Annotated in this window: 49 protein-coding genes and 2 pseudogenes (2 of these 51 cut by a window edge); 15 read left to right on the forward strand and 36 right to left on the reverse strand. The window is 48.6% G+C overall.

What is annotated here, in order from left to right; translation table 11 throughout:
- On the forward strand, positions 1 to 1,193 hold the 3' portion of the coding sequence (locus tag BLU97_RS00185; RefSeq protein WP_074759725.1) for an LTA synthase family protein. Its footprint begins 688 nt before the window's first position; only the last 1,193 of its 1,881 coding nucleotides appear in the window; its start codon lies beyond the left edge, outside the window; it ends in the stop codon at positions 1,191 to 1,193.
- Here BLU97_RS00185 and BLU97_RS00190 read toward each other — a convergent pair.
- Positions 1,190 to 2,164, reverse strand: a complete 975-nt coding sequence (locus BLU97_RS00190; protein WP_074759726.1) for a lysophospholipid acyltransferase family protein — start codon at positions 2,162 to 2,164, stop codon at positions 1,190 to 1,192. The genes BLU97_RS00185 and BLU97_RS00190 overlap by 4 nt on opposite strands.
- A 106-nt stretch (positions 2,165 to 2,270) precedes the next feature.
- On the opposite strand from BLU97_RS00190, the gene BLU97_RS00195 reads away from it, so the two are divergent.
- Together BLU97_RS00195 and BLU97_RS00200 are read left to right on the forward strand one after the other, a co-directional pair.
- Positions 2,271 to 3,098, forward strand: coding sequence for a phosphorylcholine transferase LicD (locus BLU97_RS00195; RefSeq protein ID WP_074759727.1), 828 nt, complete (start codon positions 2,271 to 2,273; stop codon positions 3,096 to 3,098).
- Entirely contained in the window at positions 3,091 to 3,987 is an 897-nt protein-coding gene (locus BLU97_RS00200) for a glycosyltransferase family 8 protein (RefSeq protein ID WP_074759728.1), read from the forward strand. Before BLU97_RS00195 ends, BLU97_RS00200 begins: the two co-directional genes overlap by 8 nt.
- On the opposite strand, the gene BLU97_RS00205 is transcribed toward BLU97_RS00200, so the two are convergent.
- From BLU97_RS00205 to BLU97_RS00215, 3 genes are read right to left on the reverse strand one after another with little or no spacing between them, the layout of a single operon-like run.
- Positions 3,980 to 4,744, reverse strand: a complete 765-nt coding sequence (locus BLU97_RS00205; protein ID WP_074759729.1) for a glycosyltransferase family 2 protein — start codon at positions 4,742 to 4,744, stop codon at positions 3,980 to 3,982. The two genes, BLU97_RS00200 and BLU97_RS00205, sit on opposite strands and share 8 nt — an antisense overlap.
- 14 nt (positions 4,745 to 4,758) lie before the next feature.
- Positions 4,759 to 5,487, reverse strand: coding sequence for an NTP transferase domain-containing protein (locus BLU97_RS00210; protein ID WP_074759730.1), 729 nt, complete (start codon positions 5,485 to 5,487; stop codon positions 4,759 to 4,761).
- Positions 5,484 to 6,527: a pyridoxal phosphate-dependent aminotransferase gene (locus BLU97_RS00215; RefSeq protein WP_074759731.1), complete on the reverse strand. Its 1,044-nt coding sequence runs from the start codon at positions 6,525 to 6,527 to the stop codon at positions 5,484 to 5,486. The genes BLU97_RS00210 and BLU97_RS00215 overlap by 4 nt, the downstream gene beginning before the upstream one ends.
- A 101-nt stretch (positions 6,528 to 6,628) precedes the next feature.
- Here BLU97_RS00215 and BLU97_RS00220 point away from each other — a divergent pair, with 101 nt between their 5' ends.
- A complete protein-coding gene (locus BLU97_RS00220; protein WP_074759732.1) occupies positions 6,629 to 7,834 on the forward strand; it encodes a glycosyltransferase family 87 protein in 1,206 nt (401 codons plus the stop codon).
- Here the strand turns inward: BLU97_RS00220 and BLU97_RS00225 are convergent.
- The 3 genes from BLU97_RS00225 to BLU97_RS00235 are packed head-to-tail and all read right to left on the reverse strand — an operon-like array spanning position 7,780 to position 10,633.
- Positions 7,780 to 8,907 (reverse strand): glycosyltransferase family 87 protein, encoded by a 1,128-nt coding sequence (locus tag BLU97_RS00225; protein WP_074759733.1) that lies wholly within the window; start codon positions 8,905 to 8,907, stop codon positions 7,780 to 7,782. The two genes, BLU97_RS00220 and BLU97_RS00225, sit on opposite strands and share 55 nt — an antisense overlap.
- A complete protein-coding gene (locus BLU97_RS00230; protein WP_074759734.1) occupies positions 8,891 to 9,838 on the reverse strand; it encodes a glycosyltransferase family 2 protein in 948 nt (315 codons plus the stop codon). The genes BLU97_RS00225 and BLU97_RS00230 overlap by 17 nt, the downstream gene beginning before the upstream one ends.
- Positions 9,839 to 9,856: 18 nt before the next feature.
- Positions 9,857 to 10,633, reverse strand: a complete 777-nt coding sequence (locus BLU97_RS00235; RefSeq protein WP_074759735.1) for a polysaccharide deacetylase family protein — start codon at positions 10,631 to 10,633, stop codon at positions 9,857 to 9,859.
- An 80-nt stretch (positions 10,634 to 10,713) separates the two neighbouring features.
- Here BLU97_RS00235 and BLU97_RS00240 point away from each other — a divergent pair, with 80 nt between their 5' ends.
- Together BLU97_RS00240 and BLU97_RS00245 are read left to right on the forward strand one after the other, a co-directional pair.
- Positions 10,714 to 11,097, forward strand: coding sequence for a GtrA family protein (locus tag BLU97_RS00240; protein WP_074759736.1), 384 nt, complete (start codon positions 10,714 to 10,716; stop codon positions 11,095 to 11,097).
- A gap of 7 nt (positions 11,098 to 11,104) precedes the next feature.
- On the forward strand, positions 11,105 to 12,247 hold the full coding sequence (locus BLU97_RS00245) for a glycosyltransferase family 4 protein (RefSeq protein WP_074759737.1): 1,143 nt from the start codon (positions 11,105 to 11,107) through the stop codon (positions 12,245 to 12,247).
- Here the strand turns inward: BLU97_RS00245 and BLU97_RS00250 are convergent.
- A complete protein-coding gene (locus BLU97_RS00250) occupies positions 12,226 to 14,073 on the reverse strand; it encodes a hypothetical protein (protein WP_074759738.1) in 1,848 nt (615 codons plus the stop codon). The genes BLU97_RS00245 and BLU97_RS00250 overlap by 22 nt on opposite strands.
- Before the next feature lie 211 nt (positions 14,074 to 14,284).
- On the opposite strand from BLU97_RS00250, the gene BLU97_RS00255 reads away from it, so the two are divergent.
- The 5 genes from BLU97_RS00255 (at position 14,285) to BLU97_RS00275 (ending at position 20,572) form a co-directional block, all read left to right on the forward strand.
- Complete coding sequence (locus BLU97_RS00255; RefSeq protein ID WP_013064610.1) at positions 14,285 to 14,821, forward strand: DUF4294 domain-containing protein; 537 nt, start codon at positions 14,285 to 14,287, stop codon at positions 14,819 to 14,821.
- 65 nt (positions 14,822 to 14,886) lie between these two features.
- Positions 14,887 to 16,797, forward strand: a complete 1,911-nt coding sequence (gene dxs, locus BLU97_RS00260) for a 1-deoxy-D-xylulose-5-phosphate synthase (protein WP_139208667.1) — start codon at positions 14,887 to 14,889, stop codon at positions 16,795 to 16,797.
- Positions 16,794 to 18,149 carry a Trk system potassium transporter TrkA gene (trkA, locus tag BLU97_RS00265; protein WP_074759739.1) on the forward strand — a complete coding sequence of 452 codons (1,356 nt, stop codon included), beginning with the start codon at positions 16,794 to 16,796 and terminating at the stop codon, positions 18,147 to 18,149. The genes dxs and trkA overlap by 4 nt, the downstream gene beginning before the upstream one ends.
- Complete coding sequence (locus BLU97_RS00270; protein WP_074759740.1) at positions 18,143 to 19,600, forward strand: TrkH family potassium uptake protein; 1,458 nt, start codon at positions 18,143 to 18,145, stop codon at positions 19,598 to 19,600. The genes trkA and BLU97_RS00270 overlap by 7 nt, the downstream gene beginning before the upstream one ends.
- Positions 19,601 to 19,618: 18 nt before the next feature.
- Positions 19,619 to 20,572, forward strand: a complete 954-nt coding sequence (locus BLU97_RS00275) for a type I phosphomannose isomerase catalytic subunit (RefSeq protein WP_074759741.1) — start codon at positions 19,619 to 19,621, stop codon at positions 20,570 to 20,572.
- Here BLU97_RS00275 and BLU97_RS00280 read toward each other — a convergent pair.
- From BLU97_RS00280 to hpt, 11 genes and pseudogenes are all read right to left on the reverse strand, one after another.
- Positions 20,555 to 21,580: a DUF4435 domain-containing protein gene (locus tag BLU97_RS00280; RefSeq protein WP_074759742.1), complete on the reverse strand. Its 1,026-nt coding sequence runs from the start codon at positions 21,578 to 21,580 to the stop codon at positions 20,555 to 20,557. The genes BLU97_RS00275 and BLU97_RS00280 overlap by 18 nt on opposite strands.
- Positions 21,577 to 22,413 carry an AAA family ATPase gene (locus BLU97_RS00285; protein ID WP_028907841.1) on the reverse strand — a complete coding sequence of 279 codons (837 nt, stop codon included), beginning with the start codon at positions 22,411 to 22,413 and terminating at the stop codon, positions 21,577 to 21,579. The genes BLU97_RS00280 and BLU97_RS00285 overlap by 4 nt, the downstream gene beginning before the upstream one ends.
- 42 nt (positions 22,414 to 22,455) lie before the next feature.
- Positions 22,456 to 23,091, reverse strand: a complete 636-nt coding sequence (locus BLU97_RS00290) for an FKBP-type peptidyl-prolyl cis-trans isomerase (protein WP_074759743.1) — start codon at positions 23,089 to 23,091, stop codon at positions 22,456 to 22,458.
- Positions 23,092 to 23,094: 3 nt separating this feature from the next.
- Positions 23,095 to 24,636 carry a glycine--tRNA ligase gene (locus BLU97_RS00295; RefSeq protein ID WP_074759744.1) on the reverse strand — a complete coding sequence of 514 codons (1,542 nt, stop codon included), beginning with the start codon at positions 24,634 to 24,636 and terminating at the stop codon, positions 23,095 to 23,097.
- Positions 24,637 to 24,810: 174 nt separating this feature from the next.
- Positions 24,811 to 28,131 (reverse strand): TonB-dependent receptor domain-containing protein, encoded by a 3,321-nt coding sequence (locus BLU97_RS00300; protein ID WP_074759745.1) that lies wholly within the window; start codon positions 28,129 to 28,131, stop codon positions 24,811 to 24,813.
- Positions 28,132 to 28,294: 163 nt separating this feature from the next.
- Positions 28,295 to 29,245, reverse strand: coding sequence for a DNA/RNA non-specific endonuclease (locus BLU97_RS00305; protein WP_074759746.1), 951 nt, complete (start codon positions 29,243 to 29,245; stop codon positions 28,295 to 28,297).
- A 179-nt stretch (positions 29,246 to 29,424) separates the two neighbouring features.
- Complete coding sequence (locus tag BLU97_RS00310; protein WP_074759747.1) at positions 29,425 to 31,119, reverse strand: BACON domain-containing protein; 1,695 nt, start codon at positions 31,117 to 31,119, stop codon at positions 29,425 to 29,427.
- Between the two features lie 59 nt (positions 31,120 to 31,178).
- Positions 31,179 to 34,489, reverse strand: a pseudogene (locus tag BLU97_RS00315) (carboxypeptidase regulatory-like domain-containing protein).
- A gap of 142 nt (positions 34,490 to 34,631) precedes the next feature.
- Positions 34,632 to 35,801 carry a GTPase ObgE gene (obgE, locus tag BLU97_RS00320; RefSeq protein ID WP_013064968.1) on the reverse strand — a complete coding sequence of 390 codons (1,170 nt, stop codon included), beginning with the start codon at positions 35,799 to 35,801 and terminating at the stop codon, positions 34,632 to 34,634.
- Positions 35,802 to 36,374, reverse strand: a complete 573-nt coding sequence (locus tag BLU97_RS00325) for an adenylate kinase (protein WP_013063890.1) — start codon at positions 36,372 to 36,374, stop codon at positions 35,802 to 35,804.
- A 30-nt stretch (positions 36,375 to 36,404) separates the two neighbouring features.
- A complete protein-coding gene (gene hpt, locus BLU97_RS00330; RefSeq protein ID WP_013062998.1) occupies positions 36,405 to 36,941 on the reverse strand; it encodes a hypoxanthine phosphoribosyltransferase in 537 nt (178 codons plus the stop codon).
- A gap of 91 nt (positions 36,942 to 37,032) precedes the next feature.
- Here hpt and BLU97_RS00335 point away from each other — a divergent pair, with 91 nt between their 5' ends.
- Both BLU97_RS00335 and BLU97_RS00340 read left to right on the forward strand, forming a co-directional pair.
- On the forward strand, positions 37,033 to 38,544 hold the full coding sequence (locus BLU97_RS00335) for a bifunctional ADP-dependent NAD(P)H-hydrate dehydratase/NAD(P)H-hydrate epimerase (protein WP_074759748.1): 1,512 nt from the start codon (positions 37,033 to 37,035) through the stop codon (positions 38,542 to 38,544).
- The gene (locus BLU97_RS00340) at positions 38,541 to 39,623 is read left to right on the forward strand and encodes a DUF4831 family protein (RefSeq protein ID WP_074759749.1); all 1,083 of its coding nucleotides are present in this window, start codon (positions 38,541 to 38,543) and stop codon (positions 39,621 to 39,623) included. The genes BLU97_RS00335 and BLU97_RS00340 overlap by 4 nt, the downstream gene beginning before the upstream one ends.
- Positions 39,624 to 39,649: 26 nt before the next feature.
- Here BLU97_RS00340 and BLU97_RS00345 read toward each other — a convergent pair whose 3' ends face one another.
- The 6 genes from BLU97_RS00345 to BLU97_RS00370 all read right to left on the reverse strand — a co-directional run bounded on the left by BLU97_RS00345 (position 39,650) and on the right by BLU97_RS00370 (position 45,408).
- Entirely contained in the window at positions 39,650 to 40,639 is a 990-nt protein-coding gene (locus tag BLU97_RS00345; RefSeq protein WP_074759750.1) for a M28 family peptidase, read from the reverse strand.
- A 2-nt stretch (positions 40,640 to 40,641) separates the two neighbouring features.
- On the reverse strand, positions 40,642 to 42,357 hold the full coding sequence (locus BLU97_RS00350; RefSeq protein WP_074759751.1) for a membrane dipeptidase: 1,716 nt from the start codon (positions 42,355 to 42,357) through the stop codon (positions 40,642 to 40,644).
- Positions 42,354 to 42,833, reverse strand: coding sequence for an Lrp/AsnC family transcriptional regulator (locus BLU97_RS00355; protein WP_013064402.1), 480 nt, complete (start codon positions 42,831 to 42,833; stop codon positions 42,354 to 42,356). The genes BLU97_RS00350 and BLU97_RS00355 overlap by 4 nt, the downstream gene beginning before the upstream one ends.
- Positions 42,834 to 42,944: 111 nt before the next feature.
- A complete protein-coding gene (locus tag BLU97_RS00360) occupies positions 42,945 to 43,904 on the reverse strand; it encodes an FKBP-type peptidyl-prolyl cis-trans isomerase (protein WP_074759752.1) in 960 nt (319 codons plus the stop codon).
- A 2-nt stretch (positions 43,905 to 43,906) separates the two neighbouring features.
- On the reverse strand, positions 43,907 to 44,785 hold the full coding sequence (locus BLU97_RS00365) for an FKBP-type peptidyl-prolyl cis-trans isomerase (RefSeq protein WP_073047609.1): 879 nt from the start codon (positions 44,783 to 44,785) through the stop codon (positions 43,907 to 43,909).
- Between the two features lie 17 nt (positions 44,786 to 44,802).
- Entirely contained in the window at positions 44,803 to 45,408 is a 606-nt protein-coding gene (locus BLU97_RS00370) for an FKBP-type peptidyl-prolyl cis-trans isomerase (protein ID WP_074759753.1), read from the reverse strand.
- Between the two features lie 147 nt (positions 45,409 to 45,555).
- On the opposite strand from BLU97_RS00370, the gene BLU97_RS00375 reads away from it, so the two are divergent.
- Complete coding sequence (locus BLU97_RS00375; protein WP_074759754.1) at positions 45,556 to 46,242, forward strand: SIR2 family NAD-dependent protein deacylase; 687 nt, start codon at positions 45,556 to 45,558, stop codon at positions 46,240 to 46,242.
- 36 nt (positions 46,243 to 46,278) lie between these two features.
- Here the strand turns inward: BLU97_RS00375 and ispG are convergent, their stop codons facing one another.
- The 5 genes from ispG to BLU97_RS00400 are packed head-to-tail and all read right to left on the reverse strand — an operon-like array spanning position 46,279 to position 51,023.
- Entirely contained in the window at positions 46,279 to 47,655 is a 1,377-nt protein-coding gene (ispG, locus tag BLU97_RS00380) for a (E)-4-hydroxy-3-methylbut-2-enyl-diphosphate synthase (RefSeq protein ID WP_074759755.1), read from the reverse strand.
- A 27-nt stretch (positions 47,656 to 47,682) separates the two neighbouring features.
- Positions 47,683 to 48,189 carry a 5-(carboxyamino)imidazole ribonucleotide mutase gene (gene purE / locus BLU97_RS00385; RefSeq protein ID WP_074759756.1) on the reverse strand — a complete coding sequence of 169 codons (507 nt, stop codon included), beginning with the start codon at positions 48,187 to 48,189 and terminating at the stop codon, positions 47,683 to 47,685.
- A gap of 34 nt (positions 48,190 to 48,223) precedes the next feature.
- Positions 48,224 to 48,844: a phosphatase PAP2 family protein gene (locus BLU97_RS00390; protein ID WP_033150472.1), complete on the reverse strand. Its 621-nt coding sequence runs from the start codon at positions 48,842 to 48,844 to the stop codon at positions 48,224 to 48,226.
- Positions 48,841 to 50,349: an RNA polymerase factor sigma-54 gene (rpoN, locus tag BLU97_RS00395; protein ID WP_139208755.1), complete on the reverse strand. Its 1,509-nt coding sequence runs from the start codon at positions 50,347 to 50,349 to the stop codon at positions 48,841 to 48,843. The genes BLU97_RS00390 and rpoN overlap by 4 nt, the downstream gene beginning before the upstream one ends.
- A gap of 23 nt (positions 50,350 to 50,372) precedes the next feature.
- Positions 50,373 to 51,023: a hypothetical protein gene (locus tag BLU97_RS00400; protein ID WP_074759758.1), complete on the reverse strand. Its 651-nt coding sequence runs from the start codon at positions 51,021 to 51,023 to the stop codon at positions 50,373 to 50,375.
- 68 nt (positions 51,024 to 51,091) lie between these two features.
- Here BLU97_RS00400 and BLU97_RS00405 point away from each other — a divergent pair, with 68 nt between their 5' ends.
- On the forward strand, positions 51,092 to 52,396 hold the full coding sequence (locus tag BLU97_RS00405) for a histidine-type phosphatase (protein WP_074759759.1): 1,305 nt from the start codon (positions 51,092 to 51,094) through the stop codon (positions 52,394 to 52,396).
- On the opposite strand, the gene nrdG is transcribed toward BLU97_RS00405, so the two are convergent.
- The 6 genes and pseudogenes from nrdG to BLU97_RS00435 all read right to left on the reverse strand — a co-directional run.
- Positions 52,386 to 52,883 carry an anaerobic ribonucleoside-triphosphate reductase activating protein gene (nrdG, locus tag BLU97_RS00410; RefSeq protein WP_013063954.1) on the reverse strand — a complete coding sequence of 166 codons (498 nt, stop codon included), beginning with the start codon at positions 52,881 to 52,883 and terminating at the stop codon, positions 52,386 to 52,388. The two genes, BLU97_RS00405 and nrdG, sit on opposite strands and share 11 nt — an antisense overlap.
- A 3-nt stretch (positions 52,884 to 52,886) precedes the next feature.
- The gene (locus BLU97_RS00415; protein WP_074759760.1) at positions 52,887 to 55,130 is read right to left on the reverse strand and encodes an anaerobic ribonucleoside triphosphate reductase; all 2,244 of its coding nucleotides are present in this window, start codon (positions 55,128 to 55,130) and stop codon (positions 52,887 to 52,889) included.
- A 21-nt stretch (positions 55,131 to 55,151) separates the two neighbouring features.
- On the reverse strand, positions 55,152 to 55,577 hold the full coding sequence (locus tag BLU97_RS00420) for a SufE family protein (RefSeq protein ID WP_033150467.1): 426 nt from the start codon (positions 55,575 to 55,577) through the stop codon (positions 55,152 to 55,154).
- A 209-nt stretch (positions 55,578 to 55,786) separates the two neighbouring features.
- Complete coding sequence (locus tag BLU97_RS00425; protein ID WP_074759761.1) at positions 55,787 to 56,185, reverse strand: BT0820 family HAD-type phosphatase; 399 nt, start codon at positions 56,183 to 56,185, stop codon at positions 55,787 to 55,789.
- Positions 56,182 to 56,502, reverse strand: a pseudogene (locus BLU97_RS00430) (capsid assembly protein); the annotation flags it as partial. The pseudogene BLU97_RS00430 and the gene BLU97_RS00425, both read right to left, overlap by 4 nt.
- Before the next feature lie 168 nt (positions 56,503 to 56,670).
- On the reverse strand, positions 56,671 to 57,671 hold the 3' portion of the coding sequence (locus BLU97_RS00435) for a SpoIIE family protein phosphatase (RefSeq protein WP_074759763.1). Its footprint extends 922 nt past the window's final position; only the last 1,001 of its 1,923 coding nucleotides appear in the window; its start codon lies beyond the right edge, outside the window; it ends in the stop codon at positions 56,671 to 56,673.

Genomic DNA, 57,671 nt, shown 5'->3' on the forward strand with positions numbered 1-57,671 from the left:
ACTATTATGAGAGCGAGACTGAGTTAGAGGCCATCTACACCCCGCAGCATAAGGCCCAGAGCGATACGTTGGTTAAAAAGAACGTTGTGGTTCTGATTATCGAAAGCTTCGGTCGCGAGTATATCGGTGCGCTCAACAGCGATTTAGAGGGCGGCAAGTACAAGGGATACACACCTCGTATCGATTCGCTCATTGCCCATAGCACCACTTTCCGATATAGTTTTTGTAACGGCCGAAAGAGCATCGATGGCATGCCGAGTATCCTCTCCAGCATCCCTATGTTTGTTGAGCCGTTCTTCCTCACCCCAGCCTCGATGAACGATTATACCGGTCTGGCCGGCATCTTAGGTAACGAGGGTTACCAGACAGCTTTCTTCCATGGAGCCCAGAATGGCTCAATGGGCTTTGAGGCCTTTGCCAAGAAGACGGGCTTCCAACGTTATTACGGTCGTACCGAATACGAGGCTGCGCGTGGCACAAACGATTTCGATGGAACCTGGGCCATCTGGGACGAGCCCTTCTTCCAGTATTATGCTGAGGAGATGAGTAAGATGCAGCAGCCGTTTATGACGGCTATCTTCTCGGCCTCCAGTCACCATCCATTCGCCATCCCCGAGCAGTATAAGGCGCAGTACCCCGAGGAACATCTGCCCATCCAGAAATGCATCCGCTATACCGATATGGCTCTTGGCAAGTTCTTTGCCACCGCTCGTAAGCAACCTTGGTTTTCTAACACCATCTTTGTACTTACCAGCGACCATACCAACCAGAGCGACCATGCTGAATATCAGAGTGATCTGGGCGGTTTCTGTTCGCCCATCATCATCTACGACCCGTCGCACGCCGAAGGTCGGATGGAAGACAAGGTGGCACAGCAGATAGATATCCTGCCCACCGTCTTGGGTATGTTGGGTTACTCTAAGCCCTATGTGGCTTTTGGTATCGACGTGCTCAACACGCCCGCCAACGATACGTGGGCGGTCAACTACCTCAACGGTATCTATCAGTACGTGAAATATGGTTATGTGCTTCAGTTCGACGGAAAAGAAACCAAGGGTGTTTATCAGTTAACCGACCGTCTGATGCGCCACAACCTGAAGGGCAAGGTACCTCAGCAGGCACAGATGGAGCGCGAGCTGAAAGCCATCATCCAGCAATATATGATGCGCATGACCAAAAACAAGCTGCTTTAAAACTTATACCAAGGTTTTTTAGGGGGCGCAGGCTTATTGTCGGGATGATCCTTGGCAATTACCTTACCGTCTATGACCTCATAACGCTCGTTAAACTCAGCACGTGTACGCTTCCAGCGGTCGTGACTCCACAACCAGAACTCGGGCGCACGCTTGATACTCTTCTCCAACAAATCGAAGTACATATCTGTGAGTTCATAATCCTTCAGCTGCTGTGGCTCGCACGTCATCGGGATGAATTCGGCCTCATAGTAGCCACGCTTTACACGGCGCACATCCAGAAAGAACACCGCATAATTCATTTTCTTGGCGATACGCTCTGTACCAGTGAGCACAGGTGTATCGTGATGCAGAAAATCTATCCAGTGGTGGATGTTCACCCAATGGGGTTTCTGATCCGAGATAAATCCAATCACTACAGGCTGCTTAGCGCGGCGGAACTCCACCATTTTTCGCAAAGTATCCTGCATGGGGATACAAACAGCCCCCATACGCTGGCGCGACTTCAGGAACAAGCGGTCGAAGTCCTTGTTCTCGATAGGATGATAAATCTGTCCGCATTGCGCCTTGGGCGAAAGCCAGAGCGGCAACGATGTCACCCACTCCCAGTTACACAGGTGCCCCAGATACACAACACACGACTGTCCCGACTCGATGACCTTATCTACCTGTTCTGCACCCTTAAACACCATACGGCGCTTCAGGTTTTCGGGTGTCATCGTCATCAGTTTCACACTCTCCACGATATAATCGCAGAAAAAGTGGTAGAATCCACGTTCTATCCTGTATCTTTCGTCATCAGTTTTCTCGGGGAACGACTCTTTGATGTTTCTCCTTATCACTTTTTTACGATAGCCCAACACGCCATACAGCAACCAAAACAGCAGGTCGCTGATGAGGTAATGTACACGTAATGGCAGTAATGAGAACACATACCAAACGGCTAAAACAATAAAGTAGAGTACCTTCATGGATGCAAAATTATATAATTATTTGCAATCTCACAAGCGTTTTTATTGAAATATGCAGTTTTTTGCGTACCTTTGCCACGAAATATAAATAAATAACAATAGTTTTATGGCAAGTTACGATATCCGTCCCCTTCAACTTCACATCCTGAAAATTCTTCAGGCCATCGATAAAGTTTGTCAGGAACACCACCTGCGCTATTATCTCTGGGCAGGCACCATGCTGGGTGCAGTGCGTCACAAGGGTTTTATTCCTTGGGATGATGATCTTGATATCGCCATGCCCCGCCCTGATTACGATTTGCTGATGCAACATGCACATGAGTGGCTACCAAACCAGTTTGAGGTCATCAGCTTCGAGACAGACAAGAACTACCCCTTGCCATTCGCTAAAATACAAGATGCCAACACCACACTCATTGAGCGTCGCCACATGAAGTATCTTGGGGGTGTTTATCTTGATGTATTCCCTCTTGATGGCATGACCAGTAATCCATTGATTCAACGCATTCATTTTGCACATTACTTTTATTGGAAGAAAGTGCAATATTTCTTGTTTCGCGATCCATATCGCCATGGCCATGGTCCTTCGAGTTGGATTCCACTTCTATGTCGCAAATTCTATACACTCGACAAGGTTCAGCAGAAGATGAAGAACCTACAGACCAAGTACGACTATGACTCATCAGAGTATGTAGTTGATCACGACGATGGGCGACATGGAGTTTTGAAGCGTAGCATCCTTGGCACACCTACCCCAACCGTCTTTGAGGAGTGTCGTTTTGTGGGACTCCAACACGCCGATGAATATCTAAGCAATAAGTATGGTGACTATATGACCATTCCTCCTGGCCCCAAACAGCGTCAGCATAATTTTTATCTGATGGATCTTAACAAACCATACAAGTCCTGCAAACACCTTCTTGAACATGAATAATATCATAACAATAGTTTGCGCATCCAGTGATAGCTATGCGCCATACTGCGGCGTAATGCTCACTTCGCTTTTCAGCAACAACCTTACTCATCAGATTGAATGCTTCATTCTTTCTGGTGATATGGGTAATGACAATCGACAGCGTCTCTCACTTTTGGCCGAACAGTTCGGACAAAAGATTACGGTATTGGATATCAACAAAGAGCTTTTCAAAAAACTCCCCATTGGCGAACGTTTCACCAACATTTCATACGAAGCCTATTTCCGACTGTTAATGCCTTCGCTTCTCAGCGATCGCGATAGAGCACTATATCTTGATTGCGACATGATTATCAAGACTGATCTAGCAGAACTATGGAACACGAACTTAGAAGGATATGCATTAGCTGCAGTGCAAGACACATTGCGAATGAGGAAGAAATGCATCTCCCGATTAGGTTTTGGCACTAACGATGGTTATTTTAATAGTGGGATGGGACTATATAACCTTCAATTCCTGCGACAATTCGAGTTCGAGAAAAAGGTATGGGACTTTGTTGACAAGCAATATCACCTTATTCTCTATCACGACCAAGATATTATCAATTGCGTATGCAAGGGGCTGATACATGAAGTATCTCCGAAATGGAACATGCTGGAGAGTTTTCTTGAGAAAACCCCTCCAATAGTACCATGGCAACGTGAAGAATTAGAAGAGTGGCGTAAAAAACCTTGTATTATTCATTACGCTTCACTTCGCAAACCTTGGTTTAAGGAATGTCTTCATCCTTATAAAGATGAATTCTGGCATTACGCTGCAATCAGCCCTTGGAATGAACTAAAACCAGTATTCAAATATCACGGATTTAAGCGGTTTACCAAGTACTATCTTAAGCGATTGTTTATTTAGCCGCTCTTATCTTACGCTCAATCACTTTGGCAACTATCATAAATTGGTAAACCGCGTCGAGCATGGCGCGAATAAGGCCTCGTGTACCCATACGATAACCACCATCCATCACATATTTCTTAAAAAATCGCCAAAGGGGACGCCACAACAGAGCGCCAATCCCATAACGCTTCCCAAGTTTCTTCTCCACCTCGTTGTCAGTATAGAGATTCATCTTATGGATATACTCATGCATGGTTTCGTCCATCAGATGTAATAGTCTGGCATCCTTAGAGGCATTGAGTTTTTCTACCTTGCCGGGCACCTTAGGCAGCGAGTGAATGGTAGCAGGCCAATCCGTACCTTCACGCACCAAAAAACGTAACTGATAATCATAATGGAAATCGCGCACAAACATGTTCATAAACATATTCTGTCGTGGAATGAAATAGCCTGCAGCCACATCAGGTTGTTGTATCAGCAGATAGAGCACCTCGCGCAGTTCTGGCGTCACAATCTCATCAGCATCGACCACCAACACCCAATGGTTAGAAGCCGACTGAATGGCACAGTTACGAGCAGGTTCGCAACAAGTATGGTCAGCCTTGGGAAATGTCACCACCTTACAGCCATAGCTATTGGCAATCTCTACCGTATGGTCTGTGCTTTCCATATCACAAACCACAATCTCGTCGAAACTCTTCACAGCCTCCAGACATGCTTTCAGATGCCGTTCAGCATTATACGTATTAATTACAACAGATATTTGCTGTTTCATTGCTTGTTTTTATTCTAATATAATTCTTTTGGTAATGCAGCCGAAGCTTTTTTCAAGTCCTCGGGGGTGTCGAGCTCGTAACTGAACAGGTCGGTGGTATCTACCACTTCAAACGTATGTCCCTGTGGAATCAGTCGCTCAAAGGCGCGCTCGTAGAAGATATCAATCTGGCCCTCGTCTAATATCATCTTGCGCAGTTCCTGATAGATGGCCTCGGTATAGGCGGGTGTCATCTTCTCGATACCCACACTCTCGCCAATGGCATCGGCAGGACTGCAGGTCTTGCTTATCTCGGTAATACGTCCGGCCTCGTCAACCACAATCTTCATCTCTTCCTCGCCCAGCTCGTGCTGCTGCATGGCCAAGGCGGGGTTGGTTTTACGGGCCACACGGCGCACAGCCTCAGGATCGCACAGTATGTCGCTATCCATCAGCAGCACCTCTTGTCCGTGCAGTTTCTGCATGGCCAGCCACAACGAGAAAATGTTGTTGTTATGCTCGTAATCGGGGTTGTCGATGAAGTTGATAGTGGATAGTGGATAGTTGACAGTTAGGAATTCCCTTATCATCTCTGCACGATAGCCTGTTACTACCACAAACTCCTTTACGCCGGCGCTTATCATCGCGTCAACGGTACGCTGCAACAGCGTTTTACCACCTACCTCCAGCAGGCATTTGGGTTTCTCGTCTGTAAGCGGGCGCAGTCTCTTGGCCATTCCCGCAGCCAATATCACACCTATCATCCCAACACTTTTAAGATGGTATCCACTACAGCCTGTGTCTGCTCCTTACGTCCTAAGGTAATGCGCACGCACTCCTCCAGACCCTTATCGGTCATAAACTTAATCTTGTAGTTCTGGTCGGCCAGAGCCTTCTGCAGGGCCTCCTTAATAGCTACAGGATATTTTATCAGGATAAAGTTGGCCACACTCTTATACACCTTAAAGCCAGGCTTGTCACCCAATGCTTTCTTGTACAGCTGGCGACCCCACTCCATATCGTCGGCCACCTTGCGGTAGTGCTCATCACTGTCGAGCGCAGCCAAAGCCACAGCCTCCGAGAATCGATTATAGCCTAAGTACTTGTTGATATAGCTTACAAAGTGGTCGTGTCCGGCACCGATAAAGCCAAAGCCACAACGCAGTCCGGGCAGTCCATAGAACTTACTTAGTGTACGCGAGATAATCAAGTTGCGATATTTGTTTACCAATGGGGCGATATAATCTGTATCGCTGGTAATAAAGCTGGCATAAGCCTCATCTATCAGCACCATCGTGTCGTTGGGGATATTCTCCATGATACGTCCAATCTCCTCGGGTGTCAAGCAGTTACCCGTAGGGTTGTTAGGCGATGCCAACAGCAGCATACGGGGATGAATGCGATTGGTATATTCTATCACCTCATCTACATCATAGGCAAAGGTATCCTCCTGCTCGTGCAGAGGGTACATCTCAAAGGTACCATAGCACTCGCTGGCCACCTTGTTGTAGTACCACCATGAGTATTCTGGTATCAGTATTTTCTTGTTGTCGCCTTTCATCAGGTAGTAGTGAATGGCATTCTTCAGAATGTCCTCACCACCATAAGCCAGCAGTACCTGCTCTTCGGGTACACCATATATCTCGCTCAGCTTTACCGATACAACGCTTTTCTTGCCCTGATCGTAAATACGGGTATAAAAACACAATGTCTTTGGGTCAAAATTGCGGATAGCCTCTACCACTTTTTCACTGGGTTCGAAATTAAACTCATTTCTATCCAGAAAATTCATTTCCTTTTCCATATTTATCTTATTTGGGTGCAAAGTTACAATTTTTTTAGCTTTTTATACCAAAACTACTATTTTTTTTTGTATCTTTGCAAAGAATTATTTACCTTTTGATCATGAAACTATCTATATTAACCTGCAAGATTAAACACTATCTGGCCGACTTTCGTGTCGTGTTTTTCGTATGGCTCATCATGGCCATCGTCCCTTGGTTGCGCATTTGGCTCAAGGGTAAGTTCGATCTCGATTATTCCATCTTCTTCCACTCGTTCTGGCATGCCTGGCAACAAATGCCACTTTACATCATCTACCCCGAGGATGGAAATTATTTTCTATACGGCCCGCTCTTCCCGCTGCTCATGGCACCCATGGCGGTGCTGCCTTATCAGTTAGGCCGACTGATTTGGATGCTACTCATCACATTTGTGCCTTATTATAGCATCCGCAAGTCGTTCTTTACCCGCAGTCAGCAGCTGTTCATTCTGTGGTTTGTGGCAGTCGAAGCCTATACCTGCATTCTCGATTCCGAGAGTAACAGTCTGATTTTAGCCTGCATTCTGTTTACCTATTACCTCACCCAGAAGCAGAAGGACTGCTGGGCAGCGTTCCTCATTGCCTTGGGCACAGTTACCAAAATCTACGGCATTGCGGGCTTGGCGTTCTTCCCCTTCTCGCACAATAAGCGCCAGTTCCTAGGCTGGTTCGTAGCCTGGATGGTGATTCTTACAGTACTGCCCATGTTCGTATTCGGGTTCGATTACGTGTGCGGCCAGTACGGTGCCTGGTACGATGTGCTGGTACATAAGAACGACCTCAACCAGTTTGCCGCCGGTCAGAACATCTCGCTGCTGGGTATGGTACGTAAGATATCAGGCATCGCCAGTTACAACGATATCTGGCTTATCCTGCCTGGTGCCATTCTCTTCGCTCTGCCTTATCTGCGACTCGATCAGTATCGCCATCAGGGGTTCCGCCTGGCAGCCGTAGCCTCAGCGCTCATGACGATTGTGCTGTTCAGCACCGGTTCCGAGTCGTACAGCTACATCATCGCCATGCCCGGTGTAGCCATCTGGTATCTCACCAGTCCTTGGCAGCGCAACCGCTGCGATCTGGCACTCATCATCTTCGCCTTTATCATCACGTCGATGTCGCCATCCGACCTCTTTCCAAAGGTAGTATGGAGCCAGCTCATCAAGCCCTATTCGCTCAAGGCCCTGCCTGTAGCTATCATCTGGTTTAAGCTCATTTACGAGATGCTCACCAAGGATTATGCCTTGGCCACAGCCCAAATTATGCGCACCCAGGCCAACGTCATGCAGTAGATATCAAACCAGAAGTTCCAGTGGAAGAATCGGTACACGGGTGTTGGACAGAGCACATCAATGGGGAAGATGCAGAAGTTTACGAACAGTAGCCAGAAAATCACCCAATCGAATGTAGTACGCTTAGGCTGCAGCCAGAACACCATCTGGTAGCCAGCCAAGGCAATGATGTACGTATGCGTTTCTGGACTGTCGCTAAACAGTATCACATAGCCCCCCATCACAGCTAAGGCAGACACTCTGAATCTGAAATCACTCCACAATCTCTTCTTCCAAAAGAAGATGACCGATAATATGACTAACGCACCTAACTGTACGATGCGCATGTTTGGCAGTAGTACATCACGCAGTACGGGAGCATAAAGCAATCCTGCCCAGATGCCAGAGTCGCCATGTTGGGTAAGAATCTCACCCATTTGACGGTAAACGTCAAGTGGGTGTTCAAAATTCAGGTACATGGCAGGCAGTAGCAGCAAAACCACGCCCATCAGCACAGCTGCGCCTAAGTTACGCCACATCTTGGGGTAGCACAAAAGCAGCGCCAACTCTATACCGCCATAAATCTTGGTGGTGGCCGAAATCATAATGAGCAGTACTGCCCACAACGGCTTATTGCGCTCTAACAACGTAAAAGCCAGCAAAAACAGCGCACACACCACCAGATTGTACTGGAAGCAGTAGGTGCCCTGCACGATCAGTAGCAACAGAAAGGCAAATATCTTTGTGCGATATTGGTTCACCTCGCCAGGCAGCGTTCTGATGGCCGTCACCATCAACGCATACAGCATGCCGTTCCACACATAGGGTCCCAACCATTGGGGTAGCAGCAATACGGGCGCAAACAGGGCAGTAAACACGGGGGTATATAGGAAATAGCGCCCATGATCGGTAATAAACTGTTGGGTGTAAGGTGTCAGTCCATGCCAGAACATGTTAGAGGCATCGCTAAACACATAGTAGTTAAGAGCCCTGCCACGCATGGTCTCGATAGTGGTGGCAGCTATCACTATCACCAGTCCCAACCAAAATAAAATCTGCTCTTTGTTCTTAATGTTCTTAATTTTTTGCCACATATTTTCTTTCGCCATTATACGAGTTCAGGAAGTAGCCAGGACGGCCCTTCACTTCATTAAAAATCTTTGCCACATACTCTCCTAGGATACCCAAGCTCAACAGCTGTATACCACCTAAGAAAAGTATCGTTACCATCATAGTAGGATAGCCCTGAACAGGCTCGCCATACAAATTGGTAATCACAATAATATATATCAGATACAGGAAAGCAACAAACGATACTATCAGTCCCAGAACCGAAGCTAGTCGCAGTGGTGCGGTGGTGTACGACATAATGCCGTTCAATGCCAGATGCATCAGCGCTCGTGTACTCCATTTGCTCTCACCAGCCTGGCGCTCTAACTGTTTGTAGCCGATGCCCTTTTTGCGGAATCCTATCCACGAGTACATCCCCTTGGTGTTACGCTCGGTTTCGCGCATCTGTTTCAAAGCCTCTACACACGAGCGGTCCAACAGGCGGAAGTCGCCGGTATCCTTCTGGATAGGCACCTTGGTTACCGATTGTAGCACCTCGTAGTACCAATGCGATGTGGCACGCTTCAGCCAACTCTCCTTACTGTCCTGTCGGGTGGCATACACATCGTCGTAGCCCTGTTCCCAATACTGCAACATCTCGGGTATCACGTCTATCGGATGCTGCATATCGGCGTCCATCACTATCACAGCATCACCTTTGGCATAGTCAAAACCAGCCATCATCGCAACCTCCTTACCGTAGTTGCGACTCAGATCCAGATAGTTATAATGCTGGTCTTCACGACGCAGACGCATCATCTGCTGCAGCGTATGGTCGGTACTACCATCGTTCACCAGCAAAAATTCCCAGTTGTAATCCGGGTTTTGTTTTACCACCTCGCTCATCCGTTCTTTCAGCAGCTCGAACGACGACTCCTCGTTATAAGCGGGCAGTATAATTGTTATCGTTTTCATACATTCGTTGTTGTTATCTTATAGTTGCTTGTCAGTAAATTCAGTGTAAGTTATAAATTCGTGGCCATGGGCTTTCAGCATTTTTATCAGTTTGTCGAGTCGCCCAACCATCTCACGTCCGCTATGATTCTTAATAATAAAGGGCATCTTAAACTCGGGGTGCTCTTTCAGGTCGTAAAACTCCCAGGGGTGGAAGTAGGTCACAAAGTAGCCATCGTGCTTCAATACGCGACGCACCATCCAGTGGTACACGCCCTGTGGCAGGTTGTGCAGTGCCAGCCAGAACAGCGGGAATCGTATCAGCGGTGTTACCGAAGCCGGTATCTGCATCACCCCATCCTTCATAAACCAGGTTCTGGGTTCAGTGAGATGCATATATCTGCCGGGAATAAACGCGGGGTTCAGACTCGAGTTATAGCGATAGCCCGCCCGTTTGATTTCGCTCTCCACCACAGGGAACATACGCGGCTGTCGGTAGCCATACACCGTTCGTCCGGTTACCCGTTCCACAATTTCCTTCGAACGGGCAAAGTCAGTCTCTTTCGGCTCAAAGTGATCCACCCCATGACAGGCCACCTCGTGCCCTTCGTCCATAATCCGTTGCATCAGTTCGGGTGCATTCTCTGCAAAATTGCCTGTGCAAAAAAAGGTAGCCTTCACACTATTCTGCTTCAAGCAGTCCAATATGCGGCGCGTGCCTTCCTTCGAAACTTCCATACCTTGTTGTAATGAAAATTCCACGCCATGTTCGCGTGGTCCATCAAACTCTTCGGTATCAAAACTCAATAGTATCATGATAATAATTGGTATAATTTGGTGCAAAGATACACAATTATACCGAATTATTTGTATCTTTGCACCAAAATTTCGTATTCATGTTTAATAAAGAAACATTTTATCAGCTCGTTCGCTTCGGTATCGTAGGCACCACTGCCGCCGCCATACACTATGGTGTATACTGGTTGCTACAGCACTTTATCGAGGTTAACATCGCCTATACGGCGGGCTATATCGTTAGTTTCTTAGTCAACTACTATCTGTCGGCCCACTTCACCTTCCGCGAAAAAACCTCAGCCCGCAACGGCATTGGTTTTGGCGGCGCCCATGCAGTCAACTACGTGCTGCACATCGTGCTGTTCAATTTCTTCCTATGGTTAGGTCTCAGTCGTGCTGTAGCCCCATTGGCAGTCTTGGCCATCGCTGTGCCCGCCAATTTCATCATGGTTCGTTTTGTATTCAAGCACTTTAAAAAGCAATAATATTATCATGAGTAACACGCCCCTCCATATCGGTTTCGATGCCAAGCGCATTGTTCGCAACGGCACAGGCCTTGGCGCCTATGGCCGCACGTTGGTTAACGATCTGGCACAATATCCCCTGCAACTCAGCCTCTATGCCCCCGATGCCGGTCGCGCCCCTCTGCGCAACCAAATCATAGAGCGCCCCAATGTAGCATTTAAGTTTGCCAACAAACGATGGCCGTTGGGCAACGCTTACTGGCGCACCAAGGGTATCGTTGCCGATCTTAAGCACGATGGCATCCAGCTCTATCATGGATTGTCGGGCGAGCTCCCCCTTGGCATCAGTCAGAGCGGCATCCCTAGCGTGGTTACCATCCACGATCTGATATTCCTGCGCCATCCCGAGTTTTACAATCCCATCGATGTAAAACTCTACACCTGGAAGTTCCGTCGCACCCTGCGCGAGGCTACCCATATCATTGCCATCAGCGAGTGTACCCGTCGCGATATCATCGAGTACGGGCAGGTACCTACCGAGAAAATCTCGCTCATCTACCAGAGTTGTGCCAAACGTTTCGGCGCCGAAACCGATGCCGCTGTGCTGCAACAGGTAGCCCAGCATTACCAGTTACCCCAGCGTTACATCCTCAATGTGGGTTCTATCGAAGCACGTAAAAACGTACTACAGGCCGTTCAGGCACTGCCCTATCTACCATCCGATGTATCGCTAGTCATCATCGGCCGCCCCACGGATTATACCCATAAGGTCATGGCCTACGTACAACGCCACCAATTGCAGCAACGTGTACGAATCCTGCATGGTGTGCCCGACGAACATCTGCCCGCTCTTTACGCCATGGCCGAAGTGTTTGTCTACCCCAGTGTTTACGAAGGCTTTGGCATACCTATCATCGAGGCCATCCGTTGCGGTTTACCTGTAGTGGCTTGCAGCGGTTCATGTCTCGAAGAGGCTGGCGGCCCCGACAACATCTATGTGGCGCCAGGCGATGTATCAGGTATGGGCGATGCCATCCGCCGTTCGCTGCATGGCGCCAACAGTCGCGAGGCACGCATCCAGCGCAGCCAAGGTTATGTGCAACGTTTTGCAGGCAACGATGTCGCAGGCCAGGTTTATCAGCTCTATCATCAGATTTTAAGTCGCAGCTGAACCATCAAATCCGTTTTCGATGCACGATCAAAGTTGTTGTTTACGCCCATCTTGGCAGTCAGCAACAAATGTTGTCCTGCGTTAGCGCGTAGCATCAACCAATAACGTATGCCCTCGCCGTACAGTTGCTGCATGGCATAGGTATATAGTGGTCCGTTCTCATACACAAACAGCCGACTGTTATAACCATCCGTATGATAATAGCCCGCCCCCGCGTTTAGTCGCAGCCACTTATAAGTGTAAGCCATACTCTCGCTCAACATGGCGCCCGTCTCCGTTCCTGCTTCCGCTCTGTAGTCGCCATCCAACTGAGTACGCAGCCCTAAGCCACAGTCCCAGTTGTATTCAGCTACCAATCTGGTACGATGTTCATGTTGTTTTGTTTTCAGTCGGTACCTGCCGCTCAGTTTCCAGCGGCTACTGGTGTATGTCGTCTGTAACAGATAGTCCATCGTGTAAGTCCCTGCCTGCTGTCTGTACCTTACCCATGGAAAGTAAGCCCAATCGGCATAAGCTGCTACCTGCCATTTTGTCGATGGCTGCCAGGTAGCTCCCACATACACGCCGCTTTCGTCCTGCACACTGCCCCCGTCGCTATAACTCTGCGCATCCAGCGAAGTGTAGCGATATTGGTAATAACGCTGTAGTGCCATCAGCGTCAGGTTGCTCCCCATCGCCACGCTCACGCTGTTGATGGTGGCTATATGCCCGTGCCCATCCACAGCCGTTTCACCGTTCAGTGACCAACGACTATTGGTATAACCGTAGTCCGTGCTCATGTTCACAAAACTGCTGCCCTGCGGTTTATACAGGTTGTACAACTGTTTGGTGTTAGGTTGCAGCGGTCGGTCCAAGTGCACATAAAGCCCGTTAAGTCCTAAGTGCAGTCCGTGTCCCGTATAACGCAGACTACCACCCGTTTTCAAGGCGTGCATATTGTGTTTCTTAGCTATTTCGGCCTCCGTACGGTGGTAGCCAGTGGTTAGTATCGTACGTGCACTACCATCCTTGTTCAGCGTGGCATCCATTGGCACATAACCCAAAAACGCTGTGGTCTGCCAACCACATCCCAGCTTTAAGGTTATACCTGCTCCTTGCAGTGCATTCTCAGTTCTTGAGGCATGTGCCCGCAAGGTGTTTGTGCTACGTCCCAAGTTCTGTAACATAGCAATCTTGCCTAAGCTAAAGCTATTGTTCATCACCAGGCCCATGCCCATGCTCACTCTGTAGCAGCCTAATACTAGTGTCTCTATGCGCCCCCAGTGGTTCAGTTGTACATACGGTGCATAGTAGTCGTAACCCCATCGGTTACAATCCTTCATAAAGGGCTCGTCTGCGTCCAAATCGCCCACCAATCCAGCCTTCAGGCGGTCGCCATATTGCAGCTGATAACGAAACCAGTGACCGTTGCTCAGTGGTAGTTTGGCTGTAGCGGTCAGTTCGTGGTGTAAGTAGCGTTTAGGTTCACTTTCGCCGGTATAAACACAATAACTCAGTAATTCGCGCTGGGCTGGTGTTAACAGCGTCAACATACGCAGTTCGGCAGTAGATCGCATCGGTGCATAGCGGTACAGGTAAGCCATCAGCTCTTCTACCTGTAGTGCCGACAAAAATGGTATACCCTCCAACTGCTCGCGAGTGGCGGTATTAATATTTATGGGGTGCTGCACTAAGTCGCTCAGCAGATCGTACGTCTGCTGCCACCCCTCCGATGCCGCATCCTCAACCGTCATCACCTGATTTAAGTACGTCTCCCATCCATGCGATTCCTGCGCTTTTACGCCCAGAAATGGCAGTAAGAGTAGTAATGATAATCTTAGTTTCATTAATTTAGCGAATCTTTTGATGATGCAAAGGTATGGAAAAATTTACTAATAATCTTATTTTTTCGTGTTAAAACATGCGTTACATAGCAAAAAAGTAGTAATTTTGCACCCGAGAATGAGAAAAGGGTTTATCATAGCATTGCTGTGTTGCGCTGCTTGCGCCCAAGCGCAGGAAGAACAACGGATAACCGCCGAGCAGGTGCTGGCGGAGATGGACTCGCCTACATTTGTTCCAACCGTGAAGGTGGGAAAGGTGCTGCACGAGGGTGACAGCATACAATACATGGAGATGAACAATGTGTATGTGTACCCACAGCTGACTTTTAAGAACAAGAAACAGGCCCAGCAGTACATGCGACTGGTGAACAACGTGAAGAAAGTGTTGCCGATAGCCAAAGAGGCACGCATGATGCTGATTGAAACCACCGAATACCTGGAAACACTACAAACCGACCAGGAAAAGGCGGAACACATGAAGCGCGTAGAGGCCGACATATTTAAAACCTACAAACCCAAAATGAAAAAACTGACCTACAGTCAAGGTAAGCTGCTGATAAAACTGATTGACCGAGAATGCCACTCGAGTAGCTACGATATGATCAAAGCCTTTATGGGTCCGCTGAGAGCAGGATTCTGGCAGGTGTTTGCCTGGGGCTTTGGTGCCAGTCTGAAAAAGGAGTACGACGCAAAGGGCGTGGACCGACTTACCGAACGCGTGGTGTTGATGGTGGAAAGTGGGCAGATTTAAAGCAAGAAAAGTGCTAATAAATTTTGCAGTTTAATAATAAATGTATATCTTTGCACTCGAAATAAATGATTTTTTGTGTGGAAAAAACTGAGTTTACTCTTTTAAATAAGATCCAGACACCAGAGGATTTGAGAAAACTGAAGGTGGATGAATTGCCACAGGTGTGCGACGAGTTGCGACGTGACATCATTGAAGAGGTGGCAGTGAACCCTGGACACTTAGCCTCGAGTTTGGGTGTGGCCGAAATTACGGTTGCATTGCATTACGTATATAATACCCCTGAAGACAGAATAGTTTGGGACGTAGGACACCAGGCTTACGGTCATAAGATACTGACTGGTCGTAAGGACCGATTCTGCACTAACCGTAAGTTGGGCGGTATCAAACCTTTCCCATCGCCCGAAGAGAGCGAATACGATACCTTTGCCTGCGGACACGCCAGCAACTCGGTATCGGCAGCTTTGGGTATGGCCGTAGCAGCAGAACTGGAAGGCAAGCACGACCGCCATGTGGTGGCAGTGATCGGTGACGGCGCACTGAGCGGCGGACTGGCTTTTGAGGGACTGAACAACGTATCGAGCAGTCCCAACAACCTGCTGATCATCCTGAACGATAACAACATGAGTATCGACCGCAGTGTTGGCGGTATGAAGCAGTATCTGCTGAACCTGAGCACCAACGAGACGTATAACTGCATAAAGTTTAAAACGGCACGCTGGTTTAATCGCCACGGACTGCTGAACGACGACCGCAAGAAAGGCCTGATACGACTGACAAACGCCATGAAGAGCGCCATCAGCCACCAACAGAATATTTTCGACGGTATGAACATACAGTACTTCGGTCCGTTTGACGGTCACAACGTGAAGGAACTTGTGCGCATACTGAGTCAGCTAAAGAATATGACAGGTCCCAAACTGCTGCACCTGCACACCAAGAAAGGACATGGCTATGCACCTGCCGAGAAGGATGTAACGGTATGGCACGCACCGGGCAAGTTTAACCCCGATACTGGTGAGCGCCTGGTGGACAACGACCCCACCAAGCCACAGAAATACCAGGATGTATTCGGCCACACGCTGCTAGAACTGGCTAAGCAGAACCCCAAGATAGTAGGTGTGACACCAGCCATGCCTAGTGGCTGCTCGATGAATATCATGATGAAAGAGATGCCCGAACGCACGTTTGACGTGGGTATAGCCGAGGGACACGCCGTGACATTCAGCGGCGGTATGGCCAAGGACGGACTGCTGCCCTTCTGCAATATCTACAGTGCCTTTGCACAGCGTGCATTCGACAATATTATACACGACGTGGCACTGCTGAACCTGAACGTGGTATTCTGCTTTGACCGCTCGGGACTGGTGGGCGAGGATGGTGCTACACACCATGGTGCCTTTGACTTGGCAGCCCTGCGCCCAATACCAAACATGACGATATGCTCGCCACTGGATGAGCACGAGCTACGCCGACTGATGTACACCGCCCAGCTACCAGACAAGGGTCCGTTCGTCATCCGTTATCCACGCGGTGGCGGCGAGCTACAGGACTGGCGATGCCCATTGGAGGAGATAAAGGTGGGTACCGGACGTAAACTGAAGGACGGTAACGATGTAGCTGTGCTGAGCATTGGCCCCATTGGCAATAATGTCACCAGAGCGATAGAACAACTGTCAACTACCAATTGTCAACTATCAATTGCCCATTATGACATGAGGTTCCTGAAGCCTATCGACGAGGACATTCTGAAAGAGGTAGGCAAGAAGTTTAAGCGTGTGATTACCGTTGAAAACGGAGTACGCCAAGGCGGACTGGGTAGCGCAGTGCTGGAGTGGATGAACGATCATGGCTACGCACCAAAGGTAACCCGACTTGGACTGCCCGACAACTTTGTGGAGCACGGCACCGTAAAGGAGCTGCAGCACATTGTTGGTATTGACGAGGAAGGCATTAAAAAAGCTATTTTGGAGGCATGAAGATTGTGATAGTAGGTGCAGGCGCCGTTGGTACTCACCTGTCAAAATTGCTGTCGAGAGAACATCAGGACTGCATTCTGATTGATGACGACGAGGAACGACTGGCTAAAATGAGCGAGTACGACGTGATGACGTATTGTGCATCGCCAACCAGCATCAGAGCCCTGAAAGAGGCCGGTGTGCCTAACGCCGACCTGTTTGTGGGCGTAACCCCCGAGGAGAGCACGAACATTAATGCCTGCATACTGGCACACGCCTTGGGCGCCAAGAAAACCGTAGCACGTATTGATAACTACGAGTATCTGGCACCCAGCTTACAACCCTTTTTTAAGAACTTAGGACTTGACTCGCTGATTTACCCCGAGGTACTGGCGGCCATTGATATCAACAACGGCTTAAAGCTATCGTGGGTGCGCCAGCGTTGGGATGTACACGATGGTGCACTAACCATGCTGGGTATCAAGCTGAGAGAGCAGGCCGAGATACTGAACCAGCCGCTGAAGGATCTGTGCGGCCCCGACGACCCGTACCACATTGTGGCCATTAAGCGCGGAGGCGACACGATTATACCAAGCGGTATGGACGAACTAAGAGTGGGCGACCTGGCCTACTTTATGACTACCAAGGAGTATATACCTTACATACGCAAGATAGTAGGTAAGGAACACTATACCGACGTAAAGAACGTGATTATGATGGGCGGTGGCAAAACTACCGTACGTGCGGCGCTGACCACACCCGACTACATGCACGTGAAGATTATTGAGAAGGATGCCAAGCGCTGCGAGAAGCTGAACGAGCTGCTGGAGAACCAGGACACGATGGTGATACACGGCGACGGACGCGACTTGGGACTGCTGGAAGAGGAGGGCATCAGAAATACACAGGCCTTTGTGGCGCTGACCGAGAATGCTGAGACGAACATTCTGGCTTGTTTGACAGCCAAGAAGATGGGCGTGCGCAAAACAGTAGCGATGGTGGAGAACCTGGACTACGTGAGCATGGCCGAAAGTCTGGATATCGGTACGATTATCAATAAGAAGACCATCGCCGCCAGCCATATCTACCAGATGCTGCTGGATGCCGACGTAAACAACCTGCGATCGCTGATGATGGTGGATAGCGAGGTGGCAGAGTTTACGGCTGCCGAGGGTTCGAAGGTAACCAAGAAACCGGTAAAGGACTTAGGACTGCCATTTGGCGTAACTATCGGCGGACTGGTACGAAACGGCCACGGTATGCTGGTGAACGGTAACTCGCAGATTGAGGCGGGTGACTCGGTGATGGTGTTCTGTCATGAACAGAAACTGAACAACATAGAAAAGTACTTCAAGAAGAATGCGATATGGTAAACTTCCGTATCATCAGTAAAATCATAGGCTCGCTGCTGCTCATAGAGGCATTGTTCATGTCGCTATGTGCACTGGTGGCTTTCTCGTATCACGAGGACGACCTGATGGCATTCCTGATATCGCTGCTGATAACCTTTGGCAGCGGTTTTACGTTTATGTACCTGGGGCGTAACGCAGACAACAGTCTGAACCGTAGAGACGCCTACCTGCTGGTAACGGCCGCCTGGCTAGTGTTCTCGGTATTCGGCATGTTTCCGTTTCTGACCCACGGCTGTATTACCAACATTACCGACGCTTTTTTTGAATCAACATCGGGCTTTACCACTACGGGCGCCTCGATTATCGACGATGTGGAGATACTGCCACACGGCATATTATTCTGGCGATCGCTCACCCAGTGGATTGGCGGCTTAGGAATAGTATTCTTTACCATCGCCATCCTGCCATCGCTGGTGGGTGGTAGCGTAAAGGTGTTTGCCGCCGAGGCTACAGGCCCCATCAAGGCCAAGATGCACCCACGACTAACAACCACTGCCAAGTGGATTTGGAGTATCTACCTGATACTAACGCTGGCCTGCGTATTATCGTACTGCGCTGCGGGCATGGACTGGTTTGAGGCACTGAACTACGCCATGACCACTACAGCAACGGGCGGCTTTGCGATACACAACGAGAGCACGGAGTACTTCCACTCGCCTACCATCGACTATATCTCGATTACATTCCAATTCCTGTCGGGCATCAACTTCACCTTATTATATTTAAGCATTGTAAAAATGCGACTGAAGGCGCTGCTTACCAACTCGGAATTCAAGCTGTACGTAAGCGTGGTGATAGGTGCAACACTGTGGATTATGTACCTGCTGCTGACACGTATGGGCTACGACTTAGAACATGCCTTCCGTGCCGCATTGTTCCAGGTGGTATCGTTTATCACCACCACGGGTATGTTTAACGAGGATGCGGGTACCTGGCCACATATCACCTGGGTGATATTGGGTGTGGTAATGTACTTAGGTGCCTGTGCTGGTAGTACTAGCGGTGGCTTTAAGTGTATCAGAGGCGTGATGCTGCTAAAAGTGGTACGTAATAACTTCCGCCAGATACTGCACCCCAATGCTGTGCTGCCCGTAAAGATTAACGGCATGAGTATTCCACAATCAAAACTGGTGGCGCTGTTTGCCTTTTTCACACTTACCATGCTGATGACATTAGTAACGGCCACTATTATGATTGTGGCTGGCATTGATAACACCAACGCCATTACCATAGCCCTTAGCTGTGTGAGCAACGTAGGACCAACCTTAGGCACGCAGATTGGACCGGTGATGTCGTGGTCGATACTGCCCGAATACATCAAGTGGATTCTGTGTCCGTTGATGCTGATGGGACGACTGGAGATTATGACGGTGCTGGTACTGTTTACACGTACCTTCTGGAAAGAGAATTAAACTAACACTAATATAGCTATGATTAAATTTGAACCACTGCTGAAGCAGACACTTTGGGGAGGCGATAAGATTATCCCCTTTAAGCATTTAAATGAGACGCTCGAAAGCGTTGGCGAGAGCTGGGAGATTTCGGGTGTAAAGGACAACGAGACCATCGTAAGCGAGGGTGAGTACAAAGGCAAGAGCCTGAACCAACTGGTACGCGAGCTGAAAGGTAAGCTGGTGGGCCAGGAGAACTACGAGCGCTTTGGCGACGAGTTTCCCCTGCTGATTAAGTTTATCGATGCCCGTCAGGACCTGAGCATACAGGTACACCCTACCGATGAGATTGCCCACCGACAGGGTAAGACACGCGGCAAAACCGAGATGTGGTATGCCCTTGAGAGTGCCCCAGGTGCACAGCTGTACAACGGACTGAAACAGCAGATTACACCTGAGCAGTACAAGCAGATGGTTGAGAACGATACGATTACGGATGCGCTGGCACGCTACGAAGTGAACGAGGGCGACGTATTCTTTATTCCAGCTGGTCGCATACATGCCATTGGTGCCGGTTGCTTTGTGGCTGAGATACAACAGACAAGCGATGTGACCTACCGCATTTACGACTTTAAGCGTAAGGACAAGAACGGCAACTACCGCGAGCTGCACACCGAACTGGCGGCTGAGAGCATCGACTACACCGTGCTGCCCAACTATCGTGCCGAGTACGAGCGCACCAAGAACGAGGGCGTACAGGTGGCTACATGCCCCTATTTTACCACAGCGGTTTACGACCTGACTGAGCCTATGACACTCGATTACACAGAGCTTGACTCGTTTGTAATCCTGATAGCCGTAAAGGGCGAGGGCACCATCAAAGCCAACGGCCAGGAGACAACCTTCCGCATGGGCGACACCATCCTACTGCCCGCCACTACCGGTGAAGTAAAAGTAGAGGGAACGGTTAAGTTCTTAGAGACCTTCGTCTAAATAAGAACGAATATCGGACTGCAGGCGTTGGAATTGTTCGCAACTCATGTAGCCCGTGTTTTTCTTAAGCATCGTTTTAATGTCCTGCAGCGAGTTTTCGTAGCAGGACATTTCGTTTCGCTTCTGCGTTCTGTGGGCAGAAGCATGATAGATTTCATTCTGACGCTCCTGACGCAATAGATTGCACACCTTCGACAGAATGGGCGACACAACTGTGTCGAACAAGTGATGACCCTGTATATAAAGATAGGTGGTTTGTGGCGTTACACCTAAGGCTAGGATATCATCCTTAGTACGCAGATACTCTTCCTTGGCATCGGGGAACTGGCGCTGCAGATCGTTGATTTTGGTGCGCACCTTACGCTTCACGTTGTTGATAGAGGCAACGGGATTCTGCACACTGAAACCGCCAGGATCGGCAATACGACAGAAGTCGGTGATAGAGAACCGAGAGTAATTGCCATTGCGATACACCATCACACTCCATACAAACAATGGGAAGATAGCCTCGGAAAACTGCTGGAAGTAATCGCGGAAATCGAAGATGCGATGATCGTTGAGTGTTACCGACACGCATACATTATGCAGCGAAGGGGCGTAACACTGAAAATTCTCGATGGCATACACGTAGGTGTGGAACACATACGGACTGTTCAAGATGCGCTGCGACTGGCGAGTGCGGCCCTGTATCAGATAGTCGTAATCGGCATCTACGCAGGCAATCATATCGCGCCCCAGGATATCTCCATCCTCCATACTCCTTCCTCCTTCCTCCAAAAAATTCATGAGAACTGACTTTTTGCCACGAGTGAGATTGATTTTTGAGGGCAGCATCACCTCGAAGTAGCGTTTATCGTTCTCGAACTCACTGAGAACGGTGCGCCAGAAGTAGATATCATCGTAGCTCTCGACATAGGCCACTATCCTACGTCGCGCCTTTTTAGAGGTGAGCGCATTGGCCGCCTCGAAATACTTGCTATTCAGATTATCCTTCAGGCGATAACTCATACCGTAATATCGCTTACTTCGGTAACGGCATCAACCCAACCATTCATAACGATGGCGGGCGAATGGGTGGTAAGAATAATCTGTACGTTAGGATTAAGCTCGACACAGAGATCGACCAAACGCTTCTGCCATTCGAGATGGAGCGACACCTCGGGTTCGTCCATAAACAGCACGTAAGGCTGGTTATCCTCTACCAGCACGGTGAGCAGGATTATCAGCATCTGCTTTTCGCCACTCGACAGCTGATAGGGCAACAACACCTCGCCTATCTGGGTGAAGCGCAGTTCGTTCTCGGTACGGATAATTTTCTTGCCCGTTTCGCGGAACAGCTCATCGACAATGTCCTGGAAACGTGACTTTTTTTGTGAAAGCTGCTGAGCGGCATCGGTATCGCCGCTCTGCAGTTTTTCGATAATGCGATTGCCTATGTTTACCTGATAATCAAGGTACTTGCGCTGCAGGTTGTAGAGCTGGATATCGAGCAGCGAACCGCCACCAACACCAGCCAATGCCGAAAAAGCCTGACGGAGGAATCCCTCGCCCTCGGCCAATGCCTGCTGCAGGTTGGTATCGAGCGAACGGATCATATCATAACGAATCCACTTGGCATCCTCGGGTACCACATCCAAGTGAACGCCCTTGAGCATGTGCGAGGGGAACTCGCCACCTGCAATCAAACCCTTTACCACCTTATTCAGGATGGTACTTTTGCCCTGACCATTAGTACCACTCAGGATGTTAACCTGACGGTTAAGCTCCCACACAATATGTTTCTTCCCGCTCCAAAGCGAGTCGATCTCGATGCGCTTGATGTAATCGGCGTATTTAGGCATAGGCAATGGATTTTATAAAAGAAGTTTTTGTTATTCTTAGTGCTACTTGAAAGCAGGGCGTGTTTCGCCTGGGTGCCACACATCAGCAACAGCTATTTCGAACACCAGCGTGCTGTAACCAGGAATAGACGATGAAGTAGTTTCGCCATAAGCAAGCTGATAGGGGATATAAACCAGCCAATGGTCGCCTTTCTTCATGTGCTGCAGGGCTGTGCAGAAACCCTCGGTGAACAAACTCGTGGTTGTGCCCGATGTTGTGGTTACTTTATTCCAGCTTACGCATGCCTTGAGCATAGCTGACTTTGACCAATCGAAATCGCCCAGGAACGACTGATCGAACACATAACCCTTCTCGTACGTCTTTGATGGAATCAATCTACCGCGATAGGTATAGAACACCGAGTCGGTGAAAAGTGCTGTTTCGGTGCCACTACCCTCCTCCAGAACATCTACGTAGATGTAGTCGGCATCGGTAATACTGGGATTTGTGGTATCCTTTGTGTAGGTCAGGATTTTCTTGTAGTTTGGATTAGAAACTACCTGATTAAAGTAGGTCTCGTTCTTCTGTTTCCAGTTGTCGAACTCACCCTCCTCGCTCTCATCTTCGGTGCACGATGATACCATTCCCCCAAGTGGGAACAGTATCAAAGCGAGCCATATGTATTTTAAATTCTTCATTGTTTACTGAAGCTTCTTAAGCAGACTGGCGATGCTTACCTTATCCTCGATGATAGCGTTAAGATCGCTGATGTTTACACGCTCCTGCTCCATGGTGTCGCGGAAACGCAAAGTTACCTTACCATCGGTGAGGGTGTCGTGATCGACTGTTACGCAGTAAGGAGTACCAATGGCATCCTGACGGCGATAACGCTTACCGATAGAATCCTTCTCGTCGTACTGACAGTTGAAGTGGAACTTGAGCTGGTCGATAATCTCGCGTGCCTTCTCGGGCAGACCATCCTTCTTAACCAGAGGCATAACAGCACACTTAACTGGTGCGAGGGCTGCAGGCAACTTGAGTACGGTACGAGTCTCGCCGTTCTCGAGTTTTTCCTCCTCGAAAGCGTGGCACATGATGCTCAGGAACATACGATCGACACCGATAGAAGTCTCGATAACGTATGGCGTATAGCTCTCGTTGGTCTGAGGATCGAAGTACTTGATGCTCTTACCAGAGAACTTCTCGTGCTGGCTCAGGTCGAAGTTGGTACGAGAGTGGATACCCTCAACCTCCTTGAAGCCGAATGGCATCTTGAACTCGATATCGGTAGCTGCATTAGCATAGTGAGCCAGCTTATCGTGGTCGTGGAAACGATAGTTCTCTGCACCGAAGCCCAGAGCCTGGTGCCACTTCATACGGGTTTCCTTCCACTTGGGGAACCACTCGAGCTCAGTACCAGGAGCTACAAAGAACTGCATCTCCATCTGCTCGAACTCACGCATACGGAAGATGAACTGACGGGCTACAATCTCGTTACGGAAAGCCTTACCAATCTGAGCGATACCGAAAGGAATCTTCATACGACCGGTCTTCTGCACGTTCAGGTAGTTTACGAAGATACCCTGAGCAGTCTCAGGACGCAGGTAAACCTTCATCGAAGCATCGGCGCTGGCACCCATCTCGGTAGCGAACATGAGGTTGAACTGACGAACGTCGGTCCAGTTCTTGGTACCGCTGATAGGATCAACGATCTCCTCGTCGAGGATAATCTGCTTCAGAGCCTCCAGGTCTGGTCCCTGCATAGCCTCGGCATAACGGGCGTGCAGATTGTCGCGCTTCTCCTTAGTCTCCTTTACGCGCTCGCTGGTTTCCATATACTTTGCCTCGTCGAAGCTGTCGCCAAAACGCTTGCGAGCCTTCTCTACCTCCTTCTGGATCTTCTCGTCGTACTTGGCAATCTGATCCTCGATCAGTACGTCAGCACGATAGCGCTTCTTAGAGTCACGGTTATCGATCAAAGGATCATTGAAAGCATCCACGTGACCTGATGCCTTCCAAATGGTGGGGTGCATAAAGATGGCACTATCGATACCAACGATGTTCTCATGAAGCATCGTCATAGCCTTCCACCAATACTGCTTAATGTTATTCTTCAACTCTACACCGTTCTGACCGTAATCGTAAACGGCTCCTAAACCATCGTAAATCTCACTTGAGGGGAATACAAAGCCATACTCCTTACAGTGGCTCACGATCTTCTTAAATACATCTTCTTGTGCCATCTCTTTTGATTATTTTATTTTTTTACTTTTTTACCTTTTTACTTTTTTACTCTTGTACCTTTTAAAGTATTTGGCTGCAAAGTTACACAAATTAATTGATAATTGATAATCGAAAATGGATAATTAACAAAAAATCAGAGAAAATCCCCGCCTTTTGGCGAGGATTAATCTCTATTAATTAAACAGATAACGAATAGTAAACATAATCTGATATGTTGACTGCAGACCGAGGAAATCAGAATAGGTGTGCAGATGGCGCTCGCCATTAACGGTGTTATAGGTGTATTGCCCCTTGCTATAAGAGAGCAGCGCCGTTTCGGTAACCTGCTTGTAAAGTCCCCACTTCTTGTTAAGGAAATTGGGCAGGTTAAGGATATCGACACCTAACTGCAGGGTGTGCTTGGTTTTACCGCAGAGGAGACTCATATCATGCTCGAACTTAAAGTCGATCTGATGGTGCCAAGGCATCTTAGCGCCACCACGCTCGGCATACTTACCGGTGCGATGCTTCAGATAATCGTCCTGCTGGATATAGGCCCAGAAATCGTCGCGCTGCATCTGGGCAGTATATACCTGATGATTGGCACCGTAGGTACTCTCGGCAAAGTTCCAACTGTCGAGTTCCTGGCGCGAGGCGGGCACATAAATCAGGTTGGCAGGCGCCAAGGCATCGCTGTTAACATTGGCCGAGAAGATATAGCTGTAACGGCTGAAGGCATACTCGGTAAGGAAACCATACTGGTAGCCATCGTAAACCAGCGAGAAGTGCGAGGTGTTATTCTTTCCCTCGTTGAGTGTGTAGCTGGCCGAGAGCAGCAAGCGGTTAGGAGCCACATAGGTGGCATAGCCCAGCTCATTATCATTAACGGCATTAACCGAGTTGCGGTAGTTGTTATAGGCCGATGCCACCTGGTTGCCGATACCATCGGTATAGGTCTTAGCCCTTGAGATGGTGTAGCTGGCCGAGAGATCAAGACCAAAGTCGAACTTCTTACGCAACTGGGCGCTGAGCGACATATAGTAGGCCTTATGACCTGCATTCTCAAGCACGTAAGCAGATGAGTTGGGGTCGTAATACGACATCTTATGGCGCACATCGCCGTGACCTAAGTCGATAGTAGAAGTGCCATCCCAGTAGATGTCGCGATTGGCCACTACTACGGGGTTGATATCGCGGTTATAGATACCCTCGATGGTAAAGTCGATATCGCCAGGCAGCTTGGCATCGAGTGCCAACGAGGTTTTCCACGTTTTAGGCATGCGCAGGTTATCGCTCAGGATAGTGGCGCTGCTGGGCACCGAAATCTTGCTCTGAGCACCTATCTGCTGCAGCATATCCTGCTGACTGGTGGTAAAGGTAGGAATAATACCCTTGGTTTGCGAGGCGATATACGAGGTTTGTCCCATACCTGAGTTGCCTACAGCCGAGATGAGCCAAACAAACGGCAGACGACCGATGAAGAGGCCCGAACCACCACGCAAAATAAGGTTGCGATTGCCGGTGATATCCCAGTTGAAGCCCACACGCGGCGATACCGAGATGCTGGCATTTGGCACGTTATCGGTGCGGAAATGCTCGCCGCCAAAGCTAATCTTATAATACGCCTCGTTGAAATTATCCTTCAGACTGGGATAAGAGGGCAGTTCGAAACGCAGACCAAGCGACATGCGGAAACGATCGCTCAAGCTCATGTTATCCTGCAGATAGAGCGACCACTGGTTGGTGCTCATCTTAGCCACAAAATGATCGTGGTTTTCGCCATTGCCATAGGTGATACCAAACAGGCGGGTGTGATCTACAGCAAAAATCGGCCCCCAGTCGTTGTTTACGATGGCCTTATCTATCTCGTTCTGGCTTGCCAGGAAGGCATAATAGCCAGCACCAGCCTGGGCATAGCCGTTAGCCGCCCAATTATGCTCGTACTGCAAACCGCCAAACAGGTTGTGCTTACCCAACTGGATATTGATTTCGTCGGTAATCACGGTAGTCTTAGTCTTGGCCACATTGCCGTAAGTAAACAAATCGCCGGTAAGTGCCCAGTAAGGATAATGGCCCTGACCATCGCTCATCACAATCTCAACCACAGGCACACCAACACCATACTCATTGCTACGGGGCTGGTCCTGATACGAATAGGTGCCACGCAGGGTGTTATGCAGCTTACCGAACTTGCTATTGAGCTCGGCAGCCACCGAAGTGAAGCGGAACTCGGTCATATAACGACTTGAGAGCGACGACATACCGTAATCGGTATTACCGCCATACGAGTTCTGGTTGCCACCATATATAATAGAGGTGCGATTGCTACCGATACTACGCGATGCCGAAGCGGGATTAGCCTCCTTACGGTTCGACTTGGTGAAGCGCACGTTAAACTTATGATCGTCGTTGATGTTCCAGTCGATACGGGCCAGAATGCGGTAGGCAGGCGTTTTCAGGTTATAATTCTGCCAAGGACCTGTGGTAATACCATAAGCGTTCTGCATGTAGGTAGACAGACTCTCGAGCTCAGCCAACTTGGGGCGACGATTCGTGGCCGAATAGGGTTGGTCGCTACGGTTATAAGCCATCACGGCAGGTCCAGCCGTCACATTATCCTCGTACTCGCCGTTAAGGAAGAAGAAGAGCTTATCCTTGATAATCGGTCCGCCAAAGCTCAAGCCAAAGGTACTGTTATGCCCCTTGGATACGGGCAACCGGTCGTTACGAATCTTCTTACCCTTCAGGTCGGAACTGGTCAGGAAAGTATAGGCCATACCCTTAAAGGTGTTGGTACCACTCTTGGTAACCGCATTCACACCACCGCCAGTAAAACCACTCTGACGCACATCGTAAGGCGTAACCGAAACGGTCATCTGATCGAGTGCCTCGAGCGAGATGGGAGTGCCGCCACCAGGCAGCGGACTGGGTTCCATTCCGAACGAATCGTTGAACGAGGCACCATCGATGGTGACATACGACTGACGGTAGTTTCCGCCACCAATCGCCATACCGCTGGCCGAACTCGATTGTGGCGTCATCTTCATGATATCCAGCATCGAACGGCCGATATTAGGCACAGCAGCCATCTGGTTAGCGTTCAGGCTGGTTACAGCACCACTACGGTCGCTACGCATAGTGTTGTTGGCCTTAGCTGTTACCACAATCTCCTGAATCATCTCTGAGCCCTCGCTCAGCGTGGCATCAACCACAGCATTCTGACCCAGCGCTAACTGGATATCGGTAAAACGCGATGTCTGGAAACCGATATACGATATCTCAACCTCGTAAGGTCCGCCCGCCTTCATGCCTGTAATCGTGTAGTGTCCATCGATATTGGTAACACCACGATAGATAGAGCCCGAAGGCACATGTTTGGCTGTAACGGTAGCACCGATAGCCTCTTCGCCATCAGCCATCACCACACCTGTAATACCAGATGTAGTAACCTGAGCCATAACAGAAAGCGAGATTGTCAAAAGTACAAATAGTAATGTAGAAAGTCTTTTCATCATCCAACCAGTTAATTTTGTTCCACTTACGGGGCAAAGATACAAAATAAAACAATAGGATGCAAGTTTTTATAACATAAAAACCACAAAAATTGAAAAGTACCTAGAAAACATTTGCGTTCCAGGTACTTTTCAATTGAAATCTAAGTACTTTTCAAAAAGTAGCTTAAAGGCCCCAAGCAGAAATGATGTCGGCTGCTTTTTTGGATTCTAACTGTTCCTCAAGGGTATCAGAGAGATTGCAGAAGAAATCAATACCTGTCTTTTCCTCCAATTCGTCGATGCTTACTACATAACTTTTGAGTGCATCGCCCGATTTGTCTTCATTCAGGTGCTCGGCCCAGAAACCCAACATGCGCTGACCAGAAGAAGTCTTGGCATAGAGTGCCATGAAGAAGTACTTTGGCACAATATGCGGACCATGTCCTTTGTACTCCTTTGTTCTATCAAGAATCAGTTCTTCCTTATCAATAGTGCCACCTTTAACAATGAAAAGCGTATCATTAGCCCCGAGGTTCTTTCCCCAAGTACGAACCTGCTTTTCCATCTTTGACCAAAGCTTTCCATTAAAATTACCTACCATAGGATATATATTGGTCATATAGAAAGTCTGGGTATTTGCGTCTTTGTCATAGATGCGATCTTGAGATGCACAAATATGACCTTTTTGATAAAGGAAATCTGATGCTTTGTGTACACTAGGATCGTATCCTGGAAAAAAACTGTTGCTTAATTCACTATATGTAGCCTGCTGTTCGCTTTCTTCTACATTAGGATCGTATGCCCAAGGATCTTCATCTGGACGACTATATGTCTCCATTTTATTGCTAGCATCCATCTCCCAACATACCCAACGAGTAGCCTGCAGTTTACTATCCCACTCCAAAGAGAAAGTTACTCCATACTTTTCTGTTGAGTGAGTTACAACCTTACTGCCAGATTTTGTCTTTGGCATTTCCAAACGAGCAAGATATGCATTAGTAGAAGCATCGTTCTTGTTTGCATTAACAACTGTTGGGGTTGGAGTTGGTGGATTTGGAGTTGGTTCATCACTACCACCACCGCCACCGCATGATGTCAACAGAGCTAACGAGAATAAAAAAAAGAGTTGTTTCATTATTATATCATTTTATTGTTCTTGTCTGCAAAAGTAGTCAAAATACATGAAAGCACCAAGCCAACATACGAATTTAATATGTAATTTTACGATTTTTCACCAAAAGAAAACCCCTGGCACCTCTTTGATGTCAGGAGTTCACCATATATTACATAATAATATTCAATACTTAGCGAATATTACTCTGTCTTACCATTTATCGAGTATACATATGCTTTATTCTGGTTAGTCTCATATGTATTCTTATACTTTGTAAGCTCACCACAAAGCACGACCTTGTCACCAACAGCTACCTGGGCATCGCCTTCTGCCCACTTCTTGTTACCAAGCCAAAGAACACGATATGCCTCAAAATCCATCGCAGAATTGTTATAGAATGCGCCATCATCTGAAATCCAGAATGTACCATTACCATATTTAGAGCTGAACTCACCGCCATCAACAATCTTTGAAACAATACCCTCAACGTATACATTTCCAGTTACTCCGCTATTAACAGCAGCTATGGCACCAGCAATATTAAATGGATCTGCAAGAGAACCATCTCCTTTTGCACCACCAGTTTGACCATTGAGTGAAACTATATAGCTCTTGCCTGATGCAAACTCAAGGGTTCCCTTATAATTTGTAACTGTTCCACAAATTACGACTTCATCGCCGATCTTAATCTGTGTGTCACCAGCAGTCCATTTCTTATTACCAATGAAGAGGCCACGATAAACCTCAAACTGGCCACTTGTTGTACCGTCATCGGAAATGTAATAAGTTGCATTACCATACGCAGAACTAAACTCACTATCAATCTGTGAGATCTTACCCTTTACATAAACATTCTTATCTGCAGTCTCACCCTGAGCAAGTTTATTTGCGAAATCTGTAAGCGCAACAACATTGAAAGGATCGCTTGCTGTACCATCGCCCTTAGCCATACCGTTTTGAGTCAGAGTGAATGGCATTGTAGTGCTACCAGTACTGCTTGAAGAAGAGAATTCAATTGCAGCTGCACGAGTTGCGCCATTGTTAGCAGACACTGCAAACTTTACAACTGCAGTATCAGCAGGATTCTTCTCAAAGATAGTAGGTACACCTGCAATATACTTTGTCTCAAGGTATGTGACCCAAGACTTAGCATTATCAGGTATATTAGCATATGCACCACTACCCTTGTAAGCAACCTTAACCTCTACTTCCTGAGCATCAGGTGTAATGGTTGACTCACTAACAAGAAGCTTGAGCATAGACTTAACAACTTTTACAACAGTTACGTCAAGCAGCTCAACGGTCGAGCCATAGAGTTTTCTTGGTCCTTCAACAGTGATAACATCACCTGGTTCGAACTTCCAACCATCTGTACCATCAATAGGCTTATTAGCCAACTTTCCATTCTTGTCGGCAGTACCATAAATTTGTATTTCGCCAGTACCATCATTAAGATACCAGTTACCATACTGATAGTTGTATATACTAGTACATGTACCTGTTACTCGATAGTTTTTACCATCTACACCAGCAATAATCTCTGCACAAGTAGCTTGTGAAGCAACAAGCGATCCCTGACGTACAGTCAAAAACTGCTTCTTACCACCTGCAGAAATCTGAATTGCAGCCTCACGACCACCATCAATAAAGTCTGCATGAAAAGTAACTTTGGTTTCACCAGCAGAACCCGAAGTAGCAGTTGCTGTCAACCAAGCAGGAAGTGGGCATTTCACCTTATCAACCTCAAAGACATCATCAAACGACCAATCGTCGGCCGACTTGATAGTCACTGTCACATCGCCTCCAGATGTTGGGATCGTCACAAATGTCTGATCAATCTGGATATTCTCGAGTGTGCCCAGCGGATCATTGTCAGAAGTACATGCAACAAACATGAACGCCGACAAGGCAATTCCTAAGATATATCTAAATTTCATAATTATATCGCCTTTAATTAATTAAACATATATTTAATACCGATAGATGCATACCAGCACTGGCCAATAGAGTGGTTAGGAACCCAAGTCTGGGTATTTCCATTTACTGCCTTTGGAGTAGAGAATACAGCATAACCATCAGCGTCAGTATTCTCATAACGCAGGATACGACCCTCGTTCAAAGAAGTGTTCATGTACTTGCTAACACCCCATGAAGAGTTGAAGAGGTTCAATACATTCTTGATATCCATGCTCAGCTGGAGAGTATGCTTAGTCTTACCTACATTCAACTTAAAGTCGTGCTTGTAAGCCAGGTCAACACGGTGTACCCAAGGAGAATATACACTATAACCCTCTGCATACTCACCCTGATGATTCTTCAGATAGCTGTCGCCATGTACATAGTCCATGAAACGAGTCTTGTCATCTTCAGAAGCGAAACGGAACAGATTCTTCTGAACTTCCTCATCTGTAGGAATGTAAAGAGCATCGTATGCATAACCATCTCCATTCATATCGTTGGCAATCATATATGAGTAGTTATAACCACCGCGCCACGTCTCATAAATCAGGCTATAGTGGTTGCCGCTCTTATCGTGCAGAGTTGCAGAAGCAACGAAACGATCTGGAGTAACATACTGAGAGTTGTGCAAACGGATATTGTTCGGACCCTCAGAAGTAGGAACGTAAGTAAATGCAGACTCAGCTGCAGAACCTGGCATGCCGGTAACCTCCTTAGATACTGTGTGAGTATAAGCAGCCATCAAGCTAACCCAATCAGCAGGCTGAGCATTGAGAGTTACGTTTGCACTCCAACCATAACCACGTGAAGTGTTCTCAAGAACAAATGCCTTGGTACCAGTGCGGAAATCAGAAGGATAGATAGGACGGTTGTCTGCACCATTCCAACGAGCAAACCCCTCAACAGGCATAATGCTCCAATCTGAGATACAAACTCCATTGATAGTCTTATTATATATACCCTCAACAGTAGCTGTGAATGGGAAGCTTACAGGAAGCTGATAGTCAACGGCCAAAGAAGTCTTCCATACCTGTGGCATCTTGAAGCTTGGATCAACTGCAGAAATTGAAGAAGGAACAGTACCACTTTCAGGAGAAACTGTACTTGGGAATCCCATAGAAACAAGCTTGTCCAAAAGAGCCTGAGTTGTAGCATGGCCATTAGCATCTGTTACGAGACCACCAGCGAACTGGCTCATTACAGATGGCATATCAGCATAGTTAGCCTTAACTGCGTCAGGCAACTTATCATACTTAATAGAAGGACCAAGTTGTGCCTGATACTGCACCAGACCACCGTTGGTAGGCATGTTGGTAAAGAATACCAAAGGCAGACGACCAGAGAAGAGACCAGTACCACCACGAACCTTCAGACTCTTATCGCCGAATACGTCGTAAGTGAAACCGAGACGTGGAGAGAAGGTAATGCTGTTCTTAGGCCACTTACCAGTATCAATATGACGGCCATTGTAATCAAGATTGTAGATCGCAGCATTAGTCATCAGGTCGCTGTTGTTGAAGAACAAGCCATCAACACGCAAACCATAAGTAAGCTTAAGCTTGTCGTTAATATTCCACTCGTCCTGAGCATAGATACCAGCCTTATTGAACTGAACACGAGCAGCAGGAGTTGTCTCACCATCATAACCATAAGTCAAACAACCTCAGGAGTAGCGCCCTGGAAGAAGTCGTCCAAAGACTTATAACGATAATAACCTGTTCCATTACGCATATACTGGTTATCAGCCATCTGATGCTCATAGTTCAAACCTGCAGTAATCTTATGCGCACCCATATAGAAGGTTACGTCATCCTTAATGTTCCAAATGGTATTGTGAACAGCATTGTTCCATGTAAACAACTCATAACCCAATGCCATATAGTTAGCATTGTTATCCGATCCATCCAGAATATCAATGAATGGGAACTCTGAAGAATTAGTACCACGGATATCATCGAGTTTAGAGATTGTAGCCAACAACTGGTTAGAGATATTATCAGTAAGACGGCTATTCAAATCGAGTGACCAAGAGTGAACGAGGTTCTTCATTGAGTACATCGAGTTTGCAAAAGACATAGAGAACTCTGACATACGGCTATATGCAGAACGAGTACCACCATCCATAGAAGATGCGTTAGGAGAACTCCAGCGATTATTCTTGGTGTAATTGTAACGCAAAGCCAAATGATGCTTATCGTTGATATTCCAGTCCAATCGAGCCAGCACCTTATAGTTGCTCTCATCAGCAGGAAAACTGGTCCAAGAACCAGTATCATAACCATACTTATTCTTTACAAATGTAGAAGCTGCCTCAAGGTCAGAAAGTGTTGTACGAGAAACATAGTTATCTGCATCGGGCTCACCATCTTCTGAAGCTCTCCAACGGTTTGCAATGGTTGGAGTCTTAATCATTTCAGCATTTACAAAGAAGAATAACTTATCCTTAAGGATAGGACCACCCAGAGAGAATCCATAAGTAGTCTGCTGATCTTTAGCACGAGCGCCAGTAATCTGCTCACGATCGATAGCATCACCACGGAGATTCTCATTCTTGTGATAAATGTATGCACTACCCTTGAAGTTGTTGGTACCCGACTTGGTAATAGCGTTTACACCACCACCGATGAAGTTGGTCTGGCGAACATCGTAAGGAGAGATAACAACCTGAAGCTCCTCGATAGCATCGATAGAGATTGGGTTACCACCACCAGGAAGACTTTCAGACAAACCAAAGTTGTTGTTGAAGTTAGCTCCATCAACGGTGAAGTTAGCGGTACGACCATCTGCACCAGCGAAACTCATGCCATTACCTCCATAAGGAGACAGACGAGTTACGTCTGTGATAGAACGGCTAACGGTTGGCAGGTTGGCAATCTGCTGACTGTTGATGTTAGTAGCAGCACCCGTCTTTTCAGCGGCGAACTTAGAAGCCTTACCACTTACGATAACCTCTGCAAGCTCAGTAGCATCCTCTGACAGGAATACATTGAGGTTGTAAGTTTCAGCCAGCTGGAGGGTAATACCCTTGACAGTTTTAGGCTGGAAACCAATGTAAGAAATGGTCACATTGTAAGGACCACCAGTACGCATACCATTGATCGAGAAACGACCTGTGGTATTTGTCACTGCTGTGTAACGAGTACCAGAAGGCTCGTGTACAGCCACAACTGTAGCACCGATGACTTCCTCGCCATTAGCATTGTCGAGGGTCACCTTTCCAGCCATACTTGAAGTTGTGATTTGTGCCATCAATGTTAACGAGAAAGTTAACATCAATGAAACCAGAAAGAGCAATCTTTTCTGCATAAACTAGAACTGTTTTAATTAATTAAATGAGCGGAAAAATTCCGGATTGTTTAAATTTCGGTGCAAAGGTATGAAAAATTTTCCGATTTAATGTTATAAATCGGCTACTTTTTTTAAAATTAATAAAATTTGTTGCGTAACGTTATGCCTCGTCGTCGAAGTCCTCGTATTCAAAGTCCTCGATATCTTCGATATCATCCTCGTCGATGTACTCGATATCCTCGTCCTCGCCCTCGTCGGCAAGCTCCTGAGCAAAACGGCTCATATCCTTGTCGCGATGTACCAGCGAATCCTCTGAAGTGATAACGTTAAGTTTGTTGCTTTCGGCATTCAGTTCGTTCCAAAGCACATCCTTGAGTTCGTCGAGACCATAGCCCGTTACGGCCGAAATAAATACCACAGGCAGATCCTGAGGTAAGGTTTCCTTCAGCATCTCAACCAACTCCTCATCAAGCAGGTCGCACTTGGTAACGGCCAATACACGATGCTTGTCGAGCATTTCGGGATTAAACTGCTGGAGCTCGTTGAGCAGAATCTCATACTCACGCTTGATATCATCGGTATCACCTGGTACCATGAACAGCAGGAGCGAGTTGCGCTCAATATGTCGCAAGAATCTAAGTCCCAAGCCCTTACCTTCAGAGGCACCTTCGATAATACCAGGAATATCGGCCATCACAAACGACTTATTGTCGCGATAACCTACGATACCCAACGAGGGCTCCATGGTAGTAAAGGGGTAATTGGCAATCTTGGGCTTAGCATTTGAGAGCGATGAGACCAAGGTAGATTTTCCTGCATTAGGAAAACCTACCAAGCCCACATCAGCTAAAAGTTTCAATTCAAGAATAATGGTCATCTCCTGCATGGGCTCACCAGGCTGCGCATAACGGGGCGCCTGATTGGTGGCTGTGCGGAACTGGAAATTACCCAATCCGCCACGACCGCCCTTGAGCAGCATGACTTCCTGACCATCGTATGTAACATCGCAGACGTACTTACCGGTTTCGGCATTATACACCACGGTGCCACAAGGCACATCAATGTAAACATCCTTTCCGTCGGTACCATGACACTTGTCGCGACCGCCATTTCCACCGTGCTCGGCAAAAATATGGCGCTCGTACTTTAAGTGGAGCAAAGTCCAGTAGTTATGGTTTCCACGCAGAATAATGCTTCCGCCTTTTCCACCATCACCACCATCAGGACCGCCATTAGGGTTATACTTTACATGGCGCAAGTGCATACTGCCTTTACCACCCTTTCCAGAGCGGCAGTAAATCTTTACGTAGTCTACGAAATTACTCTCCATTTAGATATTGTCAATAACCTGGCAAATGTCTGCAAAAATTCGGTCGAGCTCACCCAGACCGTCGATGTGATAGTGAACACCCTCCTGCTTGTACCACTCGATAAGTGGCATAGTCTGAGAGTGGTAAACCACGAGACGCTTCTTGATGGTCTCCTCATTATCGTCGGCACGGCCGCTCTGCTGACCACGCAGAATGAGGCGCTTCATCAGTTCGTCCTCGGGAACATCAAGTTCGATCATAGCAGCAACCTTGTCGCCACGCTCGTCGAGCATCTTCTTCAGGGCCTCGGCCTGTGGGATAGTACGGGGGAAACCATCGAAGATAACACCCTTGCTATCACGTCCGAAGCTATCGTAAACCGAAGCGAGAATGCTTACCATCAGATCGTCGGGGATCAGCTGTCCCTTCTCGATATAGCTGGCAGCAGTCTTACCCAGCTCGGTACCATTCTTAATTTCACCACGAAGTACATCACCAGTTGAAATGTGGTTCAAACCGTACTTCTCAATCATCTTATCACTCTGTGTTCCCTTACCTGAACCGGGAGCACCAAAAATAACGATATTCTTCATTATCCTGATATTTAGTTTAATTTAAGTTACTTACTCGATAATGGTGTACACATCTTTCAGTCCGCGGCCCTGCTGATCGTAGTCAAGTCCGTAACCAAGAATAAAGTCATCGGGGATACTGAAGGCTACATACTCGGGGTTAATCTTCTCCTTCAGCTTGCTGGGCTTGAAGAAAAGGGTGCAGATATGAATAGATGCGGGATTACGTGTGCCTAACGACTCAATCATCTGCTTCATGGTGAGTCCGCTCTCCACGATATCCTCTACAATAATCACCGTACGGTTGGTCAAGTCTTCGTTGATACCGAACACCTCCTTGATTTTACCAGTAGAAGTGGTACCCTGATAAGAGGCCAGCTTCACAAACGAAATCTCACAAGGGATGGTCATCTCGCGCATCAGATCGGCGGCAAACATAAAAGCGCCATTCAGCACACCTAACAACAGAGGATTCTTGCCCTCCATATCCTTACTAATCTGCTGTGCAACAGCCTTTACACGCTCCTTTATCTCAGCCTCCGTAATGGAGATCTTGAACGACTTGTCCTTTATCTTTACGATACTCATACGCTGAAAGAATTAAAAATTTGTGCAAAATTACAAAAAATCTGCCAAACTCTATCATTCATTAGCAATTTTTTCGTATTTTTGCACCATTATGAAGATATTCACGAGCGCACAAGTCCACGAATTGGACAAATACACCATAGAGAACGAGCCCATTAAGTCGGTCGACCTGATGGAGCGTGCCGCTAAAGCTCTGACCCAAGCTATCGCCGACAGCTGGGGTTATACCACGCCCGTCATCATATTCGCAGGCCCAGGCAATAATGGCGGTGACGCACTGGCCGTTGCCCGTATGCTGATTGACAAGAACTACGAAGTAACAGCCTACCTTTTTAATATATCAGGCCATCTCTCGGAAGACTGCATGATAAACAAGAAGCGTTTGATTGAGAAACGCTCGAAAGCACTGATCGAGGTAACGCAGGAGTTTGAGCCTCCGCAGTTAGAGGAGGGTATGCTGGTGGTTGACGGACTGTTCGGTTCTGGTCTTAACAAGCCGTTGGCCGGTGGTTTCTCGTCGCTCGTGAAATACATCAACGCCTCGCCCGCTCAGGTGGTAAGTATCGATGTGCCATCGGGACTGATGACCGAAGACAACACTTACAATGTAAGAGCCAACATTATCCGTGCCGATATGACGCTGACACTGCAGTTGCCAAAGCTGTCGTTCCTGTTCCCCGAGAATCAGGTATTCATCGGCAAGCTGAAGGTGCTGGATATCCGACTGAGCAAACAAGGCATAGAGAAGATTGATGCCAACTACACGCTGCTGGAGGAGAACGACGTGCGACCACGTCTGCTGAAGCGCGACCCGTTTACCCACAAAGGCAAGATGGGTAACGCCCTGATTATTGCCGGCAGCTACGGTATGGCAGGTGCTTCGGTGCTGGCCACCAAAGCATGTTTGCGCGTAGGTGTAGGAAAGGTCACTACCCACACACCCAAACGAAACTGCAACATTCTGCAAGTAAGTGTACCCGAAGCCATTATACAGTTCGACAGAGAGGAAACCACTTTCTCGGAGGCTGTTGATACCGAAGACTTTAACGCACTGGGCATTGGTCCTGGCTTGGGAACCAGCGAGCAAACGGCAATAGCCATCATTGCACAGCTACGCCGCAGTCAGTGCCCCACAGTGGTAGATGCCGACGCCATTAATATTCTGGCCAGTCATCGCGCATGGCTGCAGCAACTGCCCAAGGGTATCATCATGACCCCCCACCCCAAGGAATTCGACCGTTTGGAAGGTCATTCGGGCGATAGCTTTGAACGTCTGATGAAGGCGCGCGATCTGGCTGAGCGCCTGCAGGCCTACATCGTACTGAAAGGTCATCACACCTCGTTATGCCTGCCCGACGGTCATATCATCTTTAACTCTACTGGTAATGCCGGTATGGCTACTGCCGGTAGCGGCGACGTGCTAACAGGTATCATCACTGGACTGCTGGCTCGTGGCTATAATCAAGAAAACGCATGTATTGTAGGTATGTATCTGCACGGACTGGCTGGCGACATTGCAGCTCGCGAACTGGGCGAGGAAAGCGTAATAGCCAGCGATTTGATTCAGAACTTGCCTTATGCATTTAAACGACTTAATGAATGAAATTATTTAGCACTTTATTGATAGCCTTTACATTAGGCACTGCCAGTTCGCTGGCACAAACCGTAATCAGTTCGTACAAACCTGGTGTTACCAGCGAGGGCGCCGTATATTATCTGCCCAAAACAGCTATCCGCGTTACCATACAGGTGGAGAAGAGCACCTATACCCCAGGTGAATTCTGCAGGTATTCGGAGAAATTTCTGCGTATGAAAGATGTGCCTGCCAGCGCATCTACCAAGTATCGTATCCTGTCGGTAAAGCAGGAGGCATTTGCTGTGGCCGACACTTCGAAGTGTTACGCTGTGAAATTCGATGCCAAGACTGTGGCCTGCAACGTACGCCTGAACGACGAGGGTATCCTGCTGGCCATCAACACCGATGCCAAACAACAGCCTAAGAGCACCCCCGCCCCTGCGCAGCAGATTCGTCCCTTAAAGAAATCGCCCAAATCGTACTTGAACGAAGAGATTCTCTCGGCAGGTAGCACCGCCAAGATGGCCGAGCTTACTGCTCAGGAGATTTACGAGATACGTGAGAGCAAAAGCATGCTGGCCAAGGGGCAGGCTGACTTCATGCCTAAGGATGGCGAGCAATTGAAACTGATGCTGGAGGAGCTGAACACCCAGAACGAGGCGCTCACCAGTCTGTTTGTCGGAACCACCGAGAACGACACCACCACACATACGTTTACCTACGTGGTTGACAAACCAACGAAACGCGATGTACTGTTCCGTGTTTCACCCGATTACGGAGTGGTTGACAGCGACGATTTGTCGGGTACACCTTATTATATTAATATAGAGGACCTGAAAACGGTTGACGAACCTGCGCCCGTAGATCCCAAGAAAGCTGCCAAGCCGCTGCAGTCGGGCATCTATGTAAACATCCCTGGTAAATTGCGCTCAACCATCTTCGATGCTAAGAATCAGATTGTTAGCAGCGAGTTTCCAGCAGCCCAGTTCGGCAATGTAGAGTTGTTGAGCGGCGTGTTGTTCAACAAGAAATACACCACACGCCTGCTTCTCAACACCTTGACAGGTACTGTAGAGAAGTTGGAAGCCGAGCAACCTAAGAAATAAGATTTACAAGAAGAATAATTCAGGTACTACTTCTCGGAGAAGAGTACCTGAATTAATGTCTGCCCTACTGCCTGTAGGGTATTTCTGTCGATATGTTCCATATCATCGTTAATGGTATGCCAAGTAGGTCCGAACGAACTCTGCTCGCAGTTTGGATAATAAGGAATAATATCGATAGTTGGAATCTTAGCCTTGGTGTTTACCGAGATATGATCGTCGGTAACACCTGTACCCTGCTGCGAGGGGAACATACTGCCGTAACCTACCACCTGAGCAGCACGCCAAACTTTCTCTACGATATGATTAGCATACTGAACAGACATAGTCTCTTTATAGAACTGCGCGCCCTGACCACCTACCATATCGAGCAGGATACCAAAGCGGGCACGATAGCCTTTCTTGTGCAGATTGGTAGACCAATACTGAGCACCAAGTGCCCATGAGTCGCTATCGAAATTATCCTCGTTCCACTGAGGCACGCCCCAGTCTTCGGCATCAAAACAGATAAAATCCACACCAAGCTGCAAGGTATCCTTAGAAAGCAAACGGGCTATCTCCAACATCACAGCCACTCCCGATGCACCATCGTTAGCAGCCATCACGGGTGTTTTCCAGTTGGCCTCGTCAGGGTCGTTATCGGCCCAAGGACGACTGTCCCAGTGGGCACACAGCAAAACACGGTCGGTCAGATCAGGACGATAGCTGGCAATGATATTGGTGCTGTTGAGTGATGTACCATCGTACCCCTTTAGCACAGCTTTCTGCGCGATTACTTCCATACCGAAAGCCTCGAACTTTGAGATAATCCACTTTTCGCAATCGTCGTGTGCCTTGCTGTTCATGGTACGTGGGCCAAAATCGCACTGAGCCTGACAGTACTGATAAGCACTATCGGCACAGAACACAGGACCAACAGGTTGCAACGAAGCCGACTCATCGGTAGTCTGCTTCTTTAAATTACCACAACTGGCCACCAAAAGCACCAGCGATATAACCGCAAAAATATTCTTATTCATGTTTAATATCTAACTTTTTGTACTTCCTCCATCACACGCAGGAAGTTACCACCCCAAATTTTCTGGATGTCGTGCTCGCTGAAGCGACGGGCCAGCAATCTACGGGTAAAATTAATCAGTTCCGACGAATCGGCCAGGCCACGCACTCCGCCGTCACCATCAAAGTCGGTACCAAGCCCCACATGGTCGATACCCATCACATCAATGGCATGCTCTAAATGGGCAATCACATCGTTGATAGTTGCCTCGCCATCCTTCTTCAGGAATCCTTGATAGATGGTTGTCTGTGCTACGCCACCTTTCTGAGCAAGGGCACGCATCTGGTCGTCGGTCAGGTTACGAGGATGATCACAAAGCGCACGTGCCGACGAATGGCTGCACACAATGGGCTTGCTGCTGATTTCGAGTGCCTGATAGAAACTCTCCTCACCAGCATGACTCATATCAACCAGCACACCCAAACGGTTCATCTCCTTGATTACCTGCTCGCCGAAAGCACTCACACCATGATGCGTGTGCTGTGTTTTCGAAGCCGAGTCGCAAATATCGTTATCACCATTATGGCAGAGCGTCATATATACGATACCACGATCCACAAAATGCTGCAGATTCTCCAGCTTACCGTCGATAGCAATACCATTCTCGATGCCAAGCATGATGCTCTTCAAGCCCTGATGCTTGTTCATCCAGAGGTCGCGAGGTGTGTTAGCGATACGCACATAATCGCTGTTCTGACCCACAATCACCTCAATCTGGTCGAAGATGCTATCGGCAAAAGCCGTAGGATTCTCGGTTGGCTGGGGCAGATAAGCCACCATAATGGTAGCATCCTGACGACCTTCGGTCATCTTGTGCAAATCTACGAGAATCTTGGGGTCTCGCTGCTCGAAGTGGATGCCCTGAGGAAAGAACATAGGCGTATCGCAATGGGTATCGAGAGTGAGAACGCGATCGTGAGTGATATGAGCTTCACGGAAACTCTTAGCCTCGTTAACCAACCACTGGAACAAGGGCAGGCCCTCTTCCAAACACTCGGGATGCCACTGCACTCCCAATATCGATTTGAACTCGCTGCTCTCCATCGCTTCGATGACACCATCGGGCGACTTGGCCACAACTCTGAACTTATCGCCAGCTTCGGCCACAGCCTGATGATGGAACGAGTTAACCATCACCTTGGTAGATTTATAAATATCGAACAAACTTGAATCTTCGTCGATAATCACGCTATGTGTAGGTTCCGAACGGTCGGCATCCTGCGAATGCTTGATGGTTGCCACATCGCTGATGTCCTGCGCCACCTTGCCGCCAAATGCTGTAGCAAGCGTCTGGATACCACGACAGATACCCAGCATCGGAATCTGACGGTTGTAGGCCAAGCGGGCAATCAACAATTCGGGCAGATCGCGCTCCTGGTTGATACCATGCAGCTTGGGCGAAGGCTCTTCGCCTGCCCAAAGGGGATTGATATCACTTCCACCACTCAGGATAAGAGCGTCGATATGCTCTAAGGTATTAATGATGACATGCTTATCGGCCACTGGCGGAATAACGACTGGCACACCACCTGCTTCTACTACCGACTGATAATAGCCTCGCCCCAACTTACATGTCAGATCTTCGTAATTACCAGTAATACCAATCACAGGACGCTTCTCAGCTTCTGGGAAGTGGGCATACACATCATTCAGATGCGACTGGAGTTCAAATCTGCTCATAGCTTTTTGTCTTCATCGTCGAGCACGATGGGAATCTCACGTTTCAAACTCTGTTCCAGCGAGATCAATGTTTCGGTAGCCACTACGCCAGGAATCCCCTGCAGCTTGCCATTCAGCAATTCCATCAGTTGCTCGTTGTCCTTAGCATAGAGCTTAACCATCATCGTATAAGGACCAGTAGTGAAGTGACATTCTACAATCTCGGGGATATGCTGCAAACGCTCTACCACCTCTTTATACATCGATCCCTTTTCAAGGGTGATACCCACGTAGGTACAAGTAGAATAACCTAAACTCTTAGGATTAACATCGAAACCACTACCCGTAATCACTTCGGCATCAATCAGGTGCTGAACACGCTGGTGGATAGCAGCTCGCGATACATTACATTCTGCAGCAACATCCTTGAAAGGAATACGTGCATTCTTGGAAAGGATACTCAGAATCTTTTTGTCCAAAAAATCAATTTTTTCCATTTTTTCTCCCTTTAGTTACATTTTGTCAGCAAAATTACGCAAATTAATTGAACAATGCAACTTTTTTGAAGAAAAAATTAAAAAAGTGTGCCACTTTTGTGACACACTTGCTTATTTCTTAGCTTTTTTCGACGATTTTGTGGCCTTTGCTGGCGCAGGTTTGTCGCCTACGATTCCAACAAGCTCAATATCGAAAATCAACGCGCTGTAAGGTTTTATTTGACCGGCATCGCGACTACCGTAAGCCAGTTCAAAGGGGATGTAAACCTGCCACTTTGAACCTACAGGCATCATGGTAAGTGCCTCGGTCCAGCCCTTGATCACATCTGTTGGACGGAACTCTGTGGGCTCGTCGCCATGATTTATTGAGGCATCGAATACAGTACCGTCGATCAGACGACCCTCGTAATGCACCTGCACCTTATCGCTGGTGGTAGGCACAGCTCCTGTACCCTGAGTAAGCACCTTGTATTGGAGTCCGCTAGGCAGTGTAATCACACCATCCTTCTTAGCGTTCTCGGTCAGGAACTGTCGACCGGCCTCACGGTTAGCACCATAGAGTCGCTCTTCCTTCTCAGCCTTGTTGGCCTCCATTTTATTTCTGAAAATATTCTCGGCAGCATCTACCTTAAAGAAAGTAGTATCCTGCAGCAGGGCATCGGCAAAACCTTTGAAGAAAACACCCGAAACCAACGAGTCGGGAGTACCCTCAAGTTCTTTTGCCACACCAGGCATCATGCGTTCAACCAACTGCTGTGCAATGGTGACGCCCATCATGTAAGCCTTCTCCTGGGGATTATCGAGGTTCTTCGAAACAGTCTCGTTAAAGCCACGTACAAAGTCGGCCATGTAAGCAGTGTCCACCTTCTGCTGGAGCAAGAAGTTAACCAAACCAATTGTGCTGCTCATACCCGCAGTATAGCTGAGAGAGTCGGAACTGGTAGCGAGTTTGAAGGTTTCAACAACAGGAGCCTCCTCTTTTACTACCACCTTCTTTTTCTTGGCAGCATCTACTGTAGATAAAGAAGCACCCGCCACGAGGGCGAGTGCAAATATCAATGACTTCTTCATTGTTACTTCTTAGGATTTACCTCGAGCAACTCGATCTTGAAGATCAGTGCTGAGAAAGGATCGATGTTACGCTGAGCACGCTCGCCGTAAGCCAGCTCCTGAGGAATGTAAACCTCCCAAACAGAACCGGCAGGCATGTGTGTGAGAGCCTCTGTCCAACCCTTGATAACCTGGTTGGCACGGAATGTTGTGGGCTCGCCACGCTTGTATGAGCTATCGAAGATAGTATCGTTGATGAGACGACCCTCGTAGTGTACCTTAACGAGTGAAGTATCGGCGGGGATAGCACCTGTACCCTCCTTGATGACCTTGTACTGAACACCGCTAGGCAGAGTTTTTACACCAGCCTTCTTAGCGTTGGCAGCGAGGAACTTCTCACCAGCCTCCTTGTTAGGACCGTAAGTCTTGGCCATCTCTCTAGCCTTGATTTCCTGAATCATGCGCTGAGCAACCTGCTGAGCAGAATCAACAGTCATCAGACCCTTCTTGCCTGTTGTACCACTGATGAAACCTGCCATGAAGTTCTTCAGAGAAATAGTCTTTGTAGAGTCGTCACCGAATACCTCGTGGTTGATACCCTTAATCATACGGTTAGCAATCTGCTGACCAATCTGGATACCAGCATAGTAAGCGGCCTTCTTCTTGTTGTCGCCAGCGTTAGCACCCTCCTGCAGACCCTTGATAAACTCGGCCATGTAAGCGGTATCAACATCCAGACTTCCTACGAGATACTCCTTCAAGCCCTGAGTCTGAGCCATACCGATGGCGTAGCTCATAGTGTCTACGTCTGTCTTCAGACTTGCTTTAGGGGTAGAGTTGCCACATGCGGTAAAACCGGCAGCAGCAATAGCCATAACGGCTACGATTGATAATTTTTTCATTGCTTTCTGTTATTATTTTAAACTACTTGTATTAACTCAACATCGAAAATGAGAGCTGCGAATGGAGGAATAGAGGCACCTGCACCACCCTCGCCATAAGCCAGACGGTAAGGAATGAAGAAACGATACTTGGCACCCTCCTGCATGAGCTGCAATCCCTCGGTCCAACCAGCGATAACCTGCTGCAGTGGGAATGTAGCGGGCTCACCACGCTGGTATGAGCTATCGAATACGGTACCATCGATGAGGGTACCCTCGTAGTGGCACTGTACGGTATCCTTAGCGGTTGGCTTCTTACCATTACCCTCTTTCAGTACCTGATACTGCAGTCCGCTAGGAAGTGTAACCACCTCAGCCTTCTTGCCATTCTCGGCGAGGAACTTCTCGCCAGCCTCCTTATGTGCCTTTCCCTTCTCGGCACGCTCAGCCTGGAGCTTCTGCTCCTGCTTCTGGAAATAGTCCTGTACGATTGTCTGAGCCTCACGGTGTGAAACCTTCAGCTCGTTGCCTTTCAACACGTCGTTGATAGCCTGTGCAAAGTCCTCGGCACTGATATTGTCAGCACCCATCTGAGCCAACTGCTGACCGATGCCCAGACCTAAAGCATAACTTAATTTATCCATTCTCTATTTATTAATAATGTGTAACGTCTAAAAAACGGCTGCAAAGTTACACTTTTTTTCTTATTCCGATGCATTATAATTGCTAAAATTTCTTTTTTATATCAGAAAAGTTGTATTTTTGCAACATCAAACTTAAAAATCATTCTTATGAAAAAGATTGTTGTCTTAACTGGTGCAGGTATGTCGGTAGAAAGTGGACTGAAGACTTTCCGCGATGCCGATGGTTTGTGGGAGAATTATCCCGTACAGAAGGTAGCCACCCACGAGGGTTGGCTGGCCGATCCTACGCTCGTAACAAACTTCTACAATATGCTGCGTAAGAAGTGTTGGAACGTGCAGCCAAACGAGGGACATAAGTTGGTGGCCGAACTTGAGAAAAACTATGACGTAACGGTTGTAACGCAGAATGTTGACAACCTGCACGAGATGGCAGGCTCAAGTAAGGTGATTCACCTGCATGGCGAACTGATGAAGGTTTGTTCGAGTCGCGATGTGGACGACCCACGCTACCAGATTCAGCTTACACCCGACAACTGCGAGATAGAACCAGGCACAAAGGCTGGCGACGGCTCGTTACTGCGTCCGTTTATCGTATTCTTTGGCGAAGCGGTACCTAACATCACGATAGCAGCCGAAGAGGTACAGGTGGCCGACATCCTGATTATCATCGGCACCTCGCTGGTGGTTTATCCTGCCGCAGGACTGCTGCATTATGCCAAGCCCGATGCCCCGATATATCTCATCGATCCTAACCCAATAAATGTTGGCGGACGCGTAAAACAGATACAGAAAGGCGCCAGCGAAGGTATGAAGGAACTGATGGAGATACTTTAGTAAAAAAAATAATCCCGCCGGTTTGGCGGGATTTATTTATTGTCCTCTGTCCTTTCGGATGAATTCTATGAGACGTTCTACGGCTTCTTCTTCGGGGATGTTCTTTTCGATACATTCTTTAGCCTTATAGAGCGAAATCTTTCCGCGTCCGGCACCTACATAACCATAGTCGGCATCGGCCATCTCGCCAGGACCATTCACGATACATCCCATGATACCAATCTTCAAGCCAACCATATCCTTGGTGGCAGCTTTAATCTTGGCGATGGTCTCCTGCAGATTGTAGAGCGTACGACCGCAACCTGGACACGAGATATACTCGGTCTTGGTAAACTTGATACGGGCAGCCTGAAGAATTGCATCGGAGAGAGCCTCTCCCTGTCCCTCCAAAAGGAGGGGAGAATTAATCACCAGCTTAGTAGCCTTACGATCGATAAGCAGGGCACCAACAGCCATAGCAGCCTTGAGCTGCAGGGTTTCCCAATCTGGAGCATTCACATCCAGCGTGATGGTATCGTCCTTGATGCTTGCCTCAGCCTTCTCGCGCAGGGCGGTACACTCAGGAATCATATCTACCAGCTTGCGAGCCACAGGGATTTCGCACTCAGGCTCCTCGCTCAATGATACACGGATGGTATCACCGATACCCTCAGTCAGCAGGGCACCAATACCAACGGCACTCTTGATACGACCGTCTTCGCCCTCACCAGCCTCGGTAACACCCAAGTGCAGGGGGTAGTGCATATCTTCCTTATCCATGGTTTTAACCAGTAGGCGCATAGTGGTTACCATCACTACGGTGTTAGAGGCCTTGATACTAATCACTACATCGTTAAAGTTCTCGCGCTTAAAGATACGCAGAAACTCCATGCAGCTCTCAACGATACCCTCGGGGGTGTCGCCGTAACGACTCATGATGCGATCCGACAATGAACCGTGGTTCACGCCGATACGTACTGCCGTGTGATGCTCCTTACAAATATTCAGGAAAGGCACCAGTTGCTTCTCGATCTTCTGCAGCTCGGCTGCATACTCCTCGTCGGTATACTCCAGATGCTTGAACGTACGCCCTGGATCAACGTAGTTGCCAGGGTTGATACGTACCTTCTCACAGTACTGGGCAGCCACATCGGCGGTGTGCGCGGTAAAATGCACATCGGCAACCAACGGTGTATTGTAGCCATCAGCCTTCAACTGGGCCGAAATGTTCTTCATATTCTCTGCCTCACGAGTGCCTTGAGTGGTAAATCGAACCAGTTCGCCACCAGCATCGATAATGCGTTTGGCTTGGGCCACACAGCCCTCGGTATTATTGGTATCTACCGTTCCCATCGACTGGATTCGGATGGGATTCTGGCCACCAATGCCGATACCGCCAACACGGGCTTCGGATGATTGTCTTCTTTTGTACATTAAAGATTAAACATTAAAGATTAAACATTAGTTAGTTTTGAACTGGTATTTAATTGCAGCCAGTTCCTCATTGGCTTTCTCGATCTTGATACGCAGATTGCCTTTGTAAACAGCCAAGCGCTGTGCCAACTCCTGATCGGCCAGAGCCATCATCTCGCAAGCCAGGATAGCTGCGTTCTGAGCGCCGTTAACACCTACTGTAGCAACGGGGATGCCTGGGGGCATCTGGATGATAGAAAGCATGGCATCCAAACCATCGAGCATACCCTTGATGGGCACACCGATAACGGGCAGAGTGGTTGATGCGGCAATCACACCAGGCAGGGCAGCAGCCATACCGGCACCAGCAATAATCACCTTAATGCCACGATCCTTAGCGGTACGTGCAAACTCCTCGACAGCATCGGGGGTGCGGTGAGCCGACAGGGCATTAACCTCGAAAGGTATCTGCATCTCGTCGAGCAACTTAAACGCTTTTTCCATAACGGGCAGATCGCTTGTGCTGCCCATGATAATACTTACTAATGGCTTCATATCATTTACAATTTTACTATTTACAATTTGCCATTTAAAGATACAGCAGACCGAGTACGGAGCACACAAGGCCTACCAAGAACCCAGCCACCACCTGTGCGAGCGAGTGCTGGCGCAATATCATACGGCTGGTGCCTAACATGCCTGCCAGGATGAACACCAGACAGAGCCACCAGATGGGATTAAAGGCAAACAGCTCGCCAAATACAAACAGCGCGCCTGCCACACCACCGATAGCCGAGGTATGGGTTGAAATCTTCCACCACACGTTTACCAAGGCGCACACTATCTGAATGGCCAGCGCGGCCGAAACGATGGTGCCCATAAAGTGCGGTATGTGCAGCATGTCCATAATGTACACGCAGAAGAAGTAGCAGAGAATAGAGATAACGTAAGGCACCATACGACGCTCCTTATGACCAAGTTCAATCAGGTTCCAGCCGTTGTACTTACGATACAGATGAATAAGCACCGTGGGCAACAGGATGGTAAAGAAATACACCAGCGTTAACACCTGGAGCTTGTAGCCCAATGGCATTAAGCTGAGGTAGCTCAGAAAGAAGAGCGACAGCAACCCCACGATAGGCAGGTAGAACGGTGTGAACACCATGCTCATCACCCTTGCCGTTAATATGATATTCTTTTCCCTACTCATTTTCTTAATCTTGCTATAGGAATACCCAACTGTTCGCGATACTTGGCCACGGTGCGGCGAGCAATAGGAAAGCCCTTGGCAGCAAGCTGATCTTTCAGCTGGTCGTCGCTCAGTGGCTTACGTTTGTCTTCGGCATCCACCAAGTCGCGCAGGGCGGCTTTAATCTGTCGGGTGCTCAACTCCTCGCCACTCTCGGTTACGTAGCCGTCGCTGAAGAAGTGGCGCAAGGGGAAGGTGCCCCAACGTGTTTGAGCGTATTTTGAATTGCTTACACGCGAGATGGTAGATATATCGAGTCCGGCCTTTTCGGCCACGTCTTTCAGAATCATGGGTCGCAGCGAGGCCTCGTCGCCATCCAGAAAGAACTGGCGCTGTAACTGGATGATGGCCCGCATGGTAACCGTGAGTGTGTGGCGACGCACTTTGATGGCCTCGATAAAGCCCTGTGCAGCATCCACCTTTTTTTTGATGTACAACAGCGCCTCCTTGGTCTGACGACTCAGGTGGTCCTTGTTCTGCTGATACTCCTGCATCGAATCAACAAACGATTGCGACACCTTGAGTTCGGGCACCTCGCCGTTGTTCAGCGTAAAGGTGATGGTGCCATCATCCTGGGTATCCACAATAAAGTCGGGGGTTATCTGCTGCATGCTGCGCCCCACGGTTTCGCCAAGCGATGCACCTGGACGTGGATTCAACTTGCGCAGTTCGCGGAACAGGGCCTCGGCCTGCATGCCGTTCAACTGCAAGTCAGTCTGGATCTTATCCCAATGCTTGCGGGTGAACGCCTCAAAATAATGGTTGATAACACGCTCCATCAAGTCGCGTAAGCGCGATGGATCGCGACGCTCAATCTGCAGCAGCAGACACTCCTGGAGCGAGCGGGCACCAATACCAGCGGGGTCGAAAGCCTGTAGCATCAGCAGTACATGTTCAATCTCTTTTTCAGTAGCATCGATGTTATGGTAGATGGCCAGCTCGTCGCTAACAATCGAGAGGTCTTTTCGCAGCAATCCGTCGTCGTCGAGCGAGCCAATCAGATATTCCAGAATATCACGTTCCTTATCAGTCAGGTCGAGTTCGCCCACCTGCTCTTTCAGTTGGTCGTAGAACGATTCGGTTTCGCCGTACACCATTTCTTCGCGTTCCTCGGCATACGAACTGCCACTTTGGTACACGGGCAGGTCTTCATCATCGCGACCGATACCGCTCAGAGCCTCGTCGAGTGCGCTCTGACGTTCCTCGCGTTCGCTGGCAGCCTCAAAATCCTCGTTGGCATCGGCATCACCGCCACCGCCAAAGTCGGCCTCTTCGGCAGCCATCGCATCATCGTCGTAGGGCTGTTCGCTCTCCAGGGCTGGGTTATCGTTCATTTCGGTGTTGATACGGTCAATCAGCTGCGTCACTGGCAATTCTATCAGCGACGATTGTAACAACTGCTGCTGGGAGAATGTCTGTCCCAGTTTCTGCAGTTGCTGCTGTTCCTGTATCTGTGTATTCTTAATGCTCAATGTTCAAAGTTCAATGTTCAATGTTCAAAGTAGTCTTTCAGCTGTTCGGCATACGAAGCCAACTCCTGCGGCTCGCTGTTACCAAAGCGGCGCCATACCTGCTGACAGGCCAATACCAAGTTTCCCTTCATCTCGTCCTTGCGATTCAGATATGGGTCGCAGTGCTGGAAAGCCTCCATCACATCTACCACCTCCTGGGGCTTCAGCTTCATCATCTTGGCCAATGCCTGCACCTCGGGGGTCTCAGGCACCATCGTGATGGGTGTTAAGCGGAAGTACTCATCCAGTATCAGCACCAACATCATTGGCGTTAGCGTGGTATCATCGGCTATGGGCTTAAACTCCTTCTCGAAACTCTCAATTGTCTCCACCCCCTCGTAAAACTCCAGGGCGTTGTTGAATCCCCACATTTCGCGCAACAGGTTTACGGCCCGTTTCAGCTTACGCGGGTTCTGTCCGTACACCTCCCAGATATGTTCGATGCGCGGAGTTTCGAGGTTGGCTATCTGACACATTTTATTGAAGAGCTGCTGGGGTGCGATATGCAACTCCAGACTCAAATCAACCATTGCCTTGCTGTACATGGGCTTTATGCCAGTGGGTTTTTGTAAGTACAACTGCATGAGCAGTAGCCAGTATTCATCCTGCCATTTTGAGTTTTTTGCCATATTATGCGCTATTTTTTTGCAAAAATAGTGATTTTTTTGTATATTTGCACCGAAAAGGAGAAAAAACTATGAGAAAAGTGGTATTATTTGCCCTTTGGGCACTGTCGGTAGCCTCAGTGTATGGTCAAAACGTTCGCGAAACACTGAAACGCGATTTTCTGAAGGCTGGCAGTAACTACTATGCTTACCAGGGGCCAACACGCGAACTAACACCTCCGCCTTCGGGCGAGAAGCCGTTTTACATCAGTAGCTATTCGCGCCACGGGTCGCGTTACCTCATCAAGGCCGAAGAGTACGACAACCCATATCAGGTACTGCTTAAAGCCGACAGCTTGGGCAAGCTTACCGAGTTGGGGCAGAAGGCTCTGCGACTACTCGGCTACCTGCGCCACGATGCGAGTGGCCGATATGGCGACCTGACACCCTTGGGAGCCGTGCAGCACCAGCAGATAGCCCAGCGCATGTACGACCGTTTTCCTGAGGTATTCGAGGGTCGCTCAGTTGTCGAGGCCAAGAGCACGGTGGTTATCCGTTGTATCCTGTCGATGCAGCACGAGTTGTTGCAGCTGGCCAAGAACAATCCCAAGCTGATATTTAATACCGATGCCTCGCAGCACGATATGTACTACATGAACATGCAGGACTCGGTACTGTACAAGCAGCGTTACTCAAAGAAGACCCAGCAGGTCTATAGCGATTTCTGCGCCAAGTACGCTATTCACAAGCCAGCCATGGGCAAGATGTTTAACGATTCGGTTTACTTTAACAACGAGGTGGACGCCTACGAGCTTAACAAGGCTATTTTCAAGATAGCTTCGAGCGTTCAAGGCACCGAGATGCGCGAACTGTTCAGTTTGTTCGACATCTACACCCCCGATGAGCTGTATAACAACTGGCTGCAGGCCAATGCCTTCTGGTACCTCAGCTTTGGAAGCAATCCCTACAACGGCGGCAAACAGCCGTTTACCCAGCGCCGCCTGCTGCAGCGTATCATCGAGGATGCCGATAGCTGTATTATCCGCCCTCACCCGGGTGCCACGCTACGTTTCGGACACGAGACGATTATTCTGCCGCTAACCTGCCTGTTGGATCTTAATGGCTACGGCCGCGCGATTCGCGATCTGGACCGTTTGGATATCGACGGCTGGATTAACTTCGAGGTGTTCCCCATGGCAGCCAACATCCAGTTTGTGTTCTATCGTAAGGACGAGAACGATCTTGACATTATCTTTAAAGTGCTACTTAACGAGAACGAGGCTACGCTGCCCATACCAACCGATATAGCACCTTACTACCACTATCGCGATTTCCGCGAACACTACATGAAGAAAATAAACGATTACGAACTGAAGTTAGCCAAGTCTAAACGCTAACATCAGGTTTCCACAATACAACGTGCCCCTCGTAAAGCGATGCGGGCACGTTTATGATGCGTTGGTTTGATGAGCCACGGAACAGCAGGTCGGGGTCTTTTAGTCGCTCGATAAAAGGTCCGTCAACCAGCACATCGATATTCTCGAGCAGTTCACGCTGATCTTCCTGTATCAGACTTTCAAACGTAAAGCCTGTAAAGCACCAGATATCCTTATTGGTTTGCTGGTGTATAGCGCGTGCCAACTCAGCAAAGCCGGCAGCCTGATACATCGGGTCGCCACCCGAGAAGGTTACGTTGGCAAAGGGGTCGGCCACGATAATCTTCATCAGCTGCTGTGTGGTCATCTCGCGGCCACCATCAAACGCCCACGACTGCGGGTTATGGCAGCCTGGGCACTGATGATTGCATCCAGCACAATAGATGGACGTCCGGAACCCCGGCCCGTCCACCATTGTATCTTCTATGATATCGAGAACTCGAATCACTTTTTATTCCTCAAAGAGTTCCTGATCCTGTGCGCTGTGGTCGATGTGGGTTACACGATCGTTCAGCTCGGCCAGTTTACCGCTGTTCCAACGATCGGTAGTACCTACCAGATAGCCGGTAATACGCTGCAACTTATCTATGTTCTGGCTGCCGCACTTAGGACACTTCTCCAGATGGTCGTCGGCATTCTCGTAGCCGCAGTCCATACAGCGGTTGCGGTTGTGGTTCACACTGCCGTAACCCATATTCAGCTGGTCCATCATATCCACCACGCTCATAATCACCTGTGGGTTGTGGGTAGCATCACCGTCGATCTCAACGTAGAAGATATGACCTCCACGAGTCAGGTCGTGGTAAGGCGCCTCAATCTCGGCCTTATGGCGTGCGCTACATTTATAATATACGGGCACGTGGTTAGAGTTGGTATAGTAATCGCGATCGGTTACGCCTGGCACGACACCAAACTCCTTACGGTCCTTCTTGGTAAACTTTCCGCTCAACCCCTCGGCTGGTGTGGCCAGTACCGAGTAGTTGTGGTGGTAGCGCTCGCAGAACTCATTAGCACGGTCGCGCATGTAAGTAACAATCTTCACACCCAGTGCCTGTGCCTCTTCGCTCTCGCCGTGGTGCTTACCTATCAGGGCTACCAAGCACTCTGCCAATCCGATAAAGCCAATACCCAGTGTACCCTGGTTAATCACGCTTTCAATGCTGTCCATAGGCTTCAGCTTGTCGGCGCCAATCCACAGGCACTGCATCAGCAGGGGGAACTGCTTGGCAAAGGCGGTCTTCTGGAACTGGAATCGGTCGTCAAGCTGCTTGGCGGTAATCTCCAGCATCTGATCCAGCTTGGCAAAGAACATGTCGATACGCTTCTGCTCGTCCTGCTCCTCGCGGCACTCCAGGGCCAGCTTTACGATGTTGATGGTTGAGAAGCTCAGGTTACCACGACCGATACTGGTCTTGGGTCCGAATCGGTTCTCGAACACACGTGTGCGGCATCCCATCGTAGCCACCTCGTGCACAAAGCGCTTAGGATCGTCGGCACGCCACTCGCTGTCCTGGTTAAAGCTGGCATCCAGGTTCAAGAAGTTAGGGAAGAATCGACGGGCTGTTACCTTACATGCCAACTGATACAGATCGAAGTTGCGATCCTCGGGCAGGTAGTTCACGCCGCGCTTCTTTTTCCAAATCTGAATGGGGAAGATGGCTGTTTCGCCGTTACCCACGCCCTCGTAGGTACTCAGAAGTATCTCGCGCATCACGCAACGGCCCTCGGCACTGGTGTCGGTACCGTAGTTGATACTCGAGAACACCACCTGGTTACCACCACGCGAGTGGATTGTGTTCATATTGTGGATAAATGCCTCCATAGCCTGATGTACACGGGCCACCGTTTTGTTGATGGCATGCTGACGGGCACGATCTCTACCCTCCAAGCCATCCAGAGGGGCCTTCAGATAGTCCATCAAAGGCTCATCGTACAAGTCCTGTAAGCTCTCACCATACAGGTCTTCGAGTGCTTTCAGTTCCTCGATATAGCTCAGGCGCACGAATGGTGCCAGATAAAAGTCGAAGGCTGGAATAGCCTGTCCGCCGTGCATCTCGTTCTGAGCGCACTCCAACGAGATACAAGCCAGTACGCTGGCCGTCTCGATACGCTTGGCAGCACGCGAGGCACCATGTCCGGCAGTAAAACCGTTCTGCAGGATGTTGTCCAATGGGTGCTGCACGCAGGTAAGACTCTTGGTAGGATAGTAATCCTTATCGTGAATGTGCAGATAGTTATGCTCAACGGCATTGCGACTCTCCTCGCTCAGCAGATAATCGTCTACGAATGGCTTGGTTGTTTCGCTGGCAAACTTCATCATCATGCCCGCAGGTGTATCGGCGTTCATGTTGGCGTTTTCGCGCGTCACATCGTTATTCTTAATATTCACGATATCCAGGAACACCTCGCGTGTCTTGGCCTTACGGGCAATCGAGCGCTGGTTACGGTAGGCAATGTACTTCTGAGCCACGTCCTTACGACTCGACTTCATCAGCTCCATCTCCACCAGGTCCTGAATCTCCTCTACCGTCATCTGACTCTCGCCACGCTGGGCAATACGGTCGGTAATCTGGTACAGCAGTCGCTCGTCCTCGCCTTTGTCAGTATGTAACATGGCCTTACGTATGGCGGCCATCACTTTCTGTTCGTTAAATCCCACTATGCGCCCATCGCGCTTCTTTACAGTTTGTATCATGAGGTTTCTAATTATTTATCATTAATTCTTCAATGTCTCGTTAAACGCCAATGCGTACATCTTTATCTGCTTAACCATAGCCAGCAGTCCGTTGCTGCGGGTAGGCGACAGATGCTCTTTCAGTCCTATCTGCTCAATAAAATACAGGTCGGCATCCAGAATCTCCTGTGGCGTATGGTCGCTCAGCACGCGTATCAACAGGGCCACGATACCCTTTACAATCAAGGCATCGCTCTCAGCGCTGAAGTGAATGTTACCATCCACCAGGTCGGCCTGCAACCATACACGACTCTGACAGCCGTCAATCAGGTTCTGTTCTGTTTTATACTTATCGTCCAGCGGCTCCTGCTCATTACCTAAGTCGATGAGTAGCTGATACTTATCCATCCAGTCGTCGAAACCACTGAACTCGTCGATAATCTCGTCTTGTATTTCGTTTATTGTCATAGCGTTTATAATTTGCCTGCAAAGTTACTAAATTTCCCCTATCCCACCAAACATCTCCCGTATTAAATATGGTTAATATTTTGCCCCCATTTTTGTTACGTATTGATAAACAGAATCTTGCCCCGATTCCCTTTAGGTTTCACTGCAAAGTGCACAAAAAAACAGCCCCCAATAAATGTATTCGAGGCTGTACTTTAAAATATATAACCCTACCTTAAGGCGCGACAGTTGTGAAAGCAATGGCTTTGCGACTGGAGCAGGGCGGGGCGATGGGTTATCATCTGGTAGATGGTACCCCAATCGGGCAATGGGCACAGGCCGCTATCGTCGATAAACACATCTACATTCAGTTTGCGCGAGTAGGTGGGATTGCCGGCGGGCGTTTCCTCGGGGTAGTTACAGTTAACAGCATAGAACTCCAAACCGCGCTGGCGGCACCACTCTACGGCCTCCTGGAGCAAACGGCCCTCGCGACAGGTCCATAGTATTAACTGATGGTGGTCGCGGGCAAGCAACTTAAGGGTCTCGATGGCAAAGGGTTTCTCGTTGCCAATGTAAGGGTAACGGTTCTCAACGATGGTACCGTCGAAATCAACTGCAATAATCATCTCTTTATACTTTTATCGTTATTATTTCCGTAGTGCGAGTAGGCATAACGCCCGTAGCGACCATAAAAGCCGTAGCCATAGTAGTAGCCGTGCTTGCGCTTCGACATGTCGATGCCGTTAAGCACCATGCAGGGCTTGGGCAGCTTTTGTTCGGCTGCCAGCGTGTTTACAATCTTAATATCGGTTTTGTGCGTATAGTCGGCACGGCACACATAGCAGCTTACGTGGGCGTAGCGGGCTATCTGCAGCGTGTCGGTAACAAAACCCACAGGGGCGGTATCGATAATGATATAGCCGTATTCCTTACGCAGGATTTTTCTGTGTTGTTATCCTATCATGTTCAGCCCGTTTAATTTTTCCTTTTGGAGTGCAAAGGTACTGAAAATCAGGAAGAAATAGACAAGAAAAAAGGAGAAATCGACGATTAGTGTAATTTAACACTCAACCTCGCCAATTTCTCATATCAATCAAGATTCACTTAAACTTTACTGCATGCGCAGGCACATCATAGTCAGGTCGTCGTTCGGGTCGGCACCATCGCGGTGGTGCTGAACCTCGTTATAAAGGGTTTCTATTACCTGCTGGGCACTCTCGAAGTGCGTGTTGCGTAGGATGGACAGCAGCTGGTCGTCGCCAAACTGCTCGTGCTCGCGATTCTCGGCCTCGTTCAGTCCGTCGGTATAAAGGAACAGCGCACGGCCCTTGATGGTGTCAATCTCCTCGCCCTGAAACTCCAAACCCGGCAGCACACCGATGGGGAAGTTGGGCAGCATCTGCAGGAACTCGCCATGGTGCTCGCCACCACCTATCACAGGCGGATTATGACCGGCATTGCAGAACTTGAGGTGGCCCGACTGCAGATTAACCATGCCCACAAACATAGTTACAAACATGTTGGTGGGGTTCTCGTCGCCCGAAAGGGCCTCGTTCATGTGAGTACAGATGTCGGCAGGTGTCATCTGCTGGTTGGCCAACGTACGGAACAGACGGGTTACCTGCGCCATAAACAGCGAGGCTGGCACACCCTTACCACTCACATCGCCCACGCAGAAGTACAGGTTATCGCCCTTGAGCAGATAGCCGTAAAGGTCGCCACCAACTTCCTTGGCGGGCGTCATCGAGGCATGCATATCCAGTCCCTCGCGGTTGGGGAACACACTGGGCAGCATGCTCATCTGTATGTTGCTGGCCACGTTGAGTTCACTCTCGATAGAGGCTTTCTGGGCAGTGGCAAGCTTCAACTCGTCGATATACTTTACCAACGACTGCTGCATGTTGCCAAACGAGTGACTGAGCTGACCGATCTCGTCGGTACGCTCGAAGTTAGGCAGCTCGGCATCGAACTGACCCGAGGCAATGGTTTCGGCCTCGCGAGCCAGGCGGCGCAAGGGCTTCAGTTCGCGCGTGATAACATTAATGAATACACACAACATCACCAACAGACCCACACACACAATGCCCATCACGGTGTGGCGCAGGCGGTTAA

The sequence above is a fragment of the Xylanibacter ruminicola genome, assembly GCF_900107775.1.
In the GTDB taxonomy this organism is placed as follows: Bacteria; Bacteroidota; Bacteroidia; order Bacteroidales; family Bacteroidaceae; genus Prevotella; species Prevotella ruminicola_C.

Coding starts and splice junctions, on each gene's coding strand:
- BLU97_RS00190 (WP_074759726.1), bottom strand. CDS start 2,164: ATGAAGGTACTCTACTTTATTGTTTTAGCCGTTTGGTATGTGTTCTCA.
- BLU97_RS00195 (WP_074759727.1), top strand. CDS start 2,271: ATGGCAAGTTACGATATCCGTCCCCTTCAACTTCACATCCTGAAAATT.
- BLU97_RS00200 (WP_074759728.1), top strand. CDS start 3,091: ATGAATAATATCATAACAATAGTTTGCGCATCCAGTGATAGCTATGCG.
- BLU97_RS00205 (WP_074759729.1), bottom strand. CDS start 4,744: ATGAAACAGCAAATATCTGTTGTAATTAATACGTATAATGCTGAACGG.
- BLU97_RS00210 (WP_074759730.1), bottom strand. CDS start 5,487: ATGATAGGTGTGATATTGGCTGCGGGAATGGCCAAGAGACTGCGCCCG.
- BLU97_RS00215 (WP_074759731.1), bottom strand. CDS start 6,527: ATGGAAAAGGAAATGAATTTTCTGGATAGAAATGAGTTTAATTTCGAA.
- BLU97_RS00220 (WP_074759732.1), top strand. CDS start 6,629: ATGAAACTATCTATATTAACCTGCAAGATTAAACACTATCTGGCCGAC.
- BLU97_RS00225 (WP_074759733.1), bottom strand. CDS start 8,907: ATGTGGCAAAAAATTAAGAACATTAAGAACAAAGAGCAGATTTTATTT.
- BLU97_RS00230 (WP_074759734.1), bottom strand. CDS start 9,838: ATGAAAACGATAACAATTATACTGCCCGCTTATAACGAGGAGTCGTCG.
- BLU97_RS00235 (WP_074759735.1), bottom strand. CDS start 10,633: ATGATACTATTGAGTTTTGATACCGAAGAGTTTGATGGACCACGCGAA.
- BLU97_RS00240 (WP_074759736.1), top strand. CDS start 10,714: ATGTTTAATAAAGAAACATTTTATCAGCTCGTTCGCTTCGGTATCGTA.
- BLU97_RS00245 (WP_074759737.1), top strand. CDS start 11,105: ATGAGTAACACGCCCCTCCATATCGGTTTCGATGCCAAGCGCATTGTT.
- BLU97_RS00250 (WP_074759738.1), bottom strand. CDS start 14,073: ATGAAACTAAGATTATCATTACTACTCTTACTGCCATTTCTGGGCGTA.
- BLU97_RS00255 (WP_013064610.1), top strand. CDS start 14,285: ATGGACTCGCCTACATTTGTTCCAACCGTGAAGGTGGGAAAGGTGCTG.
- dxs (WP_139208667.1), top strand. CDS start 14,887: ATGATTTTTTGTGTGGAAAAAACTGAGTTTACTCTTTTAAATAAGATC.
- trkA (WP_074759739.1), top strand. CDS start 16,794: ATGAAGATTGTGATAGTAGGTGCAGGCGCCGTTGGTACTCACCTGTCA.
- BLU97_RS00270 (WP_074759740.1), top strand. CDS start 18,143: ATGGTAAACTTCCGTATCATCAGTAAAATCATAGGCTCGCTGCTGCTC.
- BLU97_RS00275 (WP_074759741.1), top strand. CDS start 19,619: ATGATTAAATTTGAACCACTGCTGAAGCAGACACTTTGGGGAGGCGAT.
- BLU97_RS00280 (WP_074759742.1), bottom strand. CDS start 21,580: ATGAGTTATCGCCTGAAGGATAATCTGAATAGCAAGTATTTCGAGGCG.
- BLU97_RS00285 (WP_028907841.1), bottom strand. CDS start 22,413: ATGCCTAAATACGCCGATTACATCAAGCGCATCGAGATCGACTCGCTT.
- BLU97_RS00290 (WP_074759743.1), bottom strand. CDS start 23,091: ATGAAGAATTTAAAATACATATGGCTCGCTTTGATACTGTTCCCACTT.
- BLU97_RS00295 (WP_074759744.1), bottom strand. CDS start 24,636: ATGGCACAAGAAGATGTATTTAAGAAGATCGTGAGCCACTGTAAGGAG.
- BLU97_RS00300 (WP_074759745.1), bottom strand. CDS start 28,131: ATGATGAAAAGACTTTCTACATTACTATTTGTACTTTTGACAATCTCG.
- BLU97_RS00305 (WP_074759746.1), bottom strand. CDS start 29,245: ATGAAACAACTCTTTTTTTTATTCTCGTTAGCTCTGTTGACATCATGC.
- BLU97_RS00310 (WP_074759747.1), bottom strand. CDS start 31,119: ATGTTTGTTGCATGTACTTCTGACAATGATCCGCTGGGCACACTCGAG.
- obgE (WP_013064968.1), bottom strand. CDS start 35,801: ATGGAGAGTAATTTCGTAGACTACGTAAAGATTTACTGCCGCTCTGGA.
- BLU97_RS00325 (WP_013063890.1), bottom strand. CDS start 36,374: ATGAAGAATATCGTTATTTTTGGTGCTCCCGGTTCAGGTAAGGGAACA.
- hpt (WP_013062998.1), bottom strand. CDS start 36,941: ATGAGTATCGTAAAGATAAAGGACAAGTCGTTCAAGATCTCCATTACG.
- BLU97_RS00335 (WP_074759748.1), top strand. CDS start 37,033: ATGAAGATATTCACGAGCGCACAAGTCCACGAATTGGACAAATACACC.
- BLU97_RS00340 (WP_074759749.1), top strand. CDS start 38,541: ATGAAATTATTTAGCACTTTATTGATAGCCTTTACATTAGGCACTGCC.
- BLU97_RS00345 (WP_074759750.1), bottom strand. CDS start 40,639: ATGAATAAGAATATTTTTGCGGTTATATCGCTGGTGCTTTTGGTGGCC.
- BLU97_RS00350 (WP_074759751.1), bottom strand. CDS start 42,357: ATGAGCAGATTTGAACTCCAGTCGCATCTGAATGATGTGTATGCCCAC.
- BLU97_RS00355 (WP_013064402.1), bottom strand. CDS start 42,833: ATGGAAAAAATTGATTTTTTGGACAAAAAGATTCTGAGTATCCTTTCC.
- BLU97_RS00360 (WP_074759752.1), bottom strand. CDS start 43,904: ATGAAGAAGTCATTGATATTTGCACTCGCCCTCGTGGCGGGTGCTTCT.
- BLU97_RS00365 (WP_073047609.1), bottom strand. CDS start 44,785: ATGAAAAAATTATCAATCGTAGCCGTTATGGCTATTGCTGCTGCCGGT.
- BLU97_RS00370 (WP_074759753.1), bottom strand. CDS start 45,408: ATGGATAAATTAAGTTATGCTTTAGGTCTGGGCATCGGTCAGCAGTTG.
- BLU97_RS00375 (WP_074759754.1), top strand. CDS start 45,556: ATGAAAAAGATTGTTGTCTTAACTGGTGCAGGTATGTCGGTAGAAAGT.
- ispG (WP_074759755.1), bottom strand. CDS start 47,655: ATGTACAAAAGAAGACAATCATCCGAAGCCCGTGTTGGCGGTATCGGC.
- purE (WP_074759756.1), bottom strand. CDS start 48,189: ATGAAGCCATTAGTAAGTATTATCATGGGCAGCACAAGCGATCTGCCC.
- BLU97_RS00390 (WP_033150472.1), bottom strand. CDS start 48,844: ATGAGTAGGGAAAAGAATATCATATTAACGGCAAGGGTGATGAGCATG.
- BLU97_RS00400 (WP_074759758.1), bottom strand. CDS start 51,023: ATGGCAAAAAACTCAAAATGGCAGGATGAATACTGGCTACTGCTCATG.
- BLU97_RS00405 (WP_074759759.1), top strand. CDS start 51,092: ATGAGAAAAGTGGTATTATTTGCCCTTTGGGCACTGTCGGTAGCCTCA.
- BLU97_RS00415 (WP_074759760.1), bottom strand. CDS start 55,130: ATGATACAAACTGTAAAGAAGCGCGATGGGCGCATAGTGGGATTTAAC.
- BLU97_RS00420 (WP_033150467.1), bottom strand. CDS start 55,577: ATGACAATAAACGAAATACAAGACGAGATTATCGACGAGTTCAGTGGT.
- BLU97_RS00425 (WP_074759761.1), bottom strand. CDS start 56,185: ATGATTATTGCAGTTGATTTCGACGGTACCATCGTTGAGAACCGTTAC.